At 74.3% G+C, this 55,369-nt stretch carries 52 protein-coding genes (1 of these 52 cut by a window edge); 27 read left to right on the top strand and 25 right to left on the bottom strand.

Translation table 11 applies throughout. The features are described 5' to 3' along the window. From ACTMTB_RS23585 to ACTMTB_RS23570, 4 genes are all read right to left on the bottom strand, one after another. Window positions 1-109, bottom strand: the beginning of a protein-coding gene (locus tag ACTMTB_RS23585) for a beta-1,3-glucanase family protein (RefSeq protein WP_441148414.1). The gene continues 1,538 nt to the left of window position 1, outside the view; 109 of the gene's 1,647 nt are visible here — the first part of the coding sequence; the start codon lies at window positions 107-109; its stop codon lies off the left edge, out of view. A 102-nt stretch (window positions 110-211) separates the two neighbouring features. Further along, window positions 212-1,477: a family 16 glycosylhydrolase gene (locus tag ACTMTB_RS23580; protein ID WP_441148413.1), complete on the bottom strand. Its 1,266-nt coding sequence runs from the start codon at window positions 1,475-1,477 to the stop codon at window positions 212-214. Window positions 1,478-1,594: 117 nt separating this feature from the next. Further along, the gene (locus tag ACTMTB_RS23575) at window positions 1,595-3,142 is read right to left on the bottom strand and encodes a ricin-type beta-trefoil lectin domain protein (protein WP_441148412.1); all 1,548 of its coding nucleotides are present in this window, start codon (window positions 3,140-3,142) and stop codon (window positions 1,595-1,597) included. Between the two features lie 171 nt (window positions 3,143-3,313). Continuing rightward, entirely contained in the window at window positions 3,314-4,315 is a 1,002-nt protein-coding gene (locus tag ACTMTB_RS23570; protein ID WP_441148411.1) for a GGDEF domain-containing protein, read from the bottom strand. 322 nt (window positions 4,316-4,637) lie between these two features. On the opposite strand from ACTMTB_RS23570, the gene ACTMTB_RS23565 reads away from it, so the two are divergent. Both ACTMTB_RS23565 and ACTMTB_RS23560 read left to right on the top strand, forming a co-directional pair. Then, window positions 4,638-6,857, top strand: a complete 2,220-nt coding sequence (locus ACTMTB_RS23565; RefSeq protein ID WP_441148410.1) for a molybdopterin oxidoreductase family protein — start codon at window positions 4,638-4,640, stop codon at window positions 6,855-6,857. A gap of 65 nt (window positions 6,858-6,922) precedes the next feature. Then, entirely contained in the window at window positions 6,923-7,540 is a 618-nt protein-coding gene (locus tag ACTMTB_RS23560; RefSeq protein WP_441148409.1) for a TetR/AcrR family transcriptional regulator, read from the top strand. Window positions 7,541-7,633: 93 nt separating this feature from the next. On the opposite strand, the gene msrA is transcribed toward ACTMTB_RS23560, so the two are convergent. From msrA to ACTMTB_RS23540, 4 genes are all read right to left on the bottom strand, one after another. Next, window positions 7,634-8,152 (bottom strand): peptide-methionine (S)-S-oxide reductase MsrA, encoded by a 519-nt coding sequence (msrA, locus tag ACTMTB_RS23555; protein ID WP_179804930.1) that lies wholly within the window; start codon window positions 8,150-8,152, stop codon window positions 7,634-7,636. A gap of 163 nt (window positions 8,153-8,315) precedes the next feature. Beyond that, a complete protein-coding gene (locus ACTMTB_RS23550; RefSeq protein WP_357615639.1) occupies window positions 8,316-8,570 on the bottom strand; it encodes a hypothetical protein in 255 nt (84 codons plus the stop codon). Between the two features lie 29 nt (window positions 8,571-8,599). Next, window positions 8,600-8,920 (bottom strand): hypothetical protein, encoded by a 321-nt coding sequence (locus ACTMTB_RS23545; protein WP_357615636.1) that lies wholly within the window; start codon window positions 8,918-8,920, stop codon window positions 8,600-8,602. A gap of 51 nt (window positions 8,921-8,971) precedes the next feature. Continuing rightward, complete coding sequence (locus tag ACTMTB_RS23540; RefSeq protein WP_441148408.1) at window positions 8,972-12,316, bottom strand: BTAD domain-containing putative transcriptional regulator; 3,345 nt, start codon at window positions 12,314-12,316, stop codon at window positions 8,972-8,974. A gap of 167 nt (window positions 12,317-12,483) precedes the next feature. Here ACTMTB_RS23540 and ACTMTB_RS23535 point away from each other — a divergent pair, with 167 nt between their 5' ends. From ACTMTB_RS23535 to ACTMTB_RS23515, 5 genes are all read left to right on the top strand, one after another. Continuing rightward, window positions 12,484-13,362: an alpha/beta fold hydrolase gene (locus ACTMTB_RS23535; protein ID WP_441148407.1), complete on the top strand. Its 879-nt coding sequence runs from the start codon at window positions 12,484-12,486 to the stop codon at window positions 13,360-13,362. A 276-nt stretch (window positions 13,363-13,638) separates the two neighbouring features. Then, the gene (gene hflX / locus ACTMTB_RS23530) at window positions 13,639-14,790 is read left to right on the top strand and encodes a GTPase HflX (RefSeq protein ID WP_441148406.1); all 1,152 of its coding nucleotides are present in this window, start codon (window positions 13,639-13,641) and stop codon (window positions 14,788-14,790) included. 133 nt (window positions 14,791-14,923) lie between these two features. Further along, window positions 14,924-15,514 carry a hypothetical protein gene (locus ACTMTB_RS23525; protein WP_441148405.1) on the top strand — a complete coding sequence of 197 codons (591 nt, stop codon included), beginning with the start codon at window positions 14,924-14,926 and terminating at the stop codon, window positions 15,512-15,514. 54 nt (window positions 15,515-15,568) lie between these two features. Then, window positions 15,569-15,826, top strand: coding sequence for a hypothetical protein (locus ACTMTB_RS23520; protein ID WP_334574364.1), 258 nt, complete (start codon window positions 15,569-15,571; stop codon window positions 15,824-15,826). 98 nt (window positions 15,827-15,924) lie between these two features. After that, window positions 15,925-16,488 carry an alpha-ketoglutarate-dependent dioxygenase AlkB gene (locus tag ACTMTB_RS23515; protein ID WP_441148404.1) on the top strand — a complete coding sequence of 188 codons (564 nt, stop codon included), beginning with the start codon at window positions 15,925-15,927 and terminating at the stop codon, window positions 16,486-16,488. Window positions 16,489-16,567: 79 nt separating this feature from the next. Here the strand turns inward: ACTMTB_RS23515 and ACTMTB_RS23510 are convergent, their stop codons facing one another. Continuing rightward, complete coding sequence (locus ACTMTB_RS23510) at window positions 16,568-17,017, bottom strand: VOC family protein (protein WP_211364408.1); 450 nt, start codon at window positions 17,015-17,017, stop codon at window positions 16,568-16,570. 399 nt (window positions 17,018-17,416) lie between these two features. Here ACTMTB_RS23510 and ACTMTB_RS23505 point away from each other — a divergent pair, with 399 nt between their 5' ends. Then, the gene (locus ACTMTB_RS23505; protein WP_441148403.1) at window positions 17,417-20,461 is read left to right on the top strand and encodes an ATP-binding protein; all 3,045 of its coding nucleotides are present in this window, start codon (window positions 17,417-17,419) and stop codon (window positions 20,459-20,461) included. Window positions 20,462-20,498: 37 nt separating this feature from the next. On the opposite strand, the gene ACTMTB_RS23500 is transcribed toward ACTMTB_RS23505, so the two are convergent. Next, window positions 20,499-20,978 (bottom strand): winged helix-turn-helix transcriptional regulator, encoded by a 480-nt coding sequence (locus ACTMTB_RS23500; RefSeq protein WP_441148402.1) that lies wholly within the window; start codon window positions 20,976-20,978, stop codon window positions 20,499-20,501. A 115-nt stretch (window positions 20,979-21,093) separates the two neighbouring features. Here ACTMTB_RS23500 and ACTMTB_RS23495 point away from each other — a divergent pair, with 115 nt between their 5' ends. The 6 genes from ACTMTB_RS23495 to ACTMTB_RS23470 all read left to right on the top strand — a co-directional run bounded on the left by ACTMTB_RS23495 (window position 21,094) and on the right by ACTMTB_RS23470 (window position 29,445). Then, the gene (locus ACTMTB_RS23495) at window positions 21,094-21,792 is read left to right on the top strand and encodes an SDR family oxidoreductase (RefSeq protein WP_441148569.1); all 699 of its coding nucleotides are present in this window, start codon (window positions 21,094-21,096) and stop codon (window positions 21,790-21,792) included. Between the two features lie 71 nt (window positions 21,793-21,863). Beyond that, the gene (locus ACTMTB_RS23490) at window positions 21,864-23,471 is read left to right on the top strand and encodes an MFS transporter (protein WP_441148401.1); all 1,608 of its coding nucleotides are present in this window, start codon (window positions 21,864-21,866) and stop codon (window positions 23,469-23,471) included. A gap of 33 nt (window positions 23,472-23,504) precedes the next feature. Continuing rightward, on the top strand, window positions 23,505-24,332 hold the full coding sequence (locus ACTMTB_RS23485) for a DUF2238 domain-containing protein (RefSeq protein ID WP_441148400.1): 828 nt from the start codon (window positions 23,505-23,507) through the stop codon (window positions 24,330-24,332). After that, window positions 24,329-25,048: a class I SAM-dependent methyltransferase gene (locus ACTMTB_RS23480; protein ID WP_441148399.1), complete on the top strand. Its 720-nt coding sequence runs from the start codon at window positions 24,329-24,331 to the stop codon at window positions 25,046-25,048. The genes ACTMTB_RS23485 and ACTMTB_RS23480 overlap by 4 nt, the downstream gene beginning before the upstream one ends. A 336-nt stretch (window positions 25,049-25,384) precedes the next feature. Beyond that, complete coding sequence (locus ACTMTB_RS23475; protein WP_441148398.1) at window positions 25,385-26,308, top strand: alpha/beta hydrolase family protein; 924 nt, start codon at window positions 25,385-25,387, stop codon at window positions 26,306-26,308. 383 nt (window positions 26,309-26,691) lie between these two features. Further along, window positions 26,692-29,445 (top strand): LuxR C-terminal-related transcriptional regulator, encoded by a 2,754-nt coding sequence (locus tag ACTMTB_RS23470; protein ID WP_441148397.1) that lies wholly within the window; start codon window positions 26,692-26,694, stop codon window positions 29,443-29,445. A gap of 145 nt (window positions 29,446-29,590) precedes the next feature. Here the strand turns inward: ACTMTB_RS23470 and ACTMTB_RS23465 are convergent, their stop codons facing one another. After that, complete coding sequence (locus ACTMTB_RS23465) at window positions 29,591-30,394, bottom strand: maleylpyruvate isomerase family mycothiol-dependent enzyme (protein WP_441148396.1); 804 nt, start codon at window positions 30,392-30,394, stop codon at window positions 29,591-29,593. A 186-nt stretch (window positions 30,395-30,580) separates the two neighbouring features. Between ACTMTB_RS23465 and ACTMTB_RS23460 the strand changes: the two genes are divergently transcribed. Next, a complete protein-coding gene (locus tag ACTMTB_RS23460) occupies window positions 30,581-31,717 on the top strand; it encodes a CaiB/BaiF CoA transferase family protein (RefSeq protein ID WP_441148395.1) in 1,137 nt (378 codons plus the stop codon). On the opposite strand, the gene ACTMTB_RS23455 is transcribed toward ACTMTB_RS23460, so the two are convergent. Continuing rightward, entirely contained in the window at window positions 31,651-32,088 is a 438-nt protein-coding gene (locus ACTMTB_RS23455; protein ID WP_441148394.1) for a DUF2809 domain-containing protein, read from the bottom strand. The genes ACTMTB_RS23460 and ACTMTB_RS23455 overlap by 67 nt on opposite strands. A 126-nt stretch (window positions 32,089-32,214) precedes the next feature. On the opposite strand from ACTMTB_RS23455, the gene ACTMTB_RS23450 reads away from it, so the two are divergent. Then, complete coding sequence (locus ACTMTB_RS23450; protein ID WP_441148393.1) at window positions 32,215-32,355, top strand: hypothetical protein; 141 nt, start codon at window positions 32,215-32,217, stop codon at window positions 32,353-32,355. Between the two features lie 29 nt (window positions 32,356-32,384). Here the strand turns inward: ACTMTB_RS23450 and ACTMTB_RS23445 are convergent, their stop codons facing one another. After that, a complete protein-coding gene (locus tag ACTMTB_RS23445) occupies window positions 32,385-32,903 on the bottom strand; it encodes a DUF1877 family protein (RefSeq protein WP_441148568.1) in 519 nt (172 codons plus the stop codon). 112 nt (window positions 32,904-33,015) lie between these two features. Here ACTMTB_RS23445 and ACTMTB_RS23440 point away from each other — a divergent pair, with 112 nt between their 5' ends. After that, complete coding sequence (locus ACTMTB_RS23440) at window positions 33,016-35,979, top strand: P-loop ATPase, Sll1717 family (RefSeq protein WP_441148392.1); 2,964 nt, start codon at window positions 33,016-33,018, stop codon at window positions 35,977-35,979. 12 nt (window positions 35,980-35,991) lie between these two features. On the opposite strand, the gene ACTMTB_RS23435 is transcribed toward ACTMTB_RS23440, so the two are convergent. Genes ACTMTB_RS23435 through ACTMTB_RS23425 form a run of 3 tightly spaced genes read right to left on the bottom strand, consistent with a single transcriptional unit; the run spans window position 35,992 to window position 37,300 of the window. After that, a complete protein-coding gene (locus ACTMTB_RS23435; protein ID WP_357914062.1) occupies window positions 35,992-36,324 on the bottom strand; it encodes a hypothetical protein in 333 nt (110 codons plus the stop codon). Between the two features lie 51 nt (window positions 36,325-36,375). Next, window positions 36,376-36,717 carry a hypothetical protein gene (locus tag ACTMTB_RS23430; protein ID WP_441148391.1) on the bottom strand — a complete coding sequence of 114 codons (342 nt, stop codon included), beginning with the start codon at window positions 36,715-36,717 and terminating at the stop codon, window positions 36,376-36,378. Between the two features lie 58 nt (window positions 36,718-36,775). After that, window positions 36,776-37,300, bottom strand: coding sequence for a GNAT family N-acetyltransferase (locus tag ACTMTB_RS23425; protein ID WP_441148390.1), 525 nt, complete (start codon window positions 37,298-37,300; stop codon window positions 36,776-36,778). A gap of 102 nt (window positions 37,301-37,402) precedes the next feature. Between ACTMTB_RS23425 and ACTMTB_RS23420 the strand changes: the two genes are divergently transcribed. Both ACTMTB_RS23420 and ACTMTB_RS23415 read left to right on the top strand, forming a co-directional pair. Next, window positions 37,403-38,155 (top strand): dienelactone hydrolase family protein, encoded by a 753-nt coding sequence (locus ACTMTB_RS23420; RefSeq protein ID WP_441148567.1) that lies wholly within the window; start codon window positions 37,403-37,405, stop codon window positions 38,153-38,155. Window positions 38,156-38,234: 79 nt separating this feature from the next. Then, window positions 38,235-38,948, top strand: a complete 714-nt coding sequence (locus tag ACTMTB_RS23415; protein WP_441148389.1) for an RraA family protein — start codon at window positions 38,235-38,237, stop codon at window positions 38,946-38,948. Window positions 38,949-38,952: 4 nt separating this feature from the next. Here ACTMTB_RS23415 and ACTMTB_RS23410 read toward each other — a convergent pair whose 3' ends face one another. The 3 genes from ACTMTB_RS23410 to ACTMTB_RS23400 all read right to left on the bottom strand — a co-directional run bounded on the left by ACTMTB_RS23410 (window position 38,953) and on the right by ACTMTB_RS23400 (window position 41,789). Next, window positions 38,953-40,527 (bottom strand): FMN-binding glutamate synthase family protein, encoded by a 1,575-nt coding sequence (locus ACTMTB_RS23410; protein WP_441148388.1) that lies wholly within the window; start codon window positions 40,525-40,527, stop codon window positions 38,953-38,955. Between the two features lie 73 nt (window positions 40,528-40,600). Beyond that, complete coding sequence (locus ACTMTB_RS23405) at window positions 40,601-41,014, bottom strand: VOC family protein (RefSeq protein ID WP_154936801.1); 414 nt, start codon at window positions 41,012-41,014, stop codon at window positions 40,601-40,603. Window positions 41,015-41,201: 187 nt separating this feature from the next. After that, a complete protein-coding gene (locus ACTMTB_RS23400) occupies window positions 41,202-41,789 on the bottom strand; it encodes an HD domain-containing protein (protein WP_441148387.1) in 588 nt (195 codons plus the stop codon). 130 nt (window positions 41,790-41,919) lie between these two features. On the opposite strand from ACTMTB_RS23400, the gene ACTMTB_RS23395 reads away from it, so the two are divergent. Beyond that, a complete protein-coding gene (locus ACTMTB_RS23395; RefSeq protein WP_441148386.1) occupies window positions 41,920-42,186 on the top strand; it encodes a hypothetical protein in 267 nt (88 codons plus the stop codon). A gap of 152 nt (window positions 42,187-42,338) precedes the next feature. Here ACTMTB_RS23395 and ACTMTB_RS23390 read toward each other — a convergent pair whose 3' ends face one another. The 3 genes from ACTMTB_RS23390 to pip all read right to left on the bottom strand — a co-directional run bounded on the left by ACTMTB_RS23390 (window position 42,339) and on the right by pip (window position 45,421). Beyond that, window positions 42,339-43,472, bottom strand: a complete 1,134-nt coding sequence (locus tag ACTMTB_RS23390) for a peptidoglycan recognition protein family protein (RefSeq protein ID WP_441148385.1) — start codon at window positions 43,470-43,472, stop codon at window positions 42,339-42,341. A 151-nt stretch (window positions 43,473-43,623) separates the two neighbouring features. Beyond that, window positions 43,624-44,268 (bottom strand): flavin reductase family protein, encoded by a 645-nt coding sequence (locus tag ACTMTB_RS23385; protein WP_441148384.1) that lies wholly within the window; start codon window positions 44,266-44,268, stop codon window positions 43,624-43,626. Window positions 44,269-44,461: 193 nt separating this feature from the next. Beyond that, window positions 44,462-45,421 (bottom strand): prolyl aminopeptidase, encoded by a 960-nt coding sequence (gene pip, locus ACTMTB_RS23380; protein ID WP_441148383.1) that lies wholly within the window; start codon window positions 45,419-45,421, stop codon window positions 44,462-44,464. 53 nt (window positions 45,422-45,474) lie between these two features. Here pip and ACTMTB_RS23375 point away from each other — a divergent pair, with 53 nt between their 5' ends. Further along, window positions 45,475-45,981: a MarR family winged helix-turn-helix transcriptional regulator gene (locus ACTMTB_RS23375; protein ID WP_441148382.1), complete on the top strand. Its 507-nt coding sequence runs from the start codon at window positions 45,475-45,477 to the stop codon at window positions 45,979-45,981. Between the two features lie 15 nt (window positions 45,982-45,996). Here the strand turns inward: ACTMTB_RS23375 and ACTMTB_RS23370 are convergent, their stop codons facing one another. Further along, a complete protein-coding gene (locus ACTMTB_RS23370; RefSeq protein ID WP_210779686.1) occupies window positions 45,997-46,317 on the bottom strand; it encodes a GYD domain-containing protein in 321 nt (106 codons plus the stop codon). A gap of 319 nt (window positions 46,318-46,636) precedes the next feature. Between ACTMTB_RS23370 and ACTMTB_RS23365 the strand changes: the two genes are divergently transcribed. From ACTMTB_RS23365 to ACTMTB_RS23340, 6 genes are all read left to right on the top strand, one after another. Continuing rightward, window positions 46,637-47,476 (top strand): SPFH domain-containing protein, encoded by an 840-nt coding sequence (locus tag ACTMTB_RS23365; protein WP_441148381.1) that lies wholly within the window; start codon window positions 46,637-46,639, stop codon window positions 47,474-47,476. A gap of 161 nt (window positions 47,477-47,637) precedes the next feature. Further along, window positions 47,638-49,263: a serine/threonine-protein kinase gene (locus ACTMTB_RS23360; protein ID WP_441148380.1), complete on the top strand. Its 1,626-nt coding sequence runs from the start codon at window positions 47,638-47,640 to the stop codon at window positions 49,261-49,263. A 42-nt stretch (window positions 49,264-49,305) separates the two neighbouring features. Then, a complete protein-coding gene (locus ACTMTB_RS23355) occupies window positions 49,306-50,364 on the top strand; it encodes a hypothetical protein (RefSeq protein ID WP_441148379.1) in 1,059 nt (352 codons plus the stop codon). A gap of 71 nt (window positions 50,365-50,435) precedes the next feature. Further along, window positions 50,436-51,341, top strand: a complete 906-nt coding sequence (locus ACTMTB_RS23350) for a mechanosensitive ion channel family protein (protein WP_441148378.1) — start codon at window positions 50,436-50,438, stop codon at window positions 51,339-51,341. 206 nt (window positions 51,342-51,547) lie between these two features. Then, complete coding sequence (locus ACTMTB_RS23345) at window positions 51,548-52,804, top strand: MFS transporter (protein WP_441148377.1); 1,257 nt, start codon at window positions 51,548-51,550, stop codon at window positions 52,802-52,804. A 153-nt stretch (window positions 52,805-52,957) separates the two neighbouring features. Continuing rightward, complete coding sequence (locus ACTMTB_RS23340) at window positions 52,958-53,749, top strand: maleylpyruvate isomerase family mycothiol-dependent enzyme (protein WP_441148376.1); 792 nt, start codon at window positions 52,958-52,960, stop codon at window positions 53,747-53,749. Window positions 53,750-53,786: 37 nt separating this feature from the next. On the opposite strand, the gene ACTMTB_RS23335 is transcribed toward ACTMTB_RS23340, so the two are convergent. Together ACTMTB_RS23335 and ACTMTB_RS23330 are read right to left on the bottom strand one after the other, a co-directional pair. Further along, the gene (locus ACTMTB_RS23335) at window positions 53,787-54,512 is read right to left on the bottom strand and encodes an SRPBCC domain-containing protein (protein WP_441148375.1); all 726 of its coding nucleotides are present in this window, start codon (window positions 54,510-54,512) and stop codon (window positions 53,787-53,789) included. A gap of 212 nt (window positions 54,513-54,724) precedes the next feature. Further along, complete coding sequence (locus ACTMTB_RS23330; RefSeq protein WP_441148374.1) at window positions 54,725-55,144, bottom strand: YchJ family protein; 420 nt, start codon at window positions 55,142-55,144, stop codon at window positions 54,725-54,727. Window positions 55,145-55,369 lie beyond the last annotated feature (225 nt).

The following is a 55,369-nucleotide window of genomic DNA, read 5'->3' as shown; positions in this document are numbered from 1 at the left end:
GCGCCCGGGTCTGGGTGGCGGTGAGGGCGACGGGTACGGCGAGCACGAGCGCGGCCAGCGCGCCGATGGCGGCGGCGAGTCGTGCCCGGCGCGAGCGTCTGTTGGTCACGGGAAACTCCTCGATGGTGGGGACGGGCACCATCTCGTCGACCCGGGTCGCGGCCGGCCGACGAAGGGCGTGGGGGATTGGGGGTACGTCGCGGTGCGGGGTCTAGGCGCGCGACCACTTCTGGTTGGCGGCGCCGGTGCAGTCCCACAGTTGGAGCTTGCCGCCGTTGGTGGTGACCCGGTCGCGTACGTCGACGCAGCGGTTGGCGCTGAGGTTGACCAGGTCACCCGTGGCGGTGAGGGTGAAGCGTTGGGCCGGGTTTCCGTTGCAGCTCACCAGGTTGACCTCGGTGCCGTTGGCGGTGCCGGCCCAGGCCGGGTCCATGCACTTGCCCATGGCGCGCAGGGTGCCGTCGGCGGCGAAGGTCCACGCCTGCGCGGCGGTGGTGTTGCAGTCCCAGATCTGCAGCTTGGCCCCGTCGACCGGGTTCGCGCCGGGGATGTCGATGCACCGGCCGCTCGCCGCGCCCCGGATCCGGGTGGTCCCCGGCGCGGGCTCGCCGCCACCGGAGGTGTAGCCGGAGACCCGGACGTAGTCCACCAGCATCTGCTGCGGGAACTGGGTCGACGCGTCCGGGTAGCCCGGCCAGTTGCCGCCGACCGCGACGTTCAGGATCATGAAGAACGGGTGGTCGAACACCCAGCGGTTGCCGCCGAGCCGGGCGGGGTCGACGCGGTGGTACTCGACGCCGTCGAGGTACCAGACGATGGAGTTCGGCTCCCAGTCCACCCGGTAGGTGTGGAAGGCGTCGGCGAGCGGCGCGGCGAGGGTCCGGCTGCCGGTGATCCCGCCCGCGCCGGAGTAGCCCGGGCCGTGGATGGTGCCGTAGACGGTGTTCGGCTCCCGGCCGATGTTCTCCATGATGTCGATCTCGCCGGCGTTCGGCCAGCCGACGCTGCCCATGTCGTTGCCGAGCATCCAGAACGCCGGCCAGATGCCCTGCCCTCGGGGGATCTTGATGCGGGCCTCGAAGCGGCCGTACGCCTGCGTGAAGGTGGCGGCGGTGAGCAGCCGGGCCGAGGTGTACTCGCACCGGCCGTAGTGGCACTGGTAGTTGGCCGGGTTCTCCCGGCGTGCGGTGATGACCAGGTTGCCCTGACCGTCGTGTACCGCGTTGCTGGTGCTGTTGGTGTAGTACTGCCGTTCGTTGTTGCCCCAGCCGCTGCCGCCGATGTCGAAGCGCCACCTGCTCTGGTCGACCGGGGTGCCGGCCCCGGCGTTGAATTCGTCCTGCCAGGTGATTCCGCCGATCGCCGCCTCGGCGGGGCGGGAGTCGACCGGTACGGCGAGGGCCACCGTGGCCGCGACGAGCGCGGCGCCGGCGAGGGCGAGCGCGCGGGGCCGGCGGCGGGCGCGGATGGGGAACATGGGACCTCCTGCGGGACGGGCGCGAACCTGTCGCGGGTTCGACGGGGGGAGAAGCGACCGGCACGGCGGCGGGATCGGTGGGGTGTCGGTGTCCGCCGGGCCGGGGGAGCGGTGGTGTCAGCCGCGACGCCACTTCTGGTTGGCGGTGCCCGCGCAGTCCCACAGTTGGAGGCGGGCGCCGTCGGAGTTGTTCCAGTCGGTGATGTCGACGCACTTGTTGGCCTGGGGGTTGACCAGGTCGCCGGCGGCGGAGAGGACGAACTGCTGGGCGGGGTTGCCGCTGCAGTTGGCGATCTGGATGGTGGCGCCGTTGGCGGTGGAGCCCCAGGCCACGTCCATGCACTTGTTGTTCTGGGTCCGCAGCGTCCCGCCGGTGAAGGCCCAGGCCTGGGCGCTGGTGCCGTTGCAGGTCCAGGTCTGCAGGGGTACGCCGTCGGAGAAGTTGGAGTTCGGTACGTCGATGCAGCGGTTGTTCCAGTTGCTGACGATCCGTTGCCCGCCGCCGGTGGTGACGAGCGACAGCCCGTAGACCCCGAGGATCTCGTTCACCGGCTGGAACCAGGTGGTGCCGCCGGAGGAGCAGTTTCCGGAGCCGCCGGAGGTCACCCCCTGGGCCTGGTTGCCCGAGATCCACGCGCCGCCCGAGTCGCCGCCCTCGGCGCAGGCGTTGCTGCGGCTGAGCCCCGACACGGCTCCCTGCGGGTAGACGACGGTCTCGTTGCGGCCGAGGATGGTGCCGCAGCGCCAGCCGGTGGTGCGCCCGGAGCGGCAGACCGAGCTGCCGATGGCCGCGTCCTGCGATCCGGCCACGGTCACGTTGCCGCCGGAGTAGCTGTTGACCCACGGCTGCGGTGTCCAGGAACTGTTGGTGCGCACCCAGGCGTAGTCGTCGCCGGGGAACGACGAGCCGGCGAACGTGCCCTGCGAGACGTTGTTGAAGCCGAGGGTCGGGCTGCCGACGCGTCCACAGTGGCCGGCCGTGACGAACCCGCCGACGACCGCGAAGCCGACCGAGCACAGGGTGTTGCCGTTGATGACGTACTGGTCGCCGCCGCGGATGTCGTAGAGCGGGCGCGGGGCGGCCGGGGAGGTGACCACCCGGACGGCCCCGGCGGGAACGCCGCTGGCCCGGACATACGCGGTGGCCGCGGCGGTGGCGCCGGGTCGGGCCGTCACGACGACGCTGTTGCTGACCACGTCGACGTGCCAGCCGTGGAGGTCCCGGGCGTCCGCCCTGGCGCGTCGCCTGTCCAGGGCCCGTTTGACCGCGTCGAGCGTCCTCTCGCTACGGCCGGCGACGGTGACGTCGGCGCCCTCGGCGCGGACCCCCGGGGCGAGCGCGGGATCGGTGACGGCCACGGTGAGGCGGTTGCCGTCGGTGGGCAGCCACGCGCCGGCGAAGGCGGGGCCGAGCTTCGCGCGCAGCCGCCGCTCGACCGCCGGGGCGGCGGCCTCGGTGCGCAGGCGGTCGCCCACCTGCGCGGTGGTGAGGCCCAGGTCGCGGCGCATCGCGTCGACCAGGCCCGGAGGGAGGTCCGCCGGGGCGGCGGGGTGGGTGGCGGCGGTGGTGGCCGGCGGGCCGGCGACGCCCGCCGCCGGCGGCGCCGCGCCGACGAGCAGGAGAGCGACGGCGAACGAGCCGAGCAGGCGCGGGTGTGGGGACATGGGGGTCCTCCCGGGGTACGGCGAGGGTGGCGGGCGGAGCGGGCGAGAGAGCGCTCTCACGATGAAGTTTGTCGATGGTTAACAAATCTGTCAAGAAGGTTGCCTATTGTGCGCTCCGGACCCGCCCGAGCCCGCCTGGTCAGCCGGCCCGGCGATGGCCGGCCGGCGGCGTCACGCGCCGACGGTGTCGGTGGACAGCAGTCCGTGGCCGGGCCGGTCGCCGCCGCGGCGCTGCTGCTTCACCCGGTAGAGGCGCCGGTCGGCCACGTGCAGCAGGGTCTCCAGCGTGTCCCCGTCGCGCGGGGCGGTGGCCGCGCCGATGCTGACGCCGGTGTGAAGGCGCACCGCCGCCTCGATCCGGGCCGCCACCGTCCGTGCCGTCGCCTCGTCGGCGTCGCTGAGGACGACCACGAACTCGTCGCCGCCGACCCGGGCCACGGCGTCCTCGGGGCGCAGCACCTCCCGCGTCGCCGCCACCGTCCGCTTCAGCAGCTCGTCGCCGGCGGCGTGCCCGAGACGGTCGTTGACGCTCTTGAAATCGTCGAGATCCAGACAGAGCATGGCCGGGCCGGCGCGACCGCACCTGCGGAACAGGTGTTGGGTGAAGTCCGCCAGGCCGCGCCGGTTCAGGGCGCCGGTCAACGGGTCCAGCGCCGCCAGGGCGCGCAGCTGGGACCGCTGCCGCGCCAGCTTCCGGGTCTGCGCGCCGCAGACCGAGATCAGGACCAGCATGCCCGCCATGTAGAGGAAGACGTGGCCGGGCCGTGGCGGTTGCCCGAGGGCGGCCACGGCGAGGTACGACGCGAGCAGGAGCGCCTCCAGCGCCATCATCAGCCGCAGGTGCGGGGTGTAGGTGGCCACGAACACCGTGGTGGTCACGAACCCCAGGGCGGCCGGTGAGGCGGCCCCGCCGTCGCAGTACGCGCCGAGCGCCGCCATGGCGATGGTGACCAGCAGGATGGTGAACGAGACCCGGTAGCCGGCGGCCTTCGTGGTCACCGTCCGTGCCGCCCAGATGCCGACGGCGCCGGACGCCATCCCGCAGCTGTAGGCGGCGAGCATCAGGGGCCGATGCGGCTCGCCGGGCGTCATCAGGCAGTAGAGGACGGCGATGCCGTGCGAGACCACGTGCAACGCCGCGGTGAGCAGCATCCTTCGCCGGCGCTCGTTCACTCCGCCCACCGCACCCTGACGACGGCTGCTGAGGAGGCAGCAGCACGAACGGTCGGGGTGGCCATGTCGGTGGTACGTGTCGAGGCCGCTGCGCGGAGGGGCCCTGCCACGCCGCCATTCAATGATGTGCGTTACATCACCGTCAATACCCGAAACGGCGCATCTGCCCTGGCCAGCGCGCGGGTGGCCGAATTCGGCCGGCCGCCGCACTGTGCGTGCCCGTCCCGCTGCGCCCCGCGTTGGCCGGTCGCGGGGGATGACAGCCATCCGCCGGCGTGCCACCATACCGACCAGTCGGTATTCCATCCCGAGGGGGCCCGCGATGCCGGGAACGACCGCGACGCGTACCGCGTACCGCACCTGTCCGCTCTGCGAGGCGACCTGCGGGCTGACCCTGACCATCGCCGACGACCGGGTGACGCACGCCCGGGGCGACCGCGAACACGTCTTCAGCCACGGCTTCGTCTGCCCGAAGGGGGCCGCGTTCCCGCAGCTCCTCGCCGACCCGGACCGCCTGCGCCGACCGCTGCTGCGGGTCGACGGCACGCTGCGCGAGGTGGGCTGGGACGAGGCGTTCGCCGCCGTCGAGGCCGGCCTGACCGCCGCCCGGGCCGGCGGCCGCGACGCGGTCGCCGCCTACCTCGGCAACCCCACCGTGCACACGATGGCCGGGGGGCTCTACGCCGGCCCGCTCCTGCGAGCGCTCAGCACCCGCAACGTCTTCACCGCCAGCACCGTCGACCAGATGCCCAAGCACGTCTCCTCCGGCTACCTGTACGGCGACCCCAACACCATCCCGGTACCCGATCTCGACCGCACCGACCTGCTGGTGCTGCTCGGCGCCAACCCCTGGGAGTCCAACGGCAGCCTCTGCACCGCGCCCGACTTCCCGGGCCGGCTGCGGGCGTTGCAGGCGCGCGGCGGCCGGTTCCTGGTCGTCGACCCCCGGCGCACCCGCACTGCGGCGGCCGCCGACGAGCACCTGCCCATCCGGCCCGGCACCGACGCGCTGCTGCTCTTCGCCCTCGTGCACACGCTCTTCGACGAGAACCTGGTCCGGCTCGGCCGGCTGGCGGAACACGTCACCGGCCTGGACGACGTCCGGGAACTGGCCACCGCGTTCGCGCCCGAGCGGGTGGCCGACCGGTGCGCGGTGCCCGCGCCGCGCATCCGGCAGCTCGCCCGGGAACTGGCGGCCGCCCCCACCGCCGCCGTCTACGGACGCGTCGGCACCTGCACGGTCGCGTTCGGCACGCTGACCAGCTGGCTGGTCGACGTGGTCAACGTGCTGACCGGCAACCTGGACCGGCCCGGCGGGGCGATGTTCCCGCTCGCCGCCCACCAGCGAACCCGGGCCGCCGGCCCCGGCAAGGGGTTCCGCACCGGGCGCTGGGCCAGCCGGGTGCGGGGCCTGCCCGAGGTCAAGGGCGAACTGCCGGTCGCCACCCTCGCCGACGAGATCGAGACGCCGGGGGAGGGCCGGATCCGGGCGTTGATCACCGTCGCCGGTAACCCGGTGCTCTCCACCGCCAACAGCGAGCGGCTGGACCGCGCGCTTGCCTCGCTCGACTTCATGGTCAGCGTCGACCCGTACCTGAACGAGACCACCCGGCACGCGGACGTGGTGCTGCCGCCACCCGACCCCGCCCGCGCCGGCCACTACGACTTCGCGTTCCTCACCCTGGCCGTGCGCAACGTCGCGAGCTACTCGCCGCCCGTCCTGCCGCTGGCGCCCGACAGCCTCGACGAGTGCGACATCCTGGCCCGGCTCACGCTGATCGCCGCCGGGCAGGGCGCCGACGCCGACCCGGCGGGGCTGCACGAACAGCTGCTCGGCCAGGTGCTCGCCGACGCCGCCGAGGCACTGGACCGGCCCGCGGAGGAGCTGCGGGCGCTGGTCGCCGGGGACCGGCCGGCCGAACGCCTGCTCGACGCGCGGCTGCGGCTCGGCGCGTACGGCGACCGGTTCGGGCAGCGACCGGACGGGCTGTCCCTGACCCGGCTGCTGGAGCACCCGCACGGCGTCGACCTCGGGGCGCTGCGACCGCGGCTGCCGGAGGTGCTGCGCACCCCGAGCGGCACCGTCGAGCTGTGCCCGCCGCCGATCGCCGCCGACGTGGCCCGGCTGCGCGCCGCCCGCGACGCGCCCCCGGAGGGCTTCGTCCTGGTCGGGCGCCGGCACCTGCGGTCCAACAACAGCTGGATGCACAACGTGCCGGCGTTGGTGAAGGGCCGCGACCGCTGCACCCTGCAGGTGCACCCGGAGGACGCGGCGAAGCTCGGGCTGGCCGCCGGGGAGGACGCCCGCGTCACCTCGCGGGTCGGCTCGCTCGTGGTGGCCGTGGAGGTCACTCCCGACACCATGCCGGGCGTGGTCAGCCTGCCGCACGGGTGGGGCCACGACGTGCCCGGCACCCGGCAGGCGGTGGCCCGCGCCCACGCCGGCGTCAACAGCAACGTGCTCACCGACGAGACGGCCGTCGACCCGCTCTCCGGAAACGTCGTGCTCAACGGCATCCCGGTGCGCGTCCAGCCGGCCTGATCGGCGGCGCCTTGCGTACGCTGGCGCACCGGGCCGGCGGGCGGCCCGGAAGGGCGGGGGCACCGGTGGGTCGGACGGGCGACGGGGAGGCGCTGCCGCAGCGGCTGCTGGCGGTCGCCACCAGGCTGTTCGCGGAGAAGGGCTTCGAGAAGACCTCGGTCCAGGAGATCGTCGAGGCCGCCGGGGTCACCAAGGGCGCGATGTACCACTACTTCGCCGCCAAGGACGACCTGCTCCAGGAGATCTACCAGCGGCTGCTGCGCATGCAGCGCGACCGCCTGGAGGCCATCATGGCCCGCGACCAGCCGGTGGCGCTGCGGCTGCGGGCGGCCGCCGCCGATGTGGTGGTCACCGCGATCGCCAACCTGGACGACGCCACGGTCTTCCTCCAGTCGATGCATCTGCTCTCGGCCGACCGCCGGCGCGCGGTGCGGGCGGCCCGCCGGGAGTACCACGAACGCTTCCGCGAGCTGGTGGAGGAGGGCCAGCGCGCCGGGACGTTCCGCGCCGACGTGCCGGCCGACCTGGCCGTCGACTACTTCTTCGGCGCGGTGCACCACCTCGGCGCGTGGTTCCACACCGGCGGCCGGCTCACCGCCGAGCAGGTCGGCGCGCACTTCGCCGACCTGCTGCTCTCCTCGCTGCGCCCGGACCCGGCCGCCGATCCGCGGCCATCGCGGTGACGCTGCGATGTCGGGTCGGTCGCACCCGTCGAGCCGCGCCGCTGGTGGCCGCGCCCGTCGTTCGCCGGGCAGCCGCGCGAGCAGAGCGGGCCGCTACGCCGCCTTCTCCCCTCGACGGGGGAGCTTCCAGTCCGGCCGGACGAAGTGGCAGGTGTAGCCACCGGGATTACGCTCCAGGTAGTCCTGGTGTTCGGGCTCGGCCTCCCAGAACGGGCCGGCGGGGGTGACCTCGGTGACCACCTTGCCCGGCCACAGGCCGGAGGCGTCCACGTCGGCGATCGTGTCCTCCGCGACCTGCCGCTGCTGCTCGTCGGTGTAGAAGATGGCCGACCGGTAGCTGACTCCCACGTCGCCGCCCTGACGATTCTTCGTGGTCGGGTCGTGGACCTGGAAGAAGAACTCGAGAAGATCCCGGTAGGAGAGCTTCTCGGGGTCGTAGACGATCTCGATCGCCTCGGCATGGGTGCCGTGGTTGTAGTACGTGGCGTTCGGCACGTCCCCGCCGGTGTATCCGACCCTGGTGGCGAGCACGCCAGGGCGTTTCCGGATGAGATCCTGCATCCCCCAGAAGCAGCCGCCGGCCAGGATCGCCTTCTCCGTCGTCTCGCTCATCGCTCTGCCCTCCGGTGCGGGTGCTCGTGCTCGTACCTCGGGACCCGGTGCGTCCTGCTGGCGATCGTGGCCTTCCCGTTCCGGCTGCCACCATGCCGACCGACGAGAACCTGGCGGCCGGTACGGGGCGACCCGCGCCGCGCCGGGCGGGCTTTGGGCCGGATCAGCAGAACCAGCCGTCCTGGACCCAGCCGCGGCGGTTGATGTGCCCGTAGGCGAAGCCGTAGACGTAGCCGCCGCTGCGCGGGCCCTCGACGAGGAAGGTCTGGCCCCGGTAGAGGGTGCCCATCCAGGCGCCGTTGGGCTGGGTGCGGACGAACAGGTCGGCGGCGCAGACCGTCTCGCGCTGCCCGATCGTGCCGGTGTCGGCGTGCGCCGCGGCCGGTGCGGCGACGAGGGCGAGGGTTCCCGCGAGCACGGCCGCCACCGCGCGAGCGATGCGTCGGCTCACCATGAGTCGTACCCCCCGATGCACTCGATGCGCAGGTAGCCCCAGTCGTTGGGGCCGAAGTCGAAGGTCGCGGCCCAGCCGTTGTAGACCGGGTGCGCCCCGGGCGTGTGGCCGATCTTGTTGCCGTAGGGCAGGACCCGCTTCAGGCCGTAGGGGCCGCTGACCGAGTCGTAGTTGTCGTAGAAGCTGGCGCTCTGGCAGATGACCACGGCGTGCCGGGGCACCACCGGATCGGCCTGCGCCGGCACGGCGCCGAGCGTGGCCACCGCGGTGCCGATGGCCAGGACGGCGACTCCGTGCAGGATTCGTCGGGGCATACCCATCTCCCGTCACTGGGAAGATAATTGCCAGCCACGGTATCAAGAGCGTCAATATCTGTCGATGTCTGACCCATCGACGGTCACCGCTCGTCGGTGGGCTCGGGCGGCCACCTCCGCGGCCTTGCGGCGGTGGGCGGCGGCGTCGTCGGGACGGCCCAGCGCGGTGGCCAGGTCGGCGAGGTGGCCGGCCACCGGCCCGAGGGTGAGGACCCCGCTGCCCGCGCCGGCCAGCTCATCGGCGGCGGGCAGCAGCTCCGCGTACACGTACCGCATGGTGGTGCGGTCGTCGAGGGCGAGCGCGGCGCGGGCGGCGAGGCACAGCCGCGCCTCGCGGAGCAGGTCGTGCGGCGACTCCGGGAGGGCGCCCAGCGCCACGCCGGCCTCGTCCCGGCGGCCGGCGGCGAGCAGGACCAGCGGCCGGACCCAGGGCTCGTGCGGTCCCCAGTCCTCGCGCTGCCACCTGTCGGTGGGCCCGCGCATATCGGCCGGCCGGTCACCGGCGGCCGGTTCCGGCAGCCGCAGCGACAGCAGCGCGAGTGGGAGCAGCCCGTTCTCCATGCCGGTCATCCCGGCGGCGGGGAGGCTCGCATGGGCGGCCCGGTACGCAGCCTCGGCGGCGGCGACCTGCCCGCCGACGGCCAGGCGCAGCGCCGCGTACCAGCGGGTGAAGACGCCCACCAGCGGCAGCTCGTACCGGTCGGCGAGGCGGTCGGCGGCCGCGGCGTGGGCGTCGGCGGCGTCGAGATCGGCGAGCGCGCAGCGGGCCTGGAGCAGGACCAGGTGGCCGAGCACCTCGAAGGTCACCAGCTCGTGCTCGCGGGCCAGCTCGACCAGTTCCGCGCCGATGCGCGCCCGCTGCGGGGCCAGGCCGGCGCGGGCGAAGGCGTGCATGAAGCGGGCGTTGAGGGCGAACGCCAGCAGCGCCGGGTCGGCCAGGCGCCGGGCGATCGCCTCGGCCTCCACGGCGGCCCGGTGTCCCCGGTCCGTGGTGTCGCCGCGCAGCTCCAGCGCCAGCGTGCTCAACAGGCGGCTGCGATCCGCCGGCCGGTCCCCGCCGAGGGCGGCCAGGGTGCGCTCGGCGGCCTCGACGATGCGGTGGGAGAGGCGGTCGTCGTCGTTGCGTGTCCAGATCGCGGGCACCTCGAAGGCCGCGAGGACGTCCGCGGTCACCCGGGGATCGTCCAGCCGCTCGGCCGCGGTGAGCGCCGCGCCCCGGTGCCGGCGTGCCCGGTCCAGGTGCCCGGTGACGGCAAGCGCGCGGCCCAGCCCCATCAGCGCCCGCAGCCGGCCGTGCGGATCGTCGTCGGCGAGCTCGTGGGCGTCGAGCGCCTGCTGCCACAGCCGGGCGGCCAGGTGCGGCAGGGAGCGGCGTTCGGCCTGCTCGGCGGCGGCGGTGGCGTACCGGGCGGCGCGCGGCGCGGCCCCCCGCGTTCCGGCTCGGCAGAAGTGGTGGGCGAGAGCCGTGACGTCGTCGGGGTGCAGCCGTTCGAGGGCGGCACCGGCGGCGGCGTGCCAGCGGCTGCGGCGCGGCGCCGACAGGTCGCCGTACACCGTGTCCCGGACCAGGATGTGCGCGAACCGCAACCGCGCCGCCGGGCCCTGCTCGGTCAGGACGCCGGCGCGCACCGCGTCGTCCAGCGCGTCCAGGACGGCCGCCTCGTCGCCGGTCATCGCGGCCAGGAGGTCCGGGTCGACGTCGCGCCCGAGCACGGCCGCCTGCTGCAACACCGTGCGGGCGGGGCCGGGCAGCTGCGCCAGGCGGTGGCGGATGACGTCGCGGACCCCGGGTGGGACGGTCTCCAGCGCCGCCGGGCCCTCCGCGGCGAGCAGCCGGGCCAGCTCCCGGACGTAGAACGGGTTGCCGCCGCTGCGGCGGTGGATCAGGTCGACGCTCGGCGGGTCGAGGTCCCGGCCGGCGACCGCCCGGGCGAGTTCGCCGGTGGCGGGTGCGTCCAGACCGTCGAGGTAGACCCGGACCGGTTCGCTGCGGGCGAGGCGGGCCAGGGCGGCCGCCAGCTCGGGGCCGATCTCGGTGGACCGGAAGATGCCCACGACGAGGACGGGACCGGTGACCGGCTCCGGTTCCGCGAACAGCGCGGCCAGCAGGTCGAGGGTGTCCTCGTCGGCCCGGTGCAGGTCGTCGAGGACCAGCAGCACCGGTCCCCGGCCGGCCGCCGCGGTGAGCAGGTCGACGGCGGCCCGGTGCCGGCGGAACCGGGCCACCGCCGGCTCCTCCGTCGGGCCGACCGATGACGGGTCCGCGACGGCCAGCGCCCGGGTGATCTGGGTCCACGGCCAGGCCACCGGCGCGCCCTCGTACTCCGGGCTGCGTCCCCAGGCGGTGGCCCAGCCGGCGCCGGCCAGCCGCCGGATGAGCGCCTCGGCCAGTGCCGTCTTGCCCGCCCCCGCTCCGCCCGAGACCAGGGCGAGGGCCGGCCGGCGGTGCCGGGCCACCGCTGCGGCCGCGGCCCCCAGCAGCCCCTGCTCCTCGCGCCGGCCCACGAAGGTACGCGGCGCCTCCGCCGGCACCTCGCCGACGGTGGACGCCGCGGCCGGGACCTCGCCCGGCGACGGCCCGACGTCGGCCCTGCTCACCGGGGGCGCCGGGTCCAGGTGCGGCGCCTGGGCGAGGATGTCGGCCTCCAGTCGACGCAGCCCGGGGCCGGGGTCCAGGCCGAGCTCGGCCACCAGGGTCTCGCGGGCCCGGCGCAGCGCGGCCAGCGCCTCGCCCTGCCGACCGGACCGGTACAGGGCGGTGGCCCACAGCCGCCAGGCGTCCTCGCGCAGCGGCTGCGCGGCGGCGTGCTGTTCCAGCTCGACGGCGGCCTCGGCGGCCCGCCCCAGCGCCAGCAGCGCCTCGCCCCGGCGTTCCACCGCCAGCATCCGCAGCTCGTCGAGCCGGGTGACCTCGGCGCGCGCCCAGCCCTGGTCGGCGAACTCCGCGTACGCCGGGCCACGCCAGCAGGCGAGCGCGTCGGTCAGCCGGGCCAGCGCCGAGCCGGCGTCGCCGTCCCCGATCAGCCGGGCAGCCTCGGTGACCGCCGTCTCGAACCGCCACGCGTCCACCGCCTCGGGGTCGGCGCGCAACGCGTAGCCGGGGGGCGCGGTCACCAGCAGCCGGGCCGGCTGGCGGGGCGCCCGTTCCGGCTCCAGGGCCCGGCGCAGATCGGCGACGAAGGTTCGGACCGCCGCCACCGCCTGGTCCGGTGGCGTCTCCCAGAGGTCACCGACGAGCCGGTCCACCGACACCACCTGGCCTCTTGCGACCAGCAGGCGGGCCAGCACGGCCCGATGACGCGGACCCCGCAGCGGTACGGGCCCGGCCGCGCCGATCGCCTGCACGGGCCCCAGCACGCCGAAGGTCACCGCCGGTGCCCCCGCCCGCCGACTCATGGCACCCACTCTAGGCACCGCCGAGCCGGGCACCGGTCGGCGGCCGGGCACTCATCCGCTGCTGATCCGCTGCTCATCGCCGCCGGTCAGGCTCGATCCCGACGACCGGTCACGGGGCGCCGCTCCCGGCCGGTCGACGGACACCCGAACGAGCAGGAAGGTTCCCGGTGAACCCCAGGATCAACGGATTCGATCATCAGCGCGTCACCGTCGCCGACGGCGTGGCCCTGCACGCCGCGGTCGGCGGCTCGGGCAGCCCGATCGTGCTGCTGCACGGCTTCCCGCAGACCCACCTCATGTGGCGGCACGTCGCCGCCGACCTCGCCGCCGACCACACCGTCATCTGCCCCGACCTGCGCGGCTACGGCGCCAGCGACAAGCCCGCGGCGACCGCCCCGGAGGTGTACGCCAAGCGGACCATGGCCGACGACATCGTCGCGCTCGCCCGCGCCCTGGGCCACGACCGCTTCGCCCTGGCCGGCCACGACCGCGGCGCCCTGGTCGCCGTGCGGGCCGGCCTCGACCACCCGGAGGCGGTCACCCACCTGGCCGCGCTCGACGTCCTGCCGACCCTGGACATGTGGGACGTCCTGCGCGGCACCTCCGCCGCCGTCGGCTTCCACCTGTACCTGATGGCCCAGCCGCCCGGCCTGCCCGAGCAGCTCATCGCCGCCAGCCCCGACGCCTTCTTCGGCCACTTCCTCGACATCTGGACCCGGGACCCCGACGCCATCCCCGCCGAGGTCCGGGCGGCCTACCTGACGGCGTCCCGGGCGGCCGTCCCGTCCATCGTCGCCGACTACCGCGCGTCCGCCGGCATCGACGTGGAGCACGACACCGCCGACCGCGCCGCCGCCCGGCAGCTGCGCATGCCGGTGAGCGTCCTGCAGCAGGACTGGGGCGCCGCGCTGGGCTTCGACGCCGCCGGCCGGTGGCGCGCCTGGGCGCCGGACCTGCAGCACCGCACCGTCTCCTGCGGGCACTTCATGGCCGAGGAGGCACCGGCCGAGGTCGTCAAGGCCCTCCGGGCGCTGCTGACCCGATGACCAGCGCGGGCTCCGGGCGCGTGGCCCCGCCCGGAGCCCGCCGGCGTCCCCGGGCCGATTCGGTCCGGGCTGCTCGCGTGCCGGGCCGATTCGTCCCCGGCCCTCCGCGTCCTGGGCCGCTCGCTCACCTGCGGGTGCGACCGGATGTCCTGGCCTGGGCGGATTCGGACCTTGATGCGACCTGACGGCCGGGGTGGACGTGGCGTCGGCGGCATGGTCGGCGGCGGCCAGGGTAGGCCGCAGTCCGGGGAGAGGCGAGGCGAGGTGAGGTGGACGATGGCGGGTACCTGGTTGCTCGGTGCGGGAGCCGAGACCTCCCGGCAACGGCCGACGGCGGTGCTGGTCGCGGTGCGCGAGGACGACGGCGCGGGCGGCAACGGCCCCGGCAGTGAGGTGTCCCTGGAGGAGCTGCGACGGCTCGCCGACACCGACGGCCTCAACGTCGCCGACGCGGTGGTGCAGCACCGCCCGAAGCCGGATCCGGCCACCTTCCTGGGCTCCGGCAAGGTCGACGAGCTGGCCGCCGCCACCGAACGCGCCGGTGCCGAGCTGGTCATCGCCGACGGTGAGCTGAGCCCCGGCCAGGTGCGGAACCTGGAGGAACGGGTCGGCGTACGGGTGGTGGACCGCACCGCGCTGATCCTGGACATCTTCGCCGAGCACGCCCGCACCAGCGAGGGGCGGGTGCAGGTGGAGCTGGCGCAGATCGCGTACCAGTTGCCCCGGCTGCGCGGCGACGGCCGGTCGATGTCCCGCGTCGGTGGCGGCCGGGTCGCCGGCGGCGCCGGCATCGGTGTGCGTGGACCGGGTGAGATGCGGCTGGAGACCCAGCGTCGGACGCTGCGCCAGCGGGCCACCCGGCTGCGGCGCAACGCCGGCGAGCTGGCCCGGCGGCGGGAACGCACCCGGGGCCGGCGGGCCCGCAACCAGATCCCCTCGGTCTCGATCACCGGCTACACCAACGCCGGGAAGTCCGCGCTGCTCAACCGCCTGACCGGTGCGGACGCCCAGGTGCAGGACGTCCTCTTCGCCACCCTCGACCCGACGGTGCGGCGGATCAGCACCGGCCAGCTGACCTACACCGTCACCGACACCGTGGGTTTCGTCCGGCACCTGCCGCACCAACTGGTCGACGCGTTCCGCTCGACCTTGGACGAGGTCACCCGCAGCGACCTGGCGATGCACGTGGTGGACGCGTCCGCGCCCGACGCGTTCGGCCAGATCACCACGGTGCACGGCGTGCTGCACGAGATCGGCGCGGGCCAGGTGCCGGAACTGCTGGTGCTCAACAAGATCGACATTGCGCCGCCGGAGTGGGTCGACGCGCTGTGCCGCGCGTACCCGGACGCGGTGCCGGTGTCCGCGCTGACCGGCGCCGGCATCGACGAACTGCGCCGGACGCTGGCCCGCCGCCTGACCGGGCGCTGACCGCTCGACGACAGCCCCGCGTGGGGTGAGCTGTCCCGGAGGTCGGTGGTCGGGGAACACGGCGTGGCGACCCCGGCGAAAGTGCTTCAATCGGGACGAAGGGCAACGTGCCCGCTGAGCGGAGGAGTGCGGGATGCAGATGACCGCGACCGACAACCATGCCGTCGCCCAGGCCGTCCACGACGTCGGCTCCGCGCTGTGGTTCGGCGGCACCGTCATGGGCGTCGCCGGCGTCAACAAGTCCGGCAGCGATTTGCAGCAGGGCATCGACCGGATCCGGGTCGCCGAGTCCGCCTGGAACCGGTTCAGCCCGGTGCAGTGGCTCGGCATCGGCGCGACCCTGCTCGCCGGGTTGCGGCTGACCCAGGTCGGCGGACGCCGCATCGCGTTGCAGAAGGGGTTCGGCACGGTGGGCGCGTTGAAGGCGGGGATCACCGTCGCCGGTGCCGTGGCCACCGCCTACTCGGCCTACTGCGGCAACCGGATCGGTCAGCTGGCCGAGGCGGCGCACCAGCGGGGCGACCGCCTCGAGGTGCACGACGCCACGGTGCCGGCCGCGGGGACGCCGGCGGAGATCGCGACGTGGCAGCGGCGCCAGCGCCTGGCGCAGTTCGCCGTGCCGGCGCTGGCCGGCGCGAACATCGTCTGCGGCTCGTACCTCGTGCAGTCGTACCGGCTGGGCGCCACCGGGAAGGGTGTCCTCCGGCGGCTGTTGCCGGACTGACCCGCCGTACGAGGCCGGCCCCGCGAGGGGCCGGCGGGGGAGAGGAGCGTCGGCATGACCGATGGACCGTTCGACGTGCCGCCGGAGGCCGACGCGCTCGAGCAGCGCCAGCCGCTGCTCGACGAGGGGCAGCCCGACGAGCCGCCGGAACCGCAACCGGACGCCACCGAGGCCGACCTGGCCGAGCAGGGCGCCTCGGTGCCGGGGGAGCATGCGCTGCCGTCGACGTCCCTGCCGGAGGACGCCACCGCCGCGGACGCCCTGGAGCAGCGCCAGGTGGTCGGGCCGGGCGACGAGGACCGCCGGGACTGACCCGGCCGGCACCACAGGCCCGGGGCGCGGCCAACGAGCCCTAAGCGAGATCCGTCATGGCCCGGCAGCGCGTCCGTCTCATCGCTACCGTCGATCTGATGGGACGGATGCGCGGCGTCCAGGAGCGACCGGCGGGGCTGACGTATCAGCCTGAGCTGGTCAGCCCCGACGAGGAACGCGCGCTGCTGACCGTCCTCGGGGCGATGGACTACCGCGAGATCCGGATGCACGGCCAGGTCGCCCGGCGCACAGTCCGGCACTTCGGTGTCGACTACGACTACGGGTCGTTCCAGCTCACCGAAACCGAGGCGCTGCCGGTGGAGCTGCACGAGGTCCGCCGGCGCTGCGCCGACCTCGCCGGCGTCGCGGTGGCCAGCTTCGCGCAGGCCCTGGTCACTCGCTATCCGCCCGGCGCGGTGATCGGCTGGCACCGGGACGCCCCCGCGTTCGGCCCGACCGTGGCCGGTGTGTCGCTGGGCGCCGCCTGCCAGTTGCGTTTCCGGCGGGACACCGCGGGACAGCGCCGGGTGTACGAGGTGGAGCTGGCGCCCCGTTCGGCGTACGTGCTGGCCGGCGCCGCCCGGTCGACCTGGCAGCACAGCATTCCACCGGTCCCGGAGCTGCGGTATTCCATCACCTTCCGCCAACTCCGCCGGCCCTGACCCGCGGCGACCCGCCCGCCCCGGCACGCGGACGGGCCGCGACGGTGGCGGGCCGGAGACCCTCCCGCCGCGACGCCCGTCAGACGACGCAGAACTCGTTGCCCTCGGGATCGCCCAGGACCACGGCGTAGTAGTCCATCGCCGGCTCGTCCATCGTCCGCAGGATCGTGGCCCCCGCCCGGACGACCCGGTCGACCACCGCGTCGACCCGCTCGGTGCGCAGCTTCAGGTCGACCGTGCGGCCGCCGCCGACCTTGAGATCGAGGTGCACCCGGTTCTTGGTCACCTTGGGCTCGGGCACCTGCTGGAACCAGATGCGTGGCCCTCGGCCGGTCGGGTCGACGACCGACTCAGGGGTGTCGCCGGCCCCCTCGGGCAGCTCCTCCGCCGGCACGCCCGTCGCCGCCCAGTAGTCCCGCCAGGTGCGGTGGCCGCCCGGCGGTGGCTCCGGCACGTAGCCCAGCGCCTCGGCCCAGAAGGCCACCATCCGGCGGGGGTCGGCGCAGTCGATCGTCACCTGCAGTGTCATCTCCACCGCGGGAGCATCGCAGCCGGGTACGACAGGGGCCGCCGTGCCCCGAGGACGTGGCTTTCGTCACTCGGTCACCCGGACCGCGCCCGCGTCCCCGAGCCGCCGTCGCGACACCGGGTCGCCCGCTCGCCGGGGACCCGGGGCGGCGGTAACCTGGGGCCTTGCTCCGGCTCGGGGGGTCGTTTCCCCTGCTCGCGCGGTGGCAGCAGGGTCGGGCGATCGAGGGGGCACGGGTGCCGGAGCGGGGCGGCTGGGGGTCGGTGGCGAACGGCCGGGCGGCGCGCCGTCCGAACTCGGGCGCCGCACTGCGACCGGGCGCGCGATCCTCGTCCCGGGCACCGAGGTTCGGCGGGCCCGGCGACGGGGTACGGGCACCGCGATGAGGTGTATTCGAACGTGACCAGCCCCACCGAGGAGCTGTTCGGCAGCGGCAGCGCCACCGGGCGGTTGATGGCCCGGCTCGACTGGGCGGCCACCCCGCTCGGCCCCGTCCAGTCCTGGCCGCAGAGCCTGCGCGCCGCCGTGCGGATCGTCCTGTCCTCCCGGTACCCGATGCTGCTGCTCTGGGGCGAGCAGTTCACCCAGCTGTACAACGACGCCTACTCGGCCCTGATCGGCGACAAGCATCCGGGTGCGCTCGGGGACGACGTCCGGACCACCCTGGCCGAGGGCTGGGACGTGCTCGCGCCGCTGATCGCCGATGCGATGGCGACGGGCGTGGCCAGCTGGGTGCCCGCCCTCCAGCTGCTCCTCGACCGGTCCGGCTACCGGGAGGAGGCCTACTTCAGCGTCTCCCACGCCCCGGCCCGTGACGACGACGGCCGTACCGTCGGCGTGTTCACGGTGTGCAGCGAGGTCACCGAGCAGGTGGTCGGGGAACGGCGGCTGGGACTGCTGCGAGACCTCTCGGTGCGCGGCGACGGGCGCACCGTGGACGTCGCCAGCACCTGCGCCCGGCTGGTCGAGGCGATCGGCGGGCACCGGTTGGACGTACCGTTCGCCGCGATCTACCTGCGGGAGGGTACGGCGCTGCACCGGGTGGCCTGCACCGGTGACGGTCCGGTGGCGGCGGTGCTGCCCGACGTCGTGGTCGACGGCGACCCGGCCTGGGGACTGTGGGCCGCCGGCGGGGGAGCGATCACCGAGGTCCACGGGGTCGCCCAGCGGATGACGCTGCCGGCCGGGGCGTTCGACGAGCCGGCGGCCACCGCCGTGGCGTTGCCACTGCCCTCCGCGGAGGCCGATCAGCCCCTCGGGGTGCTGGTGGCCGGGGTGAGCCCCAGCCGCGCCCTGGACGAGGCGTACCGGTCGTTCTTCCACCTGCTGGCGCAGCAGGTGGCCGTCGCGGTGCGCAACGCGCGGGCGTACGAGGAGGAACGTCGCCGGGCCGAGGCCCTGGCCGAGCTCGATCGCGTCAAGACCAACTTCTTCACCAACGTCAGCCACGAGTTCCGTACGCCGCTGACGCTGATGCTCGGCCCGTTGACCGACGCCCTCGCCGACGAGCGGCACCCGCTGCCACCGGAACAGCGGGAACGGGTGGACACCGCCCGGCGCAACGCCGCCCGGCTGCTCACCCTCGTCAACAGCCTGCTGACCTTCTCCAGCCTGGAGGCCGGGCGCGCCCGCAGCCGGGCGCGGCAGGTGGACCTGCCGGAGCTGACCGCCCAGCTGGCCGGCGTGTTCCGCTCGGCGGTGGAACGCGCCGGGCTGCGCCTGGAGGTGGACTGCCCGCCGCTGCCCCGGCCGGTGGCGCTCGACCCGGCCAACTGGGAGTGCATCGTCACCAACCTGCTGTCCAACGCGCTGAAGCACACGTTCGTGGGGCGGATCAGCGTCGGGCTGCACGCCCACCCCGCGGAGCTGCGGCTGACCGTCGCCGACACCGGCATCGGCATCGCCGAGGAGGAGATGCCCCGGCTCTTCGAGCGCTTCCACCGGGTGGACGGGGCCCGCTCCCGCAGCCACGAGGGCACCGGCATCGGGCTGGCCCTGGTCGGCGAGCTGGCCCGGCTCGAGGGCGGCGACGTACGGGTGGACAGCCAGGTCGGGCGCGGCAGCACCTTCACCGTCGCGCTGCCCTGGTCGGCGCTGCACCGCGGCACGGACGACACCGTGGCGGCGAGCGACCTCGGTGACACGGCCCGCGCCGCGGCGCAGGAGGCGAGCGGATGGCTGGTCGACCCCGTCCGGCCCGAGCCGGCCGAGGAGGGGTCGCCCGGGACGCTGCCCGACGACGGGCCGGGCGTGCGGATCCTGGTGGCCGACGACAACGCTGACATGCGCGCGTACCTGGCCCGGTTGCTGACCGCGCAGGGCTGGCGGGTGGACACGGTCGGCGACGGTCGGCAGGCCCTCGACGCGATCCGGCGGGACCCACCGGACCTGGTGCTGACCGACGTGATGATGCCCGAGGTCGACGGCTTCGCCCTGGTGCGCACCCTGCGGGGACAGCCGGACACCCGGGCGCTGCCGGTGGTGGTGCTCTCCGCCCGCGCCGGCGCGGACGCCGCCGTCGAGGGCCTCGACCTCGGCGCTGACGACTACGTGGTCAAGCCCTTCACCGCGGCCGACCTCGTCGCCCGGGTACGGGCCACCCTCGAGGGTGCGCGACGGCGCCAGCGGGCACCGGACGCCGAGGACGACCGTCCGGAACCGCCGCGGTCGACCCGTCCCGCCGGTGCGGCCCCGACCCCTGCTCCACCGCCTACCGGCCCGGTCGGAGGCTCCGCCGCCGGGGCCACGGACTCCACGCGGTCGTTGACCGGTACCGCCGAGGCGGCCCTCGCCGGGGCGGCCACGGACTCCACGCCATCGTTGACCGATACCGCCCAGGCAGCCCCCGCCGGGGCGACCGTGGACCCCACGCCGTCGTTGACCGGTACCGCCGAGGCGGCCTCCGATCCTGCGCCCGCGGCGGCCAGGACGATGGACGCGGCCTCGCCCGAGGTGGCCCCGGCCGTCCCCGGCCATCCGGTGGCGGGCCCCCGGCGGGCCGCCGCCCCCGCCGGAATGCCGACCACCGTGCGGGTTGCGCACGGCCACGAGACGGCGTCCGGGGTGGACACCGGATGGAGCTACCCCTCGGAGGCCATCTCCGCCTCGGCGATGCGGCGGGACGTGCGGAGCTCGCTGGAGGCGCTGCACGTGCACCCCGATGTCGTGCAGGACCTCCTGGTGGCCGCGTCCGAGGCGTTCAACAACGCCGTCGAGCACGCGCAGCAGCCGTCCCGACCCGAGGTGCGGGTCCGCCTCCAGGTCGGCGCCGGCACCGCCCGGCTCACCGTCCGCGACTTCGGCAGCTGGCGGGACCGGCGGTCGGCGATGGACCGCGGCCGCGGCGCCACCCTGATGAACGCCTTCGGCGACGTGCGGCTGATGTCGACCGCCTCCGGCACGACGGTGACCATCGAGCGTCGCCTCACCGACGACCAGGGCTGACCGGCTGCGCACCCGCCGCCGGTCTGGTACCGGGCGTCTAGTCCCGGGCGATCAGGCCCGGCCCGGCGAGCAGGGCGATGTCGCCGTGGTCGACCTCGTGACCCTGCTCGCAGCGGAGCACGGCGCGGACCCGGCAACCGCAGTCACGGTGGGTGGCCAGCACCGGCGGGCCGGTTTCGTCGGCTGCCCAGGTGTCCCCCCACTGCCGGAGCGCGGTGATCACCGGCAGCAGCTCGCGCCCCTTGGGGGTGAGCTGGTACTCGTACCGGGTGCGCTGCCCCTGCTCGCGGTAGGGCGTCCGTTCCAGCAGACCGGCGCCGACCAGTTCCCGTAGGCGGGCGGCCATCGCCGGCTCGCCGATGCCCACCCGGCGGACGAAGTCGTCGAATCGGCGCGTGCCGAGGAACGCGTCCCGCATGATCAGCATCGCCGACCTGCTGCCCACGATGTCCATGGCCCGCGCGATCGAGCAGTTCGTCATCGACCACGCCTCCCGATCGTCCCGCAGATCCTGCACGACCCCAGCGTACGGGCTGACTTGCGTTGACGCTAGTCAGAGTGCTTCACTGGGCGAGCTGACTTTTCAAAGGAGAAGTCAGGTTTGCCCAGTGAACCTCACAGACAGGATCTTCATGGACATCTCGGCCACTACCGCACTGGTCACCGGCGCCAACCGGGGCTTCGGCCGCGCCCTGGCCAGCGAGCTGCTCGCTCGGGGCGCCACCGTGTACGCGGCGGCCCGCAACCCGGCCCTGATCGACCTCCCGGGCGCCCGGCCACTGGCGCTGGACATCACCGACCCCGCGTCCGTGGCGGCGGCCGCGGCGGCCGCCGGCGACGTCACCCTGCTGGTGAACAACGCGGGCACGTCGACCGGTGCCGACCTGCTCACCGGGGACCTGGACCAGATCCGCCTGGAGCTGGAGACGCACTACCTCGGCACCCTCTCCGTGGTGCGGGCCTTCGCCCCCGTCATCGAGCGCAACGGCGGCGGCACCGTCCTCAACGTGTTGTCCGCGCTGTCCTGGTTCGCCCTACCCACCGACGGCGCCTACGTGGCGGCCAAGGCCGCCGAGTGGGGAATGACCAACTCGCTGCGCCTCACCCTCGCCCCGGCGAAGATCCGCGTCGCGGGCCTGCACGTGGGCTACATGGACACCGACATGGCCCGGGCGGTCACCACCCCCAAGGCCGACCCGGCCGACGTGGCGGCGTACGCCGTCGACCAACTGGCCGCGGACGCGTACGAGATCGTCGCCGACGACGTCAGCCGAGGCGTACTCGCCGGGCTCTCCGGCGGCGTGGCGGCCCTCTACCCGCAGCTGCCGTAGCCGGACACCGCCCTCCACCCGCGGCGGCGGGCTCCGTCCGGCCGACCCCATCACCTCTGCAAGGAGTAGCTGTGCCCGAACAGCAGACCGCCACGACGGGTTGGCGGGCGACCACCACGCCCAGCCCGCCCACCCCGCCCGCCGCCGCGCCCACCGGGCGGACGACCGTCCGTGGTTCGCACGCGGCGACCCTCGTCGCCATGTGCCTGGGTGCGATGGTCACGTTCCTGCACCTCACCGCGACCGTCTCCGCGCTGACCACGATCCAGCGGGACCTGCGGGTCGACCCGACCAGCCTGGTCTGGATCCCCAGCGCCTACACCCTCATGCTGGCCGGCCTCGTGCTCTCCGCCGCAACGCTCGGCAGCCGGTACGGCCGCAAGCGGATGTTCAGCGCCGGTGTCGCCGCCATGATGGCCGGAGCTGCCGTGGTCGCCCTGGCCACCGCCCCCGGCTGGGTCATCGCGGGACAGCTCGTGGCCGGTGCGGGCGGGGCGCTGATCCTGTCGAACAGCCTGGCGATTCTCGGCGTGACGTTCACCGACCCGCACCGCCGTACCGAGGTCATCACCGCCTGGGCGGCGGCGTCCGGCGTCGGGTTGTCGGTGGGCCCGCTCATCGCCGGGGCGCTGCTGGCGCACGTCCACTGGCACGGCGTCTTCCTGTCCACCGTGGTGCTCGGTCTGGTCACCCTCGCCGTCACCACCCGCTGGGTGGCCGAGTCGCGCCAGCCCACCAGCCGGGTCGACCTGCCCGGCCTGCTGCTGGGCACGCTCGCCGTCGCCGCCGCCGTCTACGCGCTGATCGAGGGCGGTCGTAACGGCTACACCAGCCCGACGGTGGGGGCCGCGTGGCTCACCGCCGGCGCCGCGCTCGTCGCCTTCGTCATGGTCGAGCTGCGTACCGCCGCGCCGATGCTGGACGTCCGGCTGTTCCGGTCGCCGTCCTTCAGCGCCGTCATGCTCGTCGCCGCCGTGTCGCTGTTCGGCTTCACCGGCGTGTCGATCCTGCTGGTGCTCTTCCACGAACGCGCCCAGGCGCTCAGCCCGCTCGACACCGGCTGGCGGATGCTGGTGCTGTTCGGCCTCTACGCGGTCACCGCCTTCGCCGCCGGCCAGGCGATCCGCCGCACCGGCTTCAAGGCGCCGCTCACCCTCGGCCTGCTGCTCGGCGGCCTGGCCAGCCTGGGCCTGTCCACCCACACCCCGGGCACCCCGTTCAGTCAGAGCTGGCCGCTGCTCGCGCTCTTCGGCGCCGCCTGCGGCCTGGTCGCCGCGCCGGCCACCGCCGCGGCGCTGGCCAGCGTCGCGCCCCCGCAGGCGAGCATGGCCGCCGCGGCGGTCAACACCGCCCGCCAGTTCGGCGCCGTGATGGGCGCGTCGCTGCTGGGTACCCTGCTCAGCACCACGCTGATCGCCGACCTGCCGGGTCGGCTCGCCGCCCACGGCGTACCCGAGTCCACGCGGACGGCCGTGCAGGCGGCCGTGCGGGCCGGCACCAGCGACACCGCGACGCCGCCCGGGCCGGTGCGGCAGGCGCTCGCCGAGTCCCTGAACGCCGGCGTGCAGGCCGGGCTGCGGGTCAACGGCGTCGTCTTCCTCGCCGCCGCCGTCCTGGCGCTCGCCGTCGTCCGCAACCGGCCGCATCGGCACCAGCCGGCGGCCGACGACCGGCGGTGAGTCCGGTGCCGTGAACCCGAGCGGTACCTGGTCATGAGCGCGGGGGTGGTGGCCATCTCGGTGGCCGCCGAACTGGCCATCACCCACCCGGCCGGGGAGCGGTTCGGGGCCGATCGGATCGGTCGCGCCGCTGCTATCGTCGGCGTCCCGGGCGGCGACCGGCCGGCCCGGCCAGCCACGAACAGGCGGTCGCCGGTGACCCGAGCACGTGCCCTCCTCCCGCCGGCGCTGCTGGGCGTCGTCCTCGTCGCGCTGGTCGTCTCCGGCATCCGGCCGTACGACCGGCTGACCTGGCTGCTGGAGACGGTGTGGGTGATCGTCGGGATCCCGGTGCTGCTGCTCACCTGGCGCCGCTTCCCACTGACCACACTGCTGTGCTGCCTGCTCGCGGCGCACGCGATCGTCCTCATCGTCGGCGGTCACCACACCTACGCGCGTACGCCGGTGGGCAACTGGGTGCGGGACCTGTTCGACCTGACCCGTAACCCGTACGATCGGCTCGGCCATTTCGCGCAGGGCTTCGTGCCGGCCATCCTGGTCCGCGAGATCCTGGTCCGCCGTTCGCCGTTGCGGGGCAGCCGGTGGCTCGCGCCGCTCGTGGTCTGCGCCTGCCTGGCCTTCAGCGCCCTGTTCGAGATGTTCGAGTGGTGGTCGGCGGTGGTCGCGGGCTCGGCGGCCGACGACTTCCTCGCCACCCAGGGCGACGTCTGGGACACCCAGTGGGACATGTTCCTGGCGCTGGTCGGCGCGATCACCTCGTTGGCCCTGCTCAGCCGCCGGCACGACCGCCAACTCCCGCCGCCGCCCGCCGGCCCCCGCCGGTCGTCGCTGCGGCCCGACCAGCCGAGGACGACCGCGTGACGGTCGGTCGCCGGCCGGGCGTGGCACTGCTGGACACCGCGGCGCTGGAACGGTCGGCGGTGGTGGCCAACAACGCGATGAACCGCGAACGGCAGCTGGCCGGGGTCAACAGCTACGCCCGGGAGCTGGGCTTCAACCCCGTCGAGGTGCTCACCGACCGGCTCGCCGGCGCCGCCGCCAGCGCCGGCTGGCTGGACCTCTGCTGCGGTACGGGCCGGGCGCTGATCCAGGCGACCGGGCAGCTGCGCCGGGTCGCGTTGACCGAGCGCACCACCCTCGTCGGGGTCGACCTGGTGGACGCCTTCGACCCGGCGCCGACACCGCCGGCGAACTTGCGGCTGGTCTGCGCCTCCGTCGCCACCTGGGCACCGGACCGGCCGTTCGACCTGATCACCTGCCTGCACGGACTGCACTACGTCGGGGACAAGCTCGCCGTGCTGGCCCGCGCCGCCGACTGGCTTACGCCCGAGGGCCGGTTCGTGGCCGACCTGGACCTGTCCAGCATCCGGCTCGCCGACGGGCGCCCCGCCGGGCGACGCCTCACCGCGCTGCTGCGCGACGCCGGCTTCGCCTACGACTCCCGCCGCCGCCGGATCAGCCGCACCGGCCGCCGCGAGGTGCGCCTCCCGTACCGTTTCCTTGGCGCCGACGACCGCGCTGGCCCCAACTACACCGGCCAACCGGCGGTCCACTCCCACTACGCCGAGGAGCGCTGACCGTCTCGCCGTCCGGCGCCCCGGCCGGCAACAGCGCCTTCCCGCCCGTCCGCTCGCGGCCGTCGGCACCTGGATCGTCGCCGGCTACCTCGGCCGCAAACTCCCGCAACACTGGCAGGACAACCGATCCACCGCGTGCCGGGGGCGGCTCCGACCGGGAGCCGCCCCCGGTGCCGCCCTGCTCGCCGCGTAGGCCGATCGGCTCGCCCCCGGGACCGGCCGTCTCCCCGGCCCGGTCACCGGGCCTGCCGCCCGCACCGGCGCACGCTGCCCCCGGACTGGTGATTTCACCGATGCGGGGGCCACCCGCTCCGCCGAACACTGATCCACGTCGATATGCCCCGACTGCAGGGAGTGCCCGACGTGTCATCACCAACCACCACCCGTCCCCGTTCCGCCGTCCGCGCCGCCGGTCTGGCCGTGGCGGCCGTCCTGGCCGCCGTGGGCGGCCTGGCCGCGGCGCCGGCCGCGCAGGCCGCCGACAACCCGTACGAGCGCGGCCCCGCCCCGACCGTCGCCCTCCTGGAGGCCAGCCGCGGTCCCTTCGCCACCGCGTCGCAGAGCGTCTCCTCGCTCAGCGTGACCGGCTTCGGTGGGGGAGTCATCTACTACCCGACCAGCACCAGCGAGGGCACCTTCGGGGCCATCGCCATCTCGCCCGGCTACACCGCCGCCTGGTCCAGCATCAGCTGGCTCGGTCCGCGGCTCGCCTCGCACGGCTTCGTGGTGATCGGCATCGAGACCAACAGCCGCCTCGACCAGCCGGACAGCCGCGGCCGGCAACTGCTCGCCGCGCTCGACTACCTGGTGCAGCGCAGTTCGGTGCGGAGCCGGATCGACGGCACCCGGTTGGCCGTCGCCGGCCACTCGATGGGCGGCGGGGGCAGCCTGGAGGCCGCCGTCTCCCGGCCGTCGCTGCAGGCCGCCGTGCCGCTCGCCCCGTGGAACCTGGACAAGAGCTGGTCCGACGTCCGGGTGCCGACGCTGATCGTCGGTGGCGAGAGCGACACCGTCGCGCCGGTCTCGTCGCACTCGGAGCCGTTCTACAGCAGCATCCCGGCCTCGTCCGAGAAGGCCTACCTGGAGCTCAACGGGGCGAGCCACTTCTTCCCCCAGTCGGTGAACACCCCCACCGCCCGGCAGATGGTGGCCTGGTTGAAGCGGTTCGTCGACAACGACACCCGCTACGAGCAGTTCCTCTGCCCGGGCCCGAGCGGCCTGGCGATCGAGGAGTACCGCAACACCTGCCCGAGCGCCTGACGCTTCCCCGGGGCGGCCGCCGACCGGCGGCCGCCCCGCCATGTCCGGCCCCGGCCGCCCCGCCCCGCCATGTCCGGCCCCGGCCGCCCCGCCCCGCCGGGGCCGAGTCGGCCGGGCCGCTTCCCGCCGGCCGGCAGCCGTCCCGGCAGGGCGGAACGGCTCGACGGTGGACGGCAGACCTCAAAAGACGCACTCGCAGTGCCGACATCCGCCGGGCATCCCGGCGGGAGGTGCGCCTCGCTCGCCTCGGCGCCGGGCCGGCATCTACCCGCCGTGATTCGCGGTGGTCGCAGCCCTGCTGGCCAACCGATCGACGCCGCCCAGCGGACAGCGCGTACCAGTCAACTCTTTCCAACAGGTTTCCGATAAGTGACACTCGATGGATGGTTACTGCATCAACAGTGCAATTAACCGTGCTGCGGGGCCGCGACGACGAGTGCGCCGCGATCCGGCGGCTGCTGACCGACCTGCCCGGCGGCGGGGGAGCGCTGCTGCTGCAGGGCGAGCCTGGCTCCGGCCGGACCGCCCTGGTCGACTACGCCCACCGGCACGCCGACGGCTGCGCCGTCCTGGCCGGCGTCGGCCTCGCCGAGGAGGCGGCGCTGCCGTACGCGGGACTGCAACGGCTGCTGGAACCGGTGCTGGACCGGGCCCGCACGCTGCCCGAGCAGCAACGACGGGTGCTGCGGCGCGCCCTGGCCGGCGCCGGCTGCCCGGCCCACCGGCGCCTGGCCCTGTCCATGGCCGTGCTCGGGCTGCTCGCCGCCGCCGCGCGCGACCGCCCCGTGCTGTGCACGATGGACGACGTCGACCGGGGCGACCAGCCGACCGCGGAGGTGTTGGCGTTCGTCGCCCGGCGCCTGCGCCACCTGCGGGTGGCCGTCCTGCTCACCACGGCGACGGACGCCTCCGTCGGGGGAGTACCCGGTCACCGGCTCCGCCCGCTCGACGACCGCGCCAGCGCCGCGCTGCTCGCCGACCGGCTGACCGGACAGCCGGTGGCCCCGCCGGTGGCGGCGGCGCTCGGCGCGGTCGCCGGGGGCAACCCGCAGGCCCTGGTCGACCTCGCCGGCGTGCTCACCCCCGGCCAGTGCCGAGGCGAGGAACCGGCGCCCGCGGCACCGCCGACCGACGGCGGGCTGGGCCGCGCCTACCGGAGCCGCCTGGAGCGGCTGCCGGCCGAGACCCGGCGCGTCCTGCTGCTCGCCGCGCTGGACGAGGAGGGCGAGCCGGGCACCCTGATCCGGGCGGCGCGGGCCGCCGGCACGACCGTCGAGGCGCTCGCCCCGGCCGAACTCGCCGGCCTGCTCCGCGTCGAACCGGGACAGGTCACCTTCCCGCAGCCCCTGGCCCGCGCCATGGTGCGCGGCGCGGCACCACTGGCCGAGCGGCGCGCCGCGCACCTGCTGCTCGCCGGGGCGCTCGACGGTCCCGGTCAGCGGCTGCGCCGGGCACTGCACCTCGCCGCCGCGGCGGAGGGCCACGACCCGGCCCTGGCCACGGAACTGGAGCAGGCCGCGGCCCACGACGGGGTCGGCGGCGACGCCGCCTCGGCGGCCCTGCAACGCGCCGCCGAGCTCACCGACGATTCGGCCCGCGCCACTGCCCGGCTGGTGGCCGCCGCAGGGTACGCCTGGTCGGCCGGCCGGTCCCACCGCGCCCGCCTGTTGCTGGGAAACCTTCCCGCCGTCGCCGAGCCGACCGTGACCGGGCGGGCCGCACTGCTGCGCGGCGAACTGGACCTGCGCGGCGGTCGCGCCCGGTCCGCGCTGACCGCGCTGCTGGCCGCCGCGGACACGCTGGCGGGCAGCGACCGCGCACTCGCCCTCGGCGCGCTGGTCCGCGCCGGCGAGACGGTCTGCTTCTCCGGCGACCAGTACCGCTACGCCGAGGTGGCCCGGCGGGCGGAGCCGCTGCGCCGCCCCGACGACCCACCCGCGACGGAGCTGCTCAGCGCGTACGTCGCAGGGGTGGCGGCGACGCTGCGTGGCGACCACGAGCGGGCCGGGCCGGCGCTGCGCCGCGCGGTGGTCCTCGGTGGACACCTGGCCGGGTCGGCGCTCACCCCGGCGGCGCTGACCTGCGCGGCGGCGGCCGGCCTGCTGGTGGCCGTGGACGCCGCGGCGCACCGGCTCGCCGAGCGCGCCGTCGAGCTGGCCCACCACCGTGGGGAGCTGTCCGCCCTGCCGCGCGCCCTGGAGCTGCGGGCGGCCGCCGAGTACTGGCTGGGTCGGCACGACGCCGCGGCGGAGACCTCGCGGGAGGGACTGCGGATCGCCCGTGACACCGGTCAGGACAACTGGGCCGGGGTGCACCTGGGCATGCTGGCGGTGCTCGCCGCGGTCCGCGCCGACCGGGACACCAGCCTGCGCCGGATCCGCGAGATCGGCGAGGACCCGGGCGGGCACAGCCGGCCACGCGCCCTCGCCCAGTGGGCGCTGGCCGTGCTCGACCTGGCCGCCGGTCGGCACGCCGCCGCCGCGGCGCGGCTGACCGCGCTGGCCCGGCCCGGCACCGGCCGCGGGCAGGTGCTCGTCCAGGTGATGGCCACCCCGTACCTGGTCGAGGCGGCCGCCGCCGGCGGAGACCGGGCGGCGGCCGGCGCCGCGCTCGCCGTCTTCGACCGCTGGGCCAGCAGCACGGCGAGTCCGTCACGCCGGGCGCTCTCCGCGCGCTGCCACGCCCTCCTCGCGCCCCGGGGCAGCGCCGAGGCCGAGCGGGAGTTCCGGGCCGCGCTGCGGCTGCATCCGGCTGACGCCGGCGCGTTCGAGCGGGCCCGCACCGAGCTGCTGCTCGGCCGCGAGCTGCGGCGCAGCCGGCGACCCCGGGACGCGCGGGAGCACCTGCACGACGCCCGGGAGGCGTTCACCCTGATCGGGGCGACCACCTGGGCAGAGCAGGCCGCCGCCGAGCTGCGGGCGGCCGGGGAGTCGGTCGGCGCGCCGGACCTGTCGGCGGCCCGACTGCTGACCGGCCAGCAGCTGCGGATCGCCCAACTGGTCGCCGAGGGCGCCACGAACCGGGAGATCGCCGCGCGGATGTTCCTCTCCACCCGCACCGTCGACCACCACCTGCGCAACGTCTTCCACCGGCTCGGCATCCGCTCCCGGACCGAGTTGGCCCGCGCCCTCTCCTGACACCGCCGGCCGCCGGCCGGTCGGCGTCGCCGGCACCCCGACGGCCGCCCGCTGCGCCCCGACCCGCCCCAGCGCCCGGACGGCGGACGCTGTCAGCGACGCCGCCGGCTACCCCGCTTCAGCACCGGAACGATCTGGCGCATCGTCACGTTCTACTCATCCGGTTCCAGGCTATGAGCAGGTCGAAGAGACGTCGGTCGCCGTCGAGCTTCAGGGAGTCCAGCGGAATGCGGCCGTAGAAGGCCAGGACCAGCTCACTGGCCGTGCCTCGGGCGGAGGCGTCGGCCGCGTCCGGGTCCTCGCCGCCGGCGGTGGCGGGCATTGTGTCGGGTGTGGGCAGGCGGGCGGCTCGTGCGCCGTCGGCGGAGAGCCAGTTGCGCCAGGAGCGGCCTTCGGTGGCGTGGTAGTCGACGGCTGCGGGCTCGTGCGGCCAGGCGGCCGTCGTGGTGCAGCAGGTGGACAGGAACTCCTCGACACCGTCGAGTGCCACCTCGTCCGGCAGCGGCTGCGGGGCGCCCAGGGTGACCTGGGCGTCGTAGGTGTGCACCGCGATCTCCTGGAGCTGGTGTCGGGCGACGGCACCGCAGGTCTGCGGCGACTGCGACGTACCCCACCACGTCCAGCAACCGCGATCCGGGCCGGCCTCCCGCAATGCGTCCAGTAGCTGCTGCGTCGATGCGGCCAACCAGGCCAGCAGGGCCTCGCGCTCCCGAGGCGCAGCCGGGCCCTCCGATGCGGACCTGGCCGAGGCGGTGGGCCCTGCGGCGACGGTGGCGGCCCAGGAGCGGCGCCCCTCGCCCAGGTGCTGCACCAGATCGAACAGCGTCCACTCGGGACAGGTCGGCACCTGCACGTCGAGGCTGGGCGCGGAGGCGACCGCGGCGCGGAAGGCGGTCGACCGTTCGTCGATCAGCCGCAGCAGATCGGGGAACTCCAGAGTCTTTTCCACGCCGGCTGCCTATCACCGTGCTCCGGCAACCGGACAGCGAATTTCGCCGCCGACGCGGCGGGCGCGGCGTCCTCATTCTGAAGCGATCGGTCGGTCCTGCTCCATTGCCGGTACGGACCGTCGATGTGCCATCGTGTCCTCCAGCCAGTCGACGAGCGGCAGCCACGGCGGGGAAGGGGAGTGGCGATGGGGGAGCAGCGGACCGGACCGCTCGACGGCGTCCTGGTCGCGGACTTCTCGCGCATCCTCGCCGGGCCGTACGCGACCATGCTCCTGGCCGACCTCGGCGCCGAGGTGATCAAGGTGGAGGGGCCCGGCGGGGACGACACCCGGGCCTGGACGCCGCCGGCGCGCGAGGGTGTCTCCACCTACTACCTCGGCGTGAACCGCAACAAGCGCTCGATCGCGCTGGACCTCGCCGACCCCGACGACCTGGCCGTCGCGCGGGAGCTCGCCCGCCGCGCCGACGTCATGATCGAGAACTTCCGCCCCGGTGGCCTGCGCCGCTTCGGCCTCGACTACGCCAGCGTGGCGGCCGGCAACGACCGGATCGTCTACGCCTCCGTCAGCGGCTTCGGCGCCCACGGCGGTGCGCACCTGCCGGGCTACGACCTGATGGTCCAGGCGGCGTCGGGCCTGATGAGCCTCACCGGCGACGCCGACGGTCCGCCGTACAAGGCCGGCGTCGCCGTGTTCGACGTGATCGCCGGCCTGCACGCGGCGGTCGGCATCCTCGCCGCCCTGCACCACCGGGCCCGCACCGGTGTCGGCCAGCACGTCGAGGTGAACCTGCTCTCCTCGGCACTGTCCGGTCTGGTCAACCACACCAGCGGGTACGTCGCCGGCGGCGCGGCCCCGCACCGGATGGGCAACGCCCACCCGAGCCTCTTCCCGTACGAGCCGTTGCCCATCGCCGACGGCGACCTCGTCGTCATCGCCGGGAACGACGGCCAGTTCCGCCGGCTGTGCCAGGTGCTCGGCCTACCCGAGCTGGCTGACGACCCCCGGTTCGGGCGCAACCAGGACCGCACCGTGCACCGGGACGCCCTGCGCCCGATCCTGGTGGCGCGGTTGGCCGGGCGGACCCGGGACGAGTGGTTCCGTGACCTGACCGCCGCGGGCGTGCCGTGCGCCCCGATCACCACCGTCGACGGCGGGGTCGCCCTGGCCGAGCAGCTCGGGCTCGACCCGGTGGTCACGGTCGGCGGCGTGCCCGGCGTCCGGCACCCGATCGGCTTCTCCGAAACCCCGCCCCGCTACGACCTGCCACCGCCTGGCCTCGACGAGCACGGTGCCGACATCCGCGCCTGGCTGACCGGCTGAGCTACCAGTCGGTGGAGTGCGGCCAGCGGGATCACCCCGACCGGGTACCAGAGCAGATCGACCGGATCGAACTGGACCCCGAGCGCCAGCCGCGCGACCAGACTCCGGGCCGACAAATCCGCCGGCACCCCGGTGAGCTGCGCGCATTCCACCATCCAGCAGAACAGCACCGCGATCACCCCGACCGGCGCCGGCGCCATCCGCGGCCACAGGAACAGCACTCCCGCCCACACCATCGACGCGTACAGGGCGGTGCCGGAGTACTGGCGCACCGGGCCGTCGTCGACGGCGCGGATGGCCAGGGCCACGCCGAGGAAGAGCGCCGCCGCCACCGGCATGAACAGCCGGACCGTCTTCGGCGTGATCGACATTTCGGGGATGCTAGTCACCGCACGTCCAGCGTGCCGCCCCGATGGACGCAGTCGAGGGGCGGCGCGGCGGGAGAGGACCGCTCGGAGGCGCTTCGCCCCCGGTCCGGGCGCAACCAGGACCGCACCGTGCACCGGGACGCCCTGCGCCCGATCCTGGTCGCGCGGTCGGCCCGGCGGACCCGGGACGAGTGGTTCCGTGACCTCACCGCTGCGGGCGTACCGTGCGCCCCGATCACCACCATCGACGGCGGAGTCGGGCTGGCCTGACTCCCGTCCCCGTGCTTCGGTGACCGTCCCTAGTCGAGCCAGCAGATGACGGCGTCGCCCTCCCGCGCCGCCGCCGCGAAGAACCGCTGGGCGTACGGCAGGTGGTGCGTCACCCACGACAACTGGTCCGGCCGGTCCCAGACCTGCGGGTAGATGTCGGCCCGCTCCAGCTCGGCCTGGTCGACGCCGCGGCTCAGGTCGTCCTCGGTGAGGCCGTCGAGCGTCGCGGCCGCTTCGGCCACCTGCTCCGGGGTGAGATAGCGGGGCGGCCCGTAACCCCAGTCGTGCTCCGGATCCCCCGCGATGGCGTCCTCGTCCTCGTCCTCCGCGTCCGGCGTCTCGACGAACGCCTCGGCCCCGTACACGATCGGCAGCTCGACGCCCTGCCGCTCGAGCAGGAAGTCGAAGGCGTGCCACGCCTTGCCGGTGCCGTCGACGCGCTCGCCCTCCCCGTCCATGGCCGCCTGCGCGAAGTCGTACGCCCAGCCCAGGTCGTCCTTCGCGCGCGCCAGCTCGGCCGGGGTGACCCGCAGCCAGTTCCCGTTCATGCTCACGGGACGGCAGCCTAGGTGCCGCGTCCGACACCGCAGTGTCAGTGCCGGAGATCGTGGCACCGGCCGGGTACGATCCCTTGCGAGATCCCGTCGAAACGGAGCGCGGATGACCGATCAGCGCATTCTCCACATCGGCACGATCGGCAAGCTGAGGTTCGGTCAGGACGTCGCCGAGTACGACGAACGTCTCGACTCCTACTTCCTCCGCACGGGCACGTACTGGGCGCTCGTACACGACGAGACCGACCTCGTCATCGGCGCGAAGGGAACCGGCAAGAGCGCCATCGCGCGGTTTCTGACCCGCCCGGACGCCGACATCGAGCAACTCGCCGACGTGATCATCATGCCCGCCTTCAACATCCGCGGCTCGATCCTGTTCAAGCGGCTCACCAACCAGATCGACGCCGACGACGAGGCGGTCTACCGCGAGCTCTTCCTGGCGTACATGGTCGGCCTGGCCGGCAACTACATCGTCAGGACCTTCGCCGAGGCCGTCAGCGTCGGCTCCCTGCACAACGGCATGCGCAGCTGCGGGCTCCTGGTGCAGGAGCCGACCCCGCACACCGTGTGGCGGCGGGTGCTCAGCCGGGTGCGTCCGAAGCTCGAAACGACCATCACCATCTCGGAGGCGGAGACGGACCGCAGCCGGGTGGCACGGCCGCTGGACGAGTCCGGTACGTCGGGCGGGGCGGCGGAGCCCGTCACGCTCGAAACCCTTGAGGGACTGCTGGACCTCATCTACGAGGCGCTGGAGCAGCTGGACCTGCGCCTGTGGATCCTGTTCGACCGGCTGGACGAGGCTTTCCCCGACCGCCGCGACATCGAGGTCTCGGCGCTGCGCGGCCTGCTGCGGGCACACCTCGACGTGTGCAGCTACGGCACCCGGATGCGACCGAAGCTGTTCCTGCGCCTCGACATCTTCGACCGCATCACCCAGAACGAGGGGTTCGTCAACGCGACCCACCTGCGCACCACGCGGATCCTGTGGGACTCGGACTCCATCCTGCACCTGATCTCCCTGCGCATCACCGCCGGCAGCGACGAGCTGGTGGACCCGGCGGTCAGGAACATGCTGACCACCTCGGCCGGACGCCGCAAGCTCTGCCGCAGCATCCTCCCCGGGCGCATCGAGAACTTGGACCCGCTGGTCTGGCTGCTGCTGGTCACGGTGGACGCCACCCGGGAGTTCAACCCGCGCAACGTGCTGACGCTGCTGCGCAGCGCCCAGATCGCGGAGATCCAGATCGCCATGCGGGACCGGTCGCCGGGGGCGGCGAAGGACGCGGACCTGTTCCTGTCGCCGCGGGCACTGCATGTCGGCTACAAGCAGCTGTCCGTCGCCCGGCTTCAGGACACGTTGTACGCGGAGAGCACGATCGCCCGGACGTACATCGAGAAACTGCGCGGCAAGACGGTCCGGTTCACCCGGGAGAAGATCTCGGACCGACTCGGTGTCGACGGGGAGGAGTTGGAGGAGATCCTCACCGTCCTGCGGTACGTCGGCTTCCTGCGCAACGACAACGGATCCTTCATCATCCCGCCCCTGTACCGTCCGGCGTTCTTCCGCTCCATCCACGGAGCCGAGCTGCGGCTGGGGGCGGGGGAGGCGAGCGAGCTCGACGGGTTCGCGGAGGCCGACGAGCGCGACCCGGTGGCTCGGGAGCTCATGGAGGAGGAATCCGAGCAGGATTCCGACCCGTCGGATCAGCCTTCCGTCCCGGCGCCGCGGCGGCGGGGTAAGCGGGCGCGACCGAAGCGGGGTTCCACCGGGCGTGACGAACTCGTTCCCAGCAATACGCCGTCGGAGATCAGCGACCAGCAGGACTTCGCCGAGGAGTTGGGGAACGCGCTCGGCGGCGACGTCGACCTGCGCCCCAAGTCGGTGGCCACGGCGGAGTCCGGCGACGCGGCGGACCCCGTACCCCGTGTCCAGCGGGTCCCGCTCGGCGGGCCGAGCGCGGGGGCCTGGGCCGCCAGCCACGCGCGGGACCTGGGCGAGCAGGGGGACCCGGTGGGGGGCTTTCATCTGCTCTACCCGCACCGGACGTCCCATGACGGGGCCGCCTGCGTGGCGGCGGATCTCGCCTATCTGTCGGCCGACCCGACGATCATCGGGCTCGCCAAGGAGATGCTCCAGAGTGGGAACCGCCAGCGGTCCTGGCCGGCCCGGGCGCGGCTGCTGGTGCTCGCCATCGCCACGGACGACGAAGGACTGATCGCCTCCCTGCTCCGAGCCACCAGCAAGAGGTTCGCCCAGGAGATCTCGATCGCCGTGGTGCGGATGGTCAGTCAGGTCCCCGAGAAGGAGGCGGAATTCTGGCACCGCAGCCTCCTGGCGGTCAGTACGCCGACCTCGCCACCGTCGGCCCTGCGGTCGATATGGCCGCTCCTGGCGGCCTCCCGCGTGATGGCGATCGGCCGCAGCTCGTGGGAGCGCGGAGTCGGCGACGTCGCCGCCGACGTCCGCGCGCTGCGGGAGCGGATCTGGGCAGGGGAGCTCTGGCACTCCAGCGTGCGGCACGTCGAGGGCTTCCTGTACGCCTACGCCTCCGGTGGCCCGACGTCGACCGTCCCGGTCCTCCTGCCGTATCAGATCCTCTCCTGCGCCTCGGTGATCGAGAGCGCCGGTCGCCTGACCCCGGCCCTGCGGGCGGGGATCGCCAAGTCGCTCGGAACCCAGCTTGAGGGCACCGACGACCGCAACCGTGAGCGGTTCCTCGAGTGGGTGCAGTACTGCCCCATCGTGCTGGAGGTGGAGCTGCCCGGCCCGGAGGTCAGAAGGACGGCCCAGCCGGGCGGCTCGACGTCGGCCCGTGGCGCGGCGAAGGCACCGGACCGGGAAATCTGCGACTTCGTCGTCAAGGTGATTCAGGATGGGCTCTTCGAAGGGGCGTCGACCATGTTGCTGTCGCAGCTCGGGAGCCGGCTCCTGGCTCGGTCGCCCGGATTCAACTACCGCGCTCTGGGGTTCGCTTCGCTACTCGAACTGGTCAACGCGGTGGCCGAGGCGGACCAGCGGATAACGGTGGGGAAGAACGACGATGGGCACCCGTTCGCCGCGCTCGCCTGACGCGGGCGGCGCCTACTGCGGTTCTTGGAGCCGGACCCTGGTGAAGGCCGAGATGAACATGGCGACCAGGAGCGTCAGCAGGGTCAGCCAGATGACGGGACCGGCCACCAGCGGCAGGGGCCCCTCGGTGCCCATGAAGACGACGAGCATCGCGGCCGTTTCGCCCAGCGCGAAGACGGCGAGGAGAATGGCGAGCGGCATCGACCGGAAGACCAGGCTCTGCCGGCTTCCCGAGAGCCGACTCATGCCGTAGCCGACGAATGTGGACCATCTCTGAAGCACCAGCGCTATCGCGAGGGCGGGAAGCACCTGCGCGGACAGTGCGTAGAAGTCAACATTCCGCACAAGCGGATCTTAGCATCGGCGCAGCGACCGCCTCATTTAGCTGCTTCCATGTCAGGCGACCCGCGGTGCGGGCAGGATCGGCAGCGCCGCCCGGTGGGCCGTACCCGAGATGTCGCCGGTCTGGATGACCTCCGTGGCCTCCGCCGCGACCTCGCCGCCGGCGGTGGCCGTCGCGCCGCCCGACCCGGCGGCCGGACGCGCGGCGTCCGAGTCGATGGCGGTGAGCAGGGCCCGCAGCCGGCCCACGTCGTCGGCGGCCAGCCGGAAGGACCCTCGGCAGACGGGCCCGCTCCACAGTGAGAGCACCACGGCACCGCGTTCCGGGTGGTAGCTGACCCGCATCGTCCGCTCGTCGCCCCGCGTGTCGGTGAACAGGTCACCGAAGCTGGGCATCGGTAGCACCTCTCCCATCACCCCAGCATGCCCGAGCGGCGGGCGCGCGGGAAGGCCGCTAGAGGTCGGCGAAGGGCTTCGCGTACGCGAAGGGGCCCTGGATGTCGGGCCGCCAGGCGCTCAACGGCCGGGCCATGAAGTACCGCGGACCCCAGGGGCCGGGCGGTGTCACGCCCAGGTCGACCGCCGGCCGGAACCCGAACCGCGGGTAGTACTCCGGGTGCCCGAGCAGCACGACCAGCGGCTCGTCCAGCGCGTCGGCCGCGCCGAGCACCGCGTGCATCAGCGCCGACCCCACGCCCCGGCGCTGCCAGCCGGGCAGCACCCCGAGCGGTCCCAGGCCGAGCGCCACCGGCGCGCCGGCCACCGTGCCCCGGGTGCAGACGACATGCCCGACGACCTGCCCGTCGGCGTCGGTGGCGACCAGCGAGAGGGCGGGCAGCCAACCGTCGTCGGCGCGCAGCGCGTCGACCAGTGGGGCCTCGACGGGTACGGCGTCCGGGGCGTCCGCCGAGGCGAACGCGGCGGTGTGCACCGCGCGGACGGCGGCGATGTCGGCGGGGGTCTCACGTCTGATCAGCATCGCTCCGGGATCCTGCCGGAGTCGGGCGGGACGGGCCACCCATTTCGTCAGGCGACGCGCCACCTTGGGTAGCGTCGGGACGTGACGACGAACCGGCTGCCCGTGCGGACGACGACCGTGGACGTTCCGACCAGCGGCGGCGGCGCCGACGCGTACCTGGTTCGGCCGGACGGGGACGGGCCGTTCCCGCCGGTCCTGCTCTTCATGGACGCGTTCGGGCTGCGGCCCCGGCTGGCCGAGATGGCGCAGCGGATCGCCGCCGCGGGGTACGTGGTGCTGGTGCCGAACCTGTTCCACCGCGCCGGCCGGGCACCCCTGGTCGACCTGACCGGCCTCGGCGACCCGGAGCAGCGCGGCGCGCTCTTCGGCCGGCTGATGCCGCTGATCACGGCGCTGACCCCGGACGTGGTGGCCCGGGACACCGCCGCCTACCTCGACTTCCTGGCCGCCCAGCCCGGCGTGACGCCCGGCCCGGCCGCCGTCACCGGCTACTGCATGGGGGGGACAACCGCGCTGCGCGCCATCGAGGCGCACCCGGACCGGCTCGCCGCCGCGGCCAGCTTCCACGGGGGCCGGATCGTCACCGACGCGGCGGACAGCCCGCACCTGGCCGTCGGCGCGGTCACCGGCGAGCTGTACTTCGGGCACGCCGACAACGACCAGTCGATGACCGCGGAGCAGATCGAGACGCTGGAGAAGGCCCTGGAGTCGGCGGGCGTCCGGCACCGCTCCGAGGTCTACCCCGGCGCGCACCACGGCTACACCATGGCCGACACCCCGGCGTACGACGAGCGGGCCACCGAGCGGCACTGGGCCGCCCTGTTCGACCTGCTCGACCGGACCTTCCGCCGCTGACCCCGGGATCGCCGGAAGCAGTCCACGAGTACGGAAGTGGCCGGCCACCGGACCGGGCCGGGCGCACTACGGTCGGCGAATGAACGTCGATGCCCCAGACCTGCGCCGGCGGTTCGCGGCGCTGACCACCGCCCACGTCGCCGACGCCTGCCTGCGCGCCGGAGTGCCGGTACGCTGCGCGCCGGCCGCCGTGCGACCCGTCCTGCCCGGCGGGCGGCTCGCCGGCCGGGTGACGCCCGCCCGGCACGTCGGCAGCGTCGACGTGTTCCTCGAGGCGATCGACCGGGCGTCGCCCGGCGACGTGCTCGTCGTCGACAACGGCGGACGCACCGACGAGAGCTGCGTCGGCGACCTGGTGGTGCTGGAGGCGCAGGCCGCGGGCCTGGCCGGCGTGGTGGTCTGGGGCCTGCACCGGGACACCGCCGACATCCGCGCCGTCGGGCTGCCGGTGTTCAGCCTGGGCGCGATCCCCACCGGCCCGCAGCGCCTCGACGCCCGGCCGCCGGGGGCGCTGGCGTCGGCCGAGGTGGGGCAGCAGACGGTCGACGCCGGCGATGTCGTCCTCGGCGACGACGACGGGGTGCTCTTCGTGCCGGCCGAGCGGGCCGGGGAGCTGTTCGACCTGGCCGAGTCGATCCGGGACACCGAGCGGCGGCAGGCCGACCTGATCCGCGCCGGCGTGCCGTTGCGGGCGCAGGTGGGCTTCGGCGCGTACCTGGCCCGGCGGGCGGAGGACCCGTCGCTGACCTTCCGCGAGCACCTGCGGGCGGTGGGCGGCGCGATCGAGGAGTGACCGGTCAGCCCATCGCGGTCGCCGAGGGCGGGGCGCTGCCGCCCTGCGGCGCCTCCCCGGTCATCAGCGCGACGATCTCCGCCCGGTCGGCCGCCGAGGGCCGCCCCCATTCGGGCTGGTAGCCGTACACCTCGCGCAGCGGGGTGGAGGAGGTCCGGCCGTCGAGGATCTCCACCGTGTCGGTGTCGATCAGGCCGGGGTGCTCGACACCGCACGCCTCGGCCACCTTCACCAGGTCCCGCCGCAGCGTGCGGATGTAGTTGGCGGCGCGTACGGACTTCAGGGTGGGGTCGAGGCCCCGGGCGAGCCACGGGTTCTGGGTGGCGACGCCGGTCGGGCAGGTGTCGGTGTGGCACTTCTGCGCCTGGATGCAGCCGATCGCCAGCATCGCCTCCCGGCCGACGTTGACCATGTCGCAGCCGAGCGCGAACGCGACGACGGCGTTGTCCGGCAGGCCCAGCTTGCCGGCCCCGACGAAGACCGTCCGCTCGTGCAGGTCCTTCTCGGCGAAGGTGCGGTAGACGCGGGCGAAGCCCTGCTGGAACGGCAGCGACACCGAGTCGGTGAAGATCAGCGGCGCGGCGCCGGTGCCGCCCTCGCCACCGTCCACGGTCACGAAGTCCACGCCGCGCCCGGTGTCGCGCATCAGCGTGGTCAGCTCCTCCCAGAAGCCGAGGTCACCGACGGCGGACTTGATGCCCACCGGCAGGCCGGTCTCGGCGGCGAGCAGCTCCACCCAGTCCAGCAGGCTGTCGCAGTCGGAGAACTCGGCGTGCCGGGACGGGCTGACGCAGTCCCGCCCCTGCGGGACGCCCCGGGTCTCGGCGATCTCGGCGGACACCTTCGCCCCGGGCAGCAGTCCGCCCAGGCTGGGCTTGGCGCCCTGACTGAGCTTGACCTCCAACGCCCGCACGGGGGCGCCGGCCACCAGGTCCCTGAGCCGGTCGAGGCTGAACCGGCCGCGCTCGTCCCGGCAGCCGAAGTACGCCGTGCCGATCTGGAACACCAGGTCGCCGCCGTTGCGGTGGTACGGCGACAGCCCACCCTCGCCGGTGTTCTGCAGGCAACCGGCCAGCGCCGCGCCCTTGTTCAGCGCGGTGACCGCATTGCCGGACAGCGAGCCGAAGCTCATCCCGGAGATGTTGACGACCGACTCCGGGCGGAACGCCCGGGCCCGCCCCCGCGCCCCGCCGAGCACCTTCGCCGCCGGCAGCCGCACGTCGTGCCCGGCCGTCGGCGACGACGGCGGCACGGCCCGGCCGAAGGTGCGGTGCTTGATGATCGGATAGCCGGGGGTGTACTCGATGTCGTTGTCCGTGCCGAAGCCGAAGTAGTTGTTCTCCTGCTTGGCCGAGGCGTAGATCCAGCGCCGCTGGTCGCGGGTGAACGGCCGCTCCTCGTTGTTGCCGGCCACGATGTACTGCCGCAGCTCCGGCCCGATCGACTCCAGCAGGTAGCGCGCCCGGCCGACCACCGGGAAGTTGCGCAGCAGCGCGTGGTCGCGTTGCAGGACGTCGCGTGCGGCGAGGCCCGCGAGAGCGGCGGCGACGACGGGTACGGCTCGACTGGCCCACTTCATGCCCGCCACACTCCCCGGTCCCGCCGCCGCCCAAACAGCCGGCGGGCGCGCTACCTCGGCCCGGCGCTGCGGCTCAGGCCTGCGCCTGGGTGATGTTGACCATCCACGGGGTGCCGAACCGGTCCTCGCACTGGCCGAACTCGTCACCCCACATCTGCTTCTCCAGCGGCACGCTCACCACGCCGCCGGAGGAGAGCTGCTCCCACCAGCGGCGCAGCTCGTCGGCGTCGTCGCCGCTGAGGCTGACCGTGTTGGCGTTGCCGCGTCGGATCTCCATGCCGGGTGGCATGTCGGAGGCCATCAGCACGTGGCCGTGGGCCGTCCGGAGCAGGGCGTGCATGACCTGGTCGGCGATCGCCGGGTCCTCGGTGCCGAACTCGCGGAACGTGGTCAGCGACAGGTCCCCACCGAAAACCTGCTGGTAGAACTCCATCGCCTCGCGTGCGTTGCCGGCGAAGTTGAGGTATGGGTTGAGCTGGGTAGCCATGGCACCCCTCCGTGACTTGGTGACCAGCGCATCGTCCCACCCGTCCGGGGTGCGATGGCGCCGTACACGCCGATCGGGACACGGACCGGCAGGGACGCGGGGGAGCAGGCGGCGGTGGCTGGGGTGCCGGCGTTCGCCGCCGCGTTCGCCGAGATCAGCACCCGGCTCTTCGCCGGCTGGCCTCTACCTACAGCGGGTGAGCTGCCTGGAAGGCGAGCCGTCGGTCCGCGTCGGCGGCGAGGCGGGTCAGGATGTCGTCGAGATCCATGAAGGCCTGCCACGGCTCGCTGCCGGTGGCCCGGGTCAGCCGGTCGACCACCAGCTGTTCCAGCTCGGCCACCCGCTTGCCCTTCCAGACCTTGTCGGCGAGGCTGACCAGCAGGTCGTCGAGATCGACGTCGCCGCCCCGCCAGCCGGCGTGGGTCGCGGCGAACCGGGCCAGCGCGGCGTCGACACCGTGGCGCAGCAGCAGTTCCCGACCGGCCGGCTCGTGGGCCGACCCGGGCCCGTGGAGTTCCTCGGGGTGGACGACCTTGCCGATGTCGTGGGTGGCCGCGCCGAAGAGGACGGCTGCCCGGTCGAACTCAAGCAGGGGGGACCAGTCTGCCAGGGCGGCGGTCAGGTGCCAGGCGACATCGTGCACGGCGCGCAGGTGCGCGGCGAGCCGCGGCGGCGCGTCGAGGGTGGACAGGAGTTCGGCGACCGCTGCGGGCAGGGCCCGCAGCGGTGGTGGGCCGGGGTCGGTGAGAGCGCGGTGCAGGGCGGCGGCGGTCACGGGTAGCAAGACTAGGTCGGCCTGCCGTCGTCGCCGCATGAATCCGGGTGCGCGGACTGGGTCCGGTCCGGCGGGCGGGCGGTGCTGACGGAGGATGACCGGCGGTGACCCTGCGTCGTACCGTGCGGGGGTGACCCTGTGGTGGGCCGGGACGGCCGTGGTGGTGCTGCTGTTGGTGGCGGTGGTCTGTGGTCTGCTGCGCCGGGGCCGGCGGCGCGCGCGAGCGAGCGGCCGCGAGCAGGCGCTCCGCGAGGCTCGCCGGGCGACCCGCCAGATCTCGCGCGAACGGCGGCGGACCGGTCGGGGAATCCTGCGCGGCCAGGGCGCCGGGGGCAGCCAGGGCCTGGCGTCGGACGCCGCCGTCGGCACTGACGGCGGCACGCCGAGCGGACTGTGAGGGCTACGGCGCCCGGGCCTGCGCAAGAGTGCCGGATCGAACCCGGCGGGGGCAGGGCGGACGCGCGGAGCTGGCCGGCCGTCCGCACCGGTCCCGTCGACGGGGCCCGGTGAGGCGTCGCGCCGACCGCCCCACCGAGCCCCGTCGCGTCCTCAGTCCTGGCGGAACGACTGACGCACCACCCCGCCGACCAGCGCGCACCACGTGCTGGTGCTGACCTTCCCGTTGTCCGGCAGCCCGTGCAGCTGCTGGATGTCCTGGACGGCCAGTTTCGTCGCGTGGTCGTACTCGCCGGTGACGGCGACGTCGGCGTAGCCCTTCACGTTGAGGATGAACTGCACCGCCTGGACCGGCAGGCCGGTGGCGTCCTTCTCCAGCTCCGGCGCCAGGGTCTCCCAGGTGGGGCCGGTGATGGTGGCGTCGATGTCGACCGGGATCCCGTTGCGGGCCTGCCAGTCCTGCACGGCCGCCACGGTGGCGGCGTCGAAGGCGCTGTTCGGCGTGACGGCGTAGCCGCGGTACGCCAACAGGTACTGCGCGACCCGGACGGACGGGGAGCCGACGAAGCGCCACAGGTCCGGCCAGCGGCGGGCCGGCACGTAGGCGAGGTCGGTGCCGAGCTTCTCGAACACCCGGCGGCGCACGTCCGGGAAGAGCCGGTAGAACGTCGCGCCCGGGCAGAGGGTGTTGCGGAAGTCCCAGTGGCCGAAGATGTCGTGGGCGTGCAGGCCGTACTGGCGGCAGATGGTGGTGCAGAGCTTGACCAGCGAGTCGAGCAGCTCGTCCGGCGGGGTGTCGGTGACGTAGGTGCCCTCGTTCTCGATGCCGATCGCCCGGCCGTTCTCGCCGGGGCAGTGCGCCGAGACCATCTGCCGGTCGCCGGCCTGGAGCCGCTCCAGGCTGCCGTGCCGCCCCTCCATCACGTAGCCGCCGCGGCTGATGGTGAAGTGCTGGCCGGTGTCGGACCAGCGGTTGCCGTCCATGTGCAGGTTCTGGCAGTCCCGGGCCAGCTTGATCGCCTGCGCCTCGGAGTAGTCCGTGACGTTGGGGAACGCCATGTGGTGCACGATGATCTTGTTGGTGGGGATGGCGCTGATCACCAGCGGGTCGGCCGGCGGGCGGGCGCCCCACTCGTCGCAGCTGTAGATCCAGTCGAGGTCCGCGCCGGGATCGGCCTGCGCGGCGACCGGAAAGGCCAGTTCGGACCCGACGACCGCGACGGCCGCCGCGCCCAGACCGGCCCGCAGCAGGGTACGACGGTCGAGTTCAGGGTGGTCGAAGTGCATGGCATCTCCTCGGCGGGCCGGCGGTGGCCCAGGGGCAGCGATGAAAGAGAACTCCAGGGTGCGCGCGTGAGGTGGAGGATATTGCCATGACCGGCCCGGGCGCTAGAGGCCCGCGTCGATCCGATGTGTCCGGACGGGCGCATCGGCGGCGTCAGGACGTCGGGGCCACGACCCGGCCCCCGTGCGGCATCCGCCAGCCCTCGGCCAGCCGGGACGGGTGCACGCTGCGCCCGCCGCCGAAGAACTCGCAGAACTTCATGATCAGCGGATCCCAGCCCAGCGGGTCCACGTACGACGTGCCCGGGATGACCAGTTCCTCCTCGACGTGCGCGCGCAGCACCTCCACCTGGAAGGCGGTGGCGTGCGACGGCGTCGGGCCGAACGGGTACGAGGCGACCACCCGGCACTCCAACTGGATCGGGCACTGCGCCACCCGGGGCGGCGCGACCAGGTCCGACGGCTGGCGGGTCAGCCCGGCGAGGGCGAACTTGTCCGGCTCGTACCGGTAGCCCTGGGCGGCCTTGTGCTCCGGCACAGTCGGCCGGCCGGTGGTCAGCGCGATCCGGTCCACCGCGTCGACCATCGCCGAGGACGGCAGGTTCAGCACGCACTCGCCCTCCCGCCGAAGGTTCGCCGTCGTCTGGCCGCTGTCGCCCAGGCCGAGCATGGCCGACCGGCCCAGCCACCACGCCGACGACATCGGCGCGAGGTTGGCGCTCCCGTCCGGGTTCCGGGAGCTGATCAACACCACCGGGGTGCCGAAGTAGAGCACCTTCAGATCGGGTACGACGTGCATGGTCCTGCCCTTCGCGAACGCCCACGGCCGGTGCGGTCCACCCGGCCGTACCCGACTCTGCGCGCGGGCGGCGCCGATCGCTGGCGGCGATCGGACGTGGCGTTGCGGTCGGCCGCCCGGCGCGACGGGCCCGAGGTGACCCGCCGCCCCGGACGCCGTCGGGGAATGGAGCCGTGGCGCGCGCCCGGCGGCGTCAGCCGGCGGTGGCGAAGCGGTCGAGGGCGCGCACCACGTGGGCCCGGGTCTCGTCGGTGCCGAAGTGCCCCGCCTGCTCGACGACGATCAGTTCGGAGTCCGGCCAGGCCCGGTGCAGCTGCCAGGCGGTGTCCAGCGGGCTGCTCAGGTCGAGCCGGCCGTGGATCAGCACCCCGGGAATCCCGGCGAGCCGGTGCGCGTCGCGCAGCAGGACGCCCTCCTCCAGCCAGGCGCCGTGGGCGAAGTAGTGCGAGCAGATCCGGACCATCGCCGTCCGGGCCGCCGAGGGGCGGTCGCTGTACGGGTTGGTCACGGCCGCCTCTCCGGAGACGACCGCGTCCTCCCAGGCGCACCAGTCGACCGTGGCCCGCTCGCGTACCGCCGGGTCCGGATCGGCCGTCAGCCGGGCGTACGCGCCGACGACGTCGCCGTCGCGTGGTGTGCCGGGCGCGCCGGCGAGGAAGCGGTCCCACTGCTGGGGGAAGAACCGGCCGACGCCCCGGTAGAGCCAGTCGATCTCCGAGCGGCGGGTGCTGGTGACCGCGTTGATGACGATCTCGGAGACCCGCTCGGGGTGCCGCTGCGCGTACGCCAGGATGAGGGTGGAGCCCCACGACCCGCCGTGCAGCAGCCAGCGCCGCACGCCCAGGTGCTCGCGCAGGCGTTCCATGTCGGCGACCAGGTGGTGGGTGGTGTTGTGCCGCAGGTCGGTGGCGGGGTCGCTGGCGTGCGGGGTACTTCGCCCGCAGCCGCGCTGGTCGAACAGCACGATCCGGTACCGCGCCGGGTCGAAGAACCGGCGGACCCCGGTGCCGCAGCCCGAGCCCGGTCCGCCGTGCACGACCAGCGCGGGCTTGCCGTCGGGATTGCCGCAGACCTCCCAGTACACGGCGTTGCCGTCGCCGACGTCGAGCATGCCGTGGTCGTACGGCTCGATCGGCGGATAGCGCGCGTCCATGCGTGGGCCCTCCCCGGGGGACTGGATGCAACAGCGCTGTTACATTAGCCCACATGCCCGCCCGACCGCCCGGCCCCGAACTGCTCGGCACCCGGCTGCGCCATCTGCTCGACCTGCTCGACGGCGAGGTCGCCGCCGTCTACGCCGACCTCGGGCTGCCCGGGTTCCGGCCGCGGTTCACCCCGGTGATCCGGACGTTGGCGGCGGGCGGCCCCGCGTCGATCCGCGCGCTGGCCGAGGCGACCGGGGTGACCCACTCCGCCGCCAGCCAGACCGTCGCGCAGCTGGCGAAGGCGGGCCTGGTCACACTCAGCCCCGGCGCGGACGCCCGGCAGCGCATCGCCCACCTCACCCCGAGGGCCGAGTCGCTGCTGCCCGTGCTGGACGCCGAATCGGCCGCCACCACGGCCGCCGCCCGCCGGTTCGAGGCGGAGCTGTCGTACCCGCTGAGCCGGCTCGTCGACGAGGCGCTGGCCGCCCTGGGCCGCAGGTCGATGCGGCAGCGGATCGCCGACGTCGCGCCCGACCTCGTACCGTTGGAAAGCCCGTCCGGCGACTAGCTCATCGTCCGCCGGTCACTGACCCGGGGGCGTGTACGTGGTCTTCATCCGGGTCACCTCGTCGACCTCGGCGGGAGTCAGCACCGGGGTGATCTGGACGCTCAGGCCGCCCGTCGCGCCGATGGCGATCGCCAGCCCGGCCACCGTCTTGTGGTCCGGCAGCTCACACAACACGTAGGTGTCGTCCTCGGCGAACGCGAAGTGCATCGACTCCATCCGCCCGCCGGCCTCCTCGATCATCTTTCGGACCACCTCGGCGCGCTTGGTGCCACCGTCGTTGACCAGCCCCTTGAGCCCCGCGGCGGAGTAGGTCGACTTCAACAGGAACTTCGCCACCTCGGCACCAACTCCCAGATGTCCTGGCGGTCGCTCGACGGCCACCAGCCTGTAGCTGCCCTTCCGCCCTCACGCTAGTGCCCGTCCCTGCAGCCCAGCGCCCGTTCTGCCAATCGGTCGACGGTCGGCGGCGCACAGGTCACCAGCACGTGTAGATCCACGACGGCGAGGGCGGGTTCGGGGCACTCCACATCGCAGGGCCGCGCCGCCGGGCGGGTGCGGCCCGCCTGATGGTCGACGGTCGCGGCCGCAGGACTGGCGTCCGCAGAATCGGGTATGCGCGGCGCCGGAGGCGGGCGCCTCCGGGAACGAGGGGGTCATGGGAGCCGCCGCCGGGTTCGTCACTCTGGTCGTCGTCGCCGCGCTCGTCGTGCTGCTGCTCGCGCTCAGCGTACGGATGGTGCAGCAGTACCAGCGCGGTGTCGTCTTCCGCTTCGGCCGGGTGCTGGACCGCATCCGGCAGCCCGGTCTCCACCTGATCATCCCGGTCGCCGACCGGATGGTCCGGGTCAGCATGCAGACCACGGTGATCGGGGTGCCCGCGCAGGGCGTCATCACCCGGGACAACGTCACCCTCACGGTCGACGCGGTCGTCTACTACCGGGTGGTCGACCCGGTGAAGGTGCTGGTCAACGTGCGGGACTACCCATCGGCGGTGCTCCAGGTGGCCCAGACCGCGCTGCGGTCGGTGATCGGCAAGGCCGACCTCGACACCCTGCTGCGGGACCGGGACCGGATCAACGCCGAGTTGAAGGCGGTGATCGACGCGCCCACCGAGAAGCCGTGGGGCCTGCTCATCGAACGGGTCGAGGTGAAGGACGTCTCCCTGCCGGAGGGGATGAAGCGGTCCATGTCGCGGCAGGCCGAGGCGGAACGCGAACGTCGCGCCCGAGTGATCGCCGCCGACGGCGAGTTCCAGGCGTCCCGCCGGCTCGCCGACGCCTCCCGGGCGATGGCCGACACGCCGGGCGCCTACCAGCTGCGGCTGTTGCAGACCGTGGTGGACGTGGCGGCCGAGAAGAACAGCACCCTGGTCATGCCGTTCCCGGTGGAACTGCTCCGGTTCTTCGACCTGATGGGCGGTGGCCCGGCAAAGCAGGCGGGTCCGGAGGCGGTGCCGAGCGTCCCCGGCGACGGCCACCGGGAGGGCCACCGCTGAACGGCCCGCGTCAAGTCCTCTGACCGAAACCCATCCATCATCACGGACGTCCGGACGCGGCGGAGCAACCGTTGCGCCGATGGATTCTTCGCCCCCCGTGACGAGAATGATCAGGTGGCCCTGACCCCTGACCGCTCCCCGCAGCCCGGGGAGGCCGCCGCGTGAGCGCGGACTGGCAGCTGTCCGGCTACACGCCGGTACGGCAGCTCGGCGCCGGCGCGTCCGGCCGCGTCCTGCTGGCCACCCACGACGCCAGCGGCACCCCCGTCGCCATCAAGTACCTGACCAGGGCGGTGGACGACGACCCCACCCGCACCGCGTTCCGCGACGAGGCCCAGCTGCTCGTCGAGGTGGACGACCCGCACATCTCCCGGCTCTACGAGTACGTCGAGTCCCCGCACGGCGCCGCCATCGTGATGGAGCTGGTCAACGGGGTGTCCCTGCGGCAGATGCTGCGCGCCCACGGCCCCACCGAGCCCGAGGCGGCCCTCTGCGTGCTCAAGGGCTCCCTCGCCGGGCTGGCCGCCGCGCACGCCCGAGGCGTCGTGCACCGCGACTACAAGCCCGAGAACGTGCTGGTCGACATCGACGGGCAGAGCAAGCTGGCCGACTTCGGCATCGCCGTACCGGTCGGCCGGGACGGCGGCGGATCGGTCAGCGGCACCCCCCGCTACATGGCCCCCGAACAGTGGACCGGCGCGCCGGCCAGCCCGGCCTGCGACATCTACGCCGCCACCGCCACCTTCTACGAGTGCCTGACCGGCCGCCCCCCGTACGACGGGCGGGACCTGATCACCCTGCGGACCCAGCACGCGCAGGCGCCGATCCCCACCGAGGCGGCCCCGCCACCCGTGCACGACCTGCTCCGCCACGGCATGGCCAAGCAGCCCGCCGACCGGCCGCAGCCGGCGGAGGTCTTCCTCGCCGAGCTGGAACGCACCGCCGCGGACGCCTACGGCGCGGACTGGGAGGAGCGGGGCCTGGCCGAGCTGGCCCGCCGGGCCGCGCTGCTGGCCGCGCTCTTCCCGTTCCCCGACGGCACCGCCGGCGCCACCAGCCTGGCCAGCACCACGTTCGGCGAGACGGGGCCGGCCTCCCGGCGCGGGACCGGCCGCGCCGTGCTGCTCGGTGCCGGCCTCGTCGCCGCCCTGCTGCTCGGCGGCGCCGGCCTCAGCTACGCCGCCCGGCACGCGCCGGCGCTGACCCTCGCCGACGGCCAGGCCGCGCCGCGCGCCTCCGCGCTCACCTCGCTCGGCCCCAGCCCGTTGGTCGCCGCGCCCGCCATCGACGCCGTGTCGCCCAGCCCGACCCCGACGGCCTCGGCGTCGGCCACCGCTACGGCGTCGCCGACCCGGTCGGCCACCGCGACGCCCACCCGGTCCCGCAGCGCGAGCCCGACGCCCAGCGCGTCGACCAGCCCGCCGCCGCCACCGGACGGCACGGCCCCCGTCGTCGGGAAGCTCGACGCCAGCCCCACCCTCCTCGAACCCGGAGGGTGTCCCTACGGCAACCGGTCGAGCACGGTCACCGCGACCGCCAGCGACGACCGGACCAGCGCCGAGGACCTGCGGGTGAGTTTCCGCTACACCCTCGGCGGCGTCACCCGCGCCATCGGCATGACCCACGTCGGGCGGGGCGTCTACCGGGGCACCCTCGGTGACCTGCCGGCGCCGAAGTCCAGCACCCGCATCCCGATCCAGGTGGTCGCCGTCGACGTCGCCGGCAACGCAGCCGACCCGGCCGGTCCGGTGTACGTGTCGCTCTCCTCGTACTGCACCCCCGGCTAGGAGCCGGCCGGTGCGACAGTTCCCGACGAAAGGTGACCTCCGATGACCAGGCCGGGGGAGCGGGGCGCGACGCCGCCCGGCGACGACGAGCCCACCGTCCACCTGGCCGCGACCGGGCGTCCCGGCCCGGCCGACCGGACCGTCGACCTCGACGGCACCGTCAACCTGGACCGGACCGTCAACCTGGACCGGACCGTCAACCTGGACCGGACCGTCAACCTGGACCGGACGGTGAGCCTGGACCGGACGGTGCAGCTCGGGGCCGCCGACGAGACGGTCCACCTCGGATCGGTGGACCGGACGGTGCACCTGGGCGGCGGGGGCCACGGCAGCCCGCGCGACGCCGTGGACGAGACCGTCCACCTGGGAGCCGCCGACCAGACCACGCACCGCGCCGCCACGGACGCAACCGTGCACCTCGGCGCCGCCGACCGGACCGCACACCTCGCCGCGACCGGGCCGGCGATCGACGCCGCCGCGCTCGACTCGACCGTGCGGCTCGGTGCGACCGAGGCGACGTACGCCAGCACCACCCCGGCCGGCGCGGCCACGCTGGCCACGGGTCGGGGCGTACCCTCGCCAGCCGGACCGACCGGGGCGGGCGGTGAGGTGCGGTTCGGGCCCGGCGTGCCCACGACACCGCCCGCCGCGCCGGCCTGGCCGACGGCGTCCCCGCCGCGCCGCCGACGGCCCCTCTGGCGGCGGGTGGTGGCGGTGCTCTCCGGTCTGCTCACCGTGGCGCTGGTCGCCGTCGTCGGCTTCTACCTGTGGCAGCGGCTCGACCCGTTGGAGATCGGGGAGGTGACCGTGGCGGTACCGCAGCCGGCCGGGGACCGGTGCGACGTCACCGTCGACGTGGTCGCCACCGTGCGGACCAACGGCCGCAGCGGCGTGATCGAGTACCAGTGGCTGCGCTCCGGCTCCCCGCCCGGTGCCCTGCTCAGCGAGCGGGTCGGCTGGGGCCAGCGCACCGTCACGCTGTCGTTGAAGTGGGCGTTCAACGGGGTCGGCAGCACCACCGAGACGGCCACCGTCAACATCGTCTCCCCGTCGCCGCACCAGGCCCGCGCGGAGGTGAGCTACGCCTGTCGCGGTGCGTGAAAGGTGTTTCCCCACCGGCGGGTTCGGGTAGGTCGGGGCCGACGACCTGACGTTCCGTGTGGAGGGCAGCTATGAAAGACAACTTTGGCGACGCGGTGGGTGACGCCCTCCGCGCGGTGATGCTCTTCCTGCCCAAGGCGGTCGCCTTCGTGGCGATCCTCGTGGTGGGCTGGCTGATCGCCAAGGCCGTACTGAAGATCGTGGACAAGGTCCTGGAGCGGGTGCACTTCGACAAGGCCGTCGAGCGGGGTGGCATCAAGACCGCGCTCGCCCGGTCCAAGTACGACGCCAGCGACATCGTCGCCAAGCTCGCCTACTACGGGATCCTGCTGGTCACCCTGCAACTGGCCTTCGGCATCTGGGGTCCCAACCCGATCTCCGACCTGATCGCCGGGGTCATCGCCTGGCTGCCGCGCGCCTTCGTCGCGATCGTCATCGTGGTGATCGCCGCGGCCATCGCCAACGCGGTCAAGGACATCATCAGCAGCGCCCTCGGCGGCCTGTCCTACGGCCGGGTGCTGGCCACCATCGCCTCGGTGTTCATCCTCGGCCTGGGCATCATCGCCGCGCTCAACCAGATCGGCGTCGCCACCGCCGTCACCACCCCGGTGCTGATCGCCGTCCTCGCCACCGTCGGCGGCATCCTGGTCGTCGGGGTCGGCGGCGGACTGGTCCGGCCGATGCAGAGCCGCTGGGAGTCCTGGCTCAGCCGCGCCGAGGAGGAGTCGCGGCTCATCGCCACGCACGCCCGGGCGTACCAGGCCGGCAAGCGGGACGTGCAGGCCCACCTCGCCACGCCGGTCACCCCGTACGGCGAGTCGGAGCTGACCCAGCCGGTGCCGCGCGACGACGACGCCGACCGGACCCAGGTGGTGCCGCCCCGGCAGGCGACGGCCACCCACGACGAGCCGGTGCCGGCCGACAGCGAGGCCACCATGGTCATCCCGCCGGTCGACGGCGGCCCGACGCGCCGCTGACCGCACGACCACCGACCGGGGTGGGACCCGCACGGGTCCCACCCCGGTTCGTGTCCGTCCCGTTGAAACGGGATCGCCAGGCCCGCCGGTGGCCGCTAGCATCGGCGCATGACCTGGCGATGTTGATCCGTAACTGAGGGCCGCAACCGCGGACCACCCCGGACGCCGCACGTCCCGCGTCCGTCCGGTCCCGTGGAAAGGCCCTCATGACCGTCACCACCGCAGCACCGCCCGGCGTCCGCCGCCTGGCGGCCACCCTCTACGGGTACGCGTTCCTCCAGGACCTCGTCCTGCTCTACCCGGTGTACGCGCTGCTGTTCAGCGACACCGGCCTGTCGATCGGCCAGATCTCCTCGCTCTTCGTCGTCTGGTCGGCGACCAGCATCCTGCTCGAGGTGCCCTCCGGCGCCTGGGCCGACGCGGTCTCCCGCCGGCTGCTGCTCTGCCTCGCGCCGCTGCTCGCCGGCGCCGGCTACGCCCTGTGGGTGCTGGCCCCGTCCTACCCGGCGTTCGCCCTCGGCTTCGTCCTCTGGGGAGCCGGCGGCGCGCTCGGCTCCGGCGCCCTGGAGGCGCTGGTCTTCACCGAACTCGACCGGCTCGGCGCCGCCGGCCGCTACGCCCGCACCATGGGCCGGGCGCGCACCGCGGCGGTGCTCGGCGTGCTCGCCTCGATCGGCCTGGCCGGCCCGGTGCTCGCCGTCGGCGGCTACCCGGCCGTCGGCGCGGCGAGCGTGCTGGCCACCCTGCTCGCCGCCGCCGTCGCCACCCGTTTCCCCGAACACCGTCCGGCCCCGGCGGTCGCGTCGAAGCCGGCGGAGGAGGGCGACGACCTGGGCTGGGCGGCGACCCTCCGCGCCGGCCTCGCCGAGGCCCGGGCCGACCCACGGGTACGCGGGGCGTTGCTGCTGGTCCCAGCGGTGGCCGCCGGGTGGGGCGCCCTCGACGAATATACGCCGCTGCTGGCCCGGGACACCGGCGTCGCCGAGTCGACCGTGCCGCTGCTGCTCCTGTTCGTGTGGGCCGGGGTGACCGTGGGTGGCCTGCTCGCGGCGCCGGCCGAACGGCTGGGCACCCGGGGCTACGCCGCGCTGCTGACCGTGGCCGCCGTCGCGCTCGCCGCCGGGGCGGGACTGCGGCACCCGGCGGGGTTCGTGCTGGTCGGTGTCGCGTTCTGCGCCTTCCAACTGGCCACGGTGCTGGCCGACGCCCGGCTCCAGGCGCGGATCACCGGGCCGGGACGGGCCACCGTCACCTCGGTCGCCGGCATGGCCACCGACCTGACCATCATCGCCGTCTACGGCGGGTACGCCCTGGTCGCGGCGGTGGGCGGCAACCGGGCCGCCTTCGTGGTGGCGGCCGTGCCGTACCTGCTGGTGGCGGTCGTCCTGCTGGCCACCCGCGACGGTGGCCGTGGCGGTCCGGGGCGGGAGCCGGTGGCCGGCCGCAGCGGCGGGCCGACGTGAACCGTCCGGCCCTGCCGGGTGACCTGGCGGCGCCCGCGCTGCCACGAGGGGATGCGGGCGGTGTCCACGACCCGGCGGGTGCCTCGGGAAAGCGGGGCGGGGTGCACGGCCCGGCGGGCGGCTCGTGTCGGTGCCGGCGGTTAGCGTGGCCGGATGACCGGTGTGAGCTACGACCGTTGGTGCGCCGAGATCGTGCAGCAGAGCGACCTGCTCCGGTCGCATCTCGACGGCGCCGACCTGACCGTCGCCGTCCCGTCCTGCCCGGGGTGGAACGTGGGCCAGCTGGTGCGGCACCTCGGTGGCGGGCAGCGGTGGGCCGCGGAGATCGTCCGCACCCGGCCGTCCACGCCACCGTCGGACACCCACTTCCGTGACCTGTCGCCGTACGCCGACGAGGACCCGGCGGTGGTCGGGCCGTGGCTGGTCGAGGGGGCCGCCGAGCTGGCCGGGGTGCTGCGCGACGCCGGCCCGGCGGCGCGGGTGTGGACCCCGCTCGGGCCGGGCAGCCCGGCGTTCTTCGCGCGCCGGTTCGCCCACGAGACGCTCGTGCACCGGGCCGACGCCGCGCTCGCCCTCGGCCTCGACGTGGCCGTTTCGCCGGAGGCCGCCGTCGACGCCCTCGACGAGTGGATGGAGCTGGGCGCGCTGCCGCAGATGTTCGACTTCCACCCGCACCGCCGGGAGCTGCTCGGCCCGGGCCGGACGCTGCACCTGCACGCCACCGACACGTCGGCCGAACTGGGCGCCGAGTGGGTGGTGGACCTCACCGGCGACCTGATCGCCTGGAGGCGGGCACACGAGAAGGCCGCCGTGGCCGTACGCGGGCCGCTGACCAACCTGCTGTTGCTGGTCTACGGCCGGCTCTCCGTCGACACGGCGGGCGTCGAGGTGATCGGGGACGCGAAGCTGCTCGACCTCTGGCTGGAACGGGTGGCCTTCGGCTGACCGCGTCGGCCCGGCAGGTGGACGGAGGTCGTGATGCTCAACGCCCCGCCTCGCCGGACTCCAGCAACTGCTTGAGCGCGGCCAGCCGTTCCCGCCAGTACGCCTTGAACGCGGCCGCCTGCTCGGCGTCGGTGAGCTTCTCGTGCACCACCGTCACCGTGGCCTTCGTGTCGCCCTTGGGCGCGAAGCCGACCACGATCCGGGTCGGTCCGCCCTCCCAGTCGGCGCGGAAGGTCTTCGGCCGGGTCGCCGTGCGTACCCGGATCGCCACGTCGGGCAGCCACCGCCGGCGCAGCCCGTCGTCGCTGAACGCCTCGAACAGCCGGTCCACCGGCACGGCGACCGTACGGCTGCCGCTCGCCTCCCAGCCGCCGCCACGCCGCTGCCCGGGGGCGCGCAGGCCACGCGCCTGCTCGTACCCGACGGTGACGGTCTGCGCCCACCAGCCCGGCACCTCGTGGGCGGTCACCAGCCAGCGAGCCGTCTCGGTGTGCGTACGCTGCACCGCGCCCCACTCGTCCAGCAGGGCGAACCACTCGTCCCAGCCGCGGCCGGTGCGCTCACGGAGCATCGCCTCGGAGATCCGGTCGGCCTGTGCCGCCCCCGATCCGGGGGCCGGGGGAGTGACTTCGGCGGGGGCCGCGGTCGGCGGTTCAGCCGCGACGGCGCCGGGCAGCAGGTGCCGGCGGGCCGCCGTGTAGCTCTCGCCGGTCTTGTCCATCCGGGTGCGGACCCGGGACTTGAAGGATTTCTGGCGCGTCATCACATGCTCCCTGTCGACGGCGCGGTCGTGGGGACTCACGCTCCCGTCGACCCGCCGTTGCCCAGGCATGTGGCACGGCGCCCCGAAGACTCGAGGTCTCCTTTGCCTCCGCGACGCCGGTGGCGTGAGCACCGGTAAGGAGGTGAGGCGCGGGACGGCGCCGACGCCATGTTAACAAGCCGCGCCACCGCGGGCGAGCAGGTCGCGCCGGCTCAGTCGGGCAGGGCGTCGAGGTAGACCCAGCGCCCGTCCTCCCGGACGAAGCGGCTGCGTTCGTGCAGGGTCCCCGGGCGGCCAGCCTCGCGGTAGTGGGCGCGGAACTCGACGGTGCCGGTGCTGTCGAACAGGCCACCCCGGTCGGTGTCGACGATCTCCAGGCGGGTCCACTGCTCGCCCGGGTCCAGCCGCAGCCGGGCCGGCCGGGTGGAGGAGTGCCAGCTGCGCAGCAGGTACCCGGCGTTACCGACGGCGAAGGCGCTGAACCGGGAGCGCATCAGCGCCTCGGCCGTCCCGGCCGTGCCCTCGCCGCGGTGCACCGGGCCGCAGCAGTCGGCGTACGGCAGGCCGGAGCCACACGGGCACGGCCGGTCCTGGTCGTCGGCCGCGCTCCGGCGGGCCCCACGTTTCGCCACGGCACCCATCCTGCCGCACCGGTCGGCTGCGGAGAGCGGCAGCCGGGGCAGCCGGTCGACCCGCCGGTGACGGCTGCCGGCGCACCGTTTCGGGCACGACGACAAGGGCCGGCCCCGGGTGGGGCCGGCCCTTGTCGGTGGTGCTGGTGTCAGGCGGTGGCGGAGTAGCCGCGGGTGGCGATCCAGTCGGCGAGGTTGTCGACGCTCATCCGGTAGGAGGCCTGG

Origin of the sequence: Micromonospora sp. L32 (assembly GCF_052068055.1) — a bacterium.
GTDB lineage: Bacteria > Actinomycetota > Actinomycetes > Mycobacteriales > Micromonosporaceae > Micromonospora > Micromonospora purpureochromogenes.
This window is presented reverse-complemented; position numbering and strand designations above follow the sequence as displayed.

Bases quoted from the DNA above. Each gene is read 5' to 3' on its own strand.
- ACTMTB_RS23470 (WP_441148397.1), top strand. From the start codon at position 26,692: ATGGTTACTGCATCAACAGTGCAATTAACCGTGCTGCGGGGCCGCGAC.
- ACTMTB_RS23440 (WP_441148392.1), top strand. From the start codon at position 33,016: ATGACCGATCAGCGCATTCTCCACATCGGCACGATCGGCAAGCTGAGG.
- ACTMTB_RS23375 (WP_441148382.1), top strand. From the start codon at position 45,475: ATGCCCGCCCGACCGCCCGGCCCCGAACTGCTCGGCACCCGGCTGCGC.
- ACTMTB_RS23460 (WP_441148395.1), top strand. From the start codon at position 30,581: ATGGGGGAGCAGCGGACCGGACCGCTCGACGGCGTCCTGGTCGCGGAC.
- ACTMTB_RS23365 (WP_441148381.1), top strand. From the start codon at position 46,637: ATGGGAGCCGCCGCCGGGTTCGTCACTCTGGTCGTCGTCGCCGCGCTC.
- ACTMTB_RS23410 (WP_441148388.1), bottom strand. From the start codon at position 40,527: ATGAAGTGGGCCAGTCGAGCCGTACCCGTCGTCGCCGCCGCTCTCGCG.
- ACTMTB_RS23405 (WP_154936801.1), bottom strand. From the start codon at position 41,014: ATGGCTACCCAGCTCAACCCATACCTCAACTTCGCCGGCAACGCACGC.
- msrA (WP_179804930.1), bottom strand. From the start codon at position 8,152: ATGAGCGAGACGACGGAGAAGGCGATCCTGGCCGGCGGCTGCTTCTGG.
- ACTMTB_RS23475 (WP_441148398.1), top strand. From the start codon at position 25,385: ATGCCCCGACTGCAGGGAGTGCCCGACGTGTCATCACCAACCACCACC.
- ACTMTB_RS23455 (WP_441148394.1), bottom strand. From the start codon at position 32,088: ATGTCGATCACGCCGAAGACGGTCCGGCTGTTCATGCCGGTGGCGGCG.
- ACTMTB_RS23385 (WP_441148384.1), bottom strand. From the start codon at position 44,268: ATGCACGTCGTACCCGATCTGAAGGTGCTCTACTTCGGCACCCCGGTG.
- ACTMTB_RS23485 (WP_441148400.1), top strand. From the start codon at position 23,505: ATGAGCGCGGGGGTGGTGGCCATCTCGGTGGCCGCCGAACTGGCCATC.
- ACTMTB_RS23525 (WP_441148405.1), top strand. From the start codon at position 14,924: ATGCAGATGACCGCGACCGACAACCATGCCGTCGCCCAGGCCGTCCAC.
- ACTMTB_RS23335 (WP_441148375.1), bottom strand. From the start codon at position 54,512: ATGACGCGCCAGAAATCCTTCAAGTCCCGGGTCCGCACCCGGATGGAC.
- ACTMTB_RS23510 (WP_211364408.1), bottom strand. From the start codon at position 17,017: ATGACACTGCAGGTGACGATCGACTGCGCCGACCCCCGCCGGATGGTG.
- ACTMTB_RS23340 (WP_441148376.1), top strand. From the start codon at position 52,958: ATGACCGGTGTGAGCTACGACCGTTGGTGCGCCGAGATCGTGCAGCAG.
- ACTMTB_RS23345 (WP_441148377.1), top strand. From the start codon at position 51,548: ATGACCGTCACCACCGCAGCACCGCCCGGCGTCCGCCGCCTGGCGGCC.
- ACTMTB_RS23415 (WP_441148389.1), top strand. From the start codon at position 38,235: ATGAACGTCGATGCCCCAGACCTGCGCCGGCGGTTCGCGGCGCTGACC.
- ACTMTB_RS23355 (WP_441148379.1), top strand. From the start codon at position 49,306: ATGACCAGGCCGGGGGAGCGGGGCGCGACGCCGCCCGGCGACGACGAG.
- ACTMTB_RS23495 (WP_441148569.1), top strand. From the start codon at position 21,094: ATGGACATCTCGGCCACTACCGCACTGGTCACCGGCGCCAACCGGGGC.
- ACTMTB_RS23580 (WP_441148413.1), bottom strand. From the start codon at position 1,477: ATGTTCCCCATCCGCGCCCGCCGCCGGCCCCGCGCGCTCGCCCTCGCC.
- ACTMTB_RS23540 (WP_441148408.1), bottom strand. From the start codon at position 12,316: ATGAGTCGGCGGGCGGGGGCACCGGCGGTGACCTTCGGCGTGCTGGGG.
- ACTMTB_RS23425 (WP_441148390.1), bottom strand. From the start codon at position 37,300: ATGCTGATCAGACGTGAGACCCCCGCCGACATCGCCGCCGTCCGCGCG.
- ACTMTB_RS23545 (WP_357615636.1), bottom strand. From the start codon at position 8,920: ATGCCCCGACGAATCCTGCACGGAGTCGCCGTCCTGGCCATCGGCACC.
- ACTMTB_RS23350 (WP_441148378.1), top strand. From the start codon at position 50,436: ATGAAAGACAACTTTGGCGACGCGGTGGGTGACGCCCTCCGCGCGGTG.
- ACTMTB_RS23390 (WP_441148385.1), bottom strand. From the start codon at position 43,472: ATGCACTTCGACCACCCTGAACTCGACCGTCGTACCCTGCTGCGGGCC.
- hflX (WP_441148406.1), top strand. From the start codon at position 13,639: ATGGCGGGTACCTGGTTGCTCGGTGCGGGAGCCGAGACCTCCCGGCAA.
- ACTMTB_RS23565 (WP_441148410.1), top strand. From the start codon at position 4,638: ATGCCGGGAACGACCGCGACGCGTACCGCGTACCGCACCTGTCCGCTC.
- pip (WP_441148383.1), bottom strand. From the start codon at position 45,421: ATGGACGCGCGCTATCCGCCGATCGAGCCGTACGACCACGGCATGCTC.
- ACTMTB_RS23445 (WP_441148568.1), bottom strand. From the start codon at position 32,903: ATGAACGGGAACTGGCTGCGGGTCACCCCGGCCGAGCTGGCGCGCGCG.
- ACTMTB_RS23515 (WP_441148404.1), top strand. From the start codon at position 15,925: ATGGGACGGATGCGCGGCGTCCAGGAGCGACCGGCGGGGCTGACGTAT.
- ACTMTB_RS23520 (WP_334574364.1), top strand. From the start codon at position 15,569: ATGACCGATGGACCGTTCGACGTGCCGCCGGAGGCCGACGCGCTCGAG.
- ACTMTB_RS23430 (WP_441148391.1), bottom strand. From the start codon at position 36,717: ATGCCCAGCTTCGGTGACCTGTTCACCGACACGCGGGGCGACGAGCGG.
- ACTMTB_RS23575 (WP_441148412.1), bottom strand. From the start codon at position 3,142: ATGTCCCCACACCCGCGCCTGCTCGGCTCGTTCGCCGTCGCTCTCCTG.